This is a genomic window from Pseudomonas sp. FG47 (assembly GCF_057809115.1).
Genome location: NZ_JBMDJI010000014.1, coordinates 1 through 56772 on the forward strand (window position 1 = coordinate 1; position 56772 = coordinate 56772).

Genomic DNA, 56772 nt, shown 5'->3' on the forward strand with positions numbered 1-56772 from the left:
TCATTTCGCAAAACCCCTATCTGCGCGAGCAGGTAGGGGTTTTGTCTTTGTGGCGGCAAAATACCGGTTACCGGTGCCGGGCGCCGCAGGCAAGCGACGCTGCCGCCATCTGCTCCGTGTTAAGGTTCCCCCTTGGAACCGACCGCCTCCCGAGAACAACCAATGCCCCAGACCACCTCACTGCACCCAGGCTTCATGATCGTCCAGGGCAACCGCCTGGATGATTTGCGCAACCTGGTAGTGAGCGTGATGCGTCGCTATCCCTTGGCGCCGCTGGAAAACGAAATCGCCCTGGTGCAGAGCAACGGTATCGCCCAATGGCTGAAGCTGGCCCTGGCCGAGGATCCCCAGGAGGACGACCAGGGAGGGTGTGGCATTGCCGCGGCGATCGAGGTGCAATTGCCGGGCAGTTTCATGTGGCAGCTGTATCGCCGGGTACTGGGCCGCGACGAAATCCCCGAGGTGTCGCTGCTCGACAAGGCCCCGCTGACTTGGCGCCTGATGCGCCTGCTCCCGGGGGTGATCGAGCTACCGCACTTCGAGCCGCTGCGCCGCTTCCTCACCGATGACAGCGACTTGCGCAAGCGCTACCAGTTGGCCGAGCGCCTGGCCGATCTGTTCGACCAGTACCAGGTCTACCGCGCCGACTGGCTCAAGGACTGGGCCAACGGTGCCCATGTACTCAACAGCGCGCGCGGTGAGCGCAAGCCCATGGCCTCAGGTAATCGCTGGCAGGCCGAGTTGTGGCGGATCCTGCTCGAGGACGTCGGTGAAGCCGGCATGGCGCAAAGTCGGGCCGGGGTGCACCAACGCTTCATTGAGCGGATCAACAGCCTGGAGCAAGCCCCCGCCGGCCTGCCTGCGCGGCTGATCGTCTTCGGTATCTCGTCGCTGCCTGCGCAGATTCTCGAGGCGCTGGCCGGTCTTGCCCGTTTCAGCCAGGTTCTGCTGTGCGTGCACAACCCCTGCCGCCATCACTGGGGCGACATCGTCGCCGACAAGGACCTGCTGCGTCACCAGTACAAACGCCAGCAGCGCAAGCAGGGCATGCCACTGCAACTGGACGACGAACTGCTGCACCAGCACGCCCACCCATTGCTAGCCGCCTGGGGCAAACAGGGCCGCGACTACATCAACCTGCTTGACAGTTACGACGACCCTGGCAGCTACCAGAGCGTCTTCAGCGACGGGCGCATCGACCTGTTCAGTGACGGCGAGCCGAAGACCCTGCTCAACCAGTTGCAGGACGATATCCTCGAGCTGCGCCCGTTGGCGGAGACCCGCGAGCAATGGCCGGCGGTGGAGCCTGCCAAGGACCGCTCGGTGCGCTTTCATGTCGCCCACAGCCCGCAACGTGAGGTGGAGATCCTCCATGACCAGTTGCTCGCCAGGTTCAGCGCCGACCCGAGCCTGCGCCCGCGGGATATCATCGTCATGCTTCCGGCGATCGATACCTACGCGCCGCACATCCGCGCGGTATTCGGCCAGCTGGAGCGCAACGACCCGCGCTACATCCCCTTCACCCTGACCGACCAGGGCCAGCGTGGCCGCGACCCGTTGCTGATCGCGCTGGAGCACCTGCTCAAGTTGCCCGACAGCCGCTTCGCCGTGAGCGAAGTGCTCGACCTGCTGGATGTCCCGGCCGTGCGTGCCCGCTTTGCCATCCAGCAGAGCGACCTGGCCACCTTGCACCGCTGGATCGAAGGCGCCGGCATTCGCTGGGGGCTCAGTGCCCAGCAGCGTGCCACCCTGGGCCTGCCCGAAGGCTTGGAGCAGAACAGCTGGCGATTCGGCCTGCGGCGCATGCTGCTTGGCTATGCCGTGGGGGTGGGCGAGGGCTGCGACGGTATCGAGCCCTACGACGAGATCGGTGGCCTTGATGCTGCGTTGATCGGCCCGCTGGTCGCGCTGCTCGATGCCCTGGACGTGGCCTGCCAGGCCCTGTCGCAACCTGCCACCGCCACTGAGTGGGGCGAGCGGCTGCATGCCCTGTTGCAGGTGTTCTTCCTGGCCGAGGATGAACATGACGAACTGCTGCTGGTGCAGCTCCAGGACCTGCGCGACACCTGGCTGGAAACCTGCGAGGCGGTCGGCCTGCAGGACCTGCTGCCGTTGACGGTGGTCCGCGAGGCCTGGTTGTCGGGCCTGGATCAGGGCAAGTTGTCCCAGCGTTTCCTGGCCGGCTCGGTGAATTTCTGCACGCTGATGCCGATGCGAGCCATCCCGTTCCGCGTGGTTTGCCTGCTGGGCATGAACGACGGCGACTACCCGAGGGCGCAGCCGCCACTGGATTTCGACCTGATGGCCAGCGACTATCGACCTGGCGACCGTTCGCGCCGCGAAGATGACCGCTACCTGTTGCTCGAGGCCCTGCTTTCGGCACGTGACCAGTTGTATGTCAGTTGGGTGGGCCGCAGTATTCGCGACAACAGCGAGCGCCCGGCCTCGGTGCTGGTCGGCCAGTTGCGCGATCACCTGGCCGCCGGTTGGCAGTTGGCCGGCGTCAAGGCCGGGCAACGGGACGACCCGGGGCAACAGTTGCTCCACGCGCTGACCCAGGAGCACCCATTGCAACCTTTCAGCCAGCGCTACTTCCAGAAAGGTAGCCCGCTGTTCAGCTTCGCCAACGAGTGGTTGGTGCTGCACCAGGCCGATGCCGAGGGACAGGCCGAGCATGCCAGGCTGTCGCCTTACAGCAGCGATGAACCGCTGAGCCTGACGCAGTTGCAGGACTTTTTGCGTCACCCGGTACGCCACTTCTTCAGCCAGCGCCTGAAAGTGTTCTTCGAAGCCCTGGAAGCACCGACCCCGGACGAAGAGCCCTTCAGTCTCGATGCGCTGCAACGCTACGGCCTCAGTGAAAGCCTGCTGGGCGCGGCGCTGGCCGACCCGGACAACGCCGAGCAAGCGCTGCACACCCAGGCGCGCCGCCTCCAGGCCTGTGGCCTGCTGCCCCTGGCCGGTTTCGGCGAGGCCCTGCAGGTTGAGCTGATCCAGCCGCTGCCGGACCTGCTGCAACGCCACCGGCAGTTGCTGCAGCGTTGGCCGAGCGTGGTCGAAGGCGCCTTGCCGATTCACTTCGAACACGGGCCGCACCGCCTGGAAGGCTGGCTCGGCCGGGTCTACCAGGCCGAAGACCAGAGCCTGCTGAGCATTGCCACGGTACCCAATGCCATCAGCGCGGGGCGCAACAACCTGAAATGGCACCGCCTGGTACCGACCTGGGTCATGCACCTGGCCGCATGCGCCTGCGGTTATCCACAGCACAGCGCCTTGGTGGCCAGCGATATCACCCTGCTGCTGGGCCCACTGCCCCAGCATGAGGCCGCCGAGCGCCTGGGTGATTTGCTGGTGGCGCGCCAGGCAGGCATGAACACACCGTTGCCGGTGGCGACCAAGACCGCCTTCGCCTGGCTCGCCCAGGAAGACCCGGACAAGGCCTTGGCTGCAGCGAGCCGCGCTTACGAAGGCGATGGCCAGAACAGTTTCGGCGAGCGCAGCGAGAGCCTGGCCCTGGCCCGGCAATTCCGTGACTTTGCCGCGCTGGCCCTGGACGAGACGTTCGAAGGTTGGTGCGAAACCCTGTATCGCCCGCTGTTCGCCGCGCCCTGGCAGACCCTGGGTAACCCGGAGAGCGACCAATGAGCCAAGCCCGCCCCCTGGCGCTGAGTTTCCCCCTGCACGGCAGCCAACTGATCGAGGCCAGCGCCGGTACCGGCAAGACTTTCACCATTTCCGCGCTGTACCTGCGCCTGATCCTCGGGCATGGCGGCGCGCAGGCGTTCAGCCGCGAACTGCTGCCGCCGCAGATCCTCGTGGTGACCTTCACCGACGCCGCCACCAAGGAGCTGCGTGAGCGTATCCGCGCGCGTCTGGCGGAGGCGGCGCGGTTCTTCCGTGGCGAGCTGCAAGACGCCGATCTGCTGTTGCATCAACTGCGTGACGATTATCCACAGGCGCACTGGCCGCGTTGCGCCAGCCGCCTGGAGATCGCCGTGCAATGGATGGACGAAGCGGCGGTGTCGACCATCCACGGCTGGTGCCAGCGCATGTTGCGCGAACACGCCTTCGACAGTGGCAGCCTGTTCACCCAGAGCCTGGAAACCGACCATAGCGAACTGCTTGGGCAGGTCATGCGCGATTACTGGCGGCGCTTCTGCTACGGCATGCGCGGCGAATCGCTGGCTTGGGTGCGTGGCAACTGGGGTAGCCCAGATGCCTTGCTGCCGCGCATCAGGCCGTTGTTCGGGCGGGTGCGTGGCCAGGCCGACGAAGACGACCCGCAGGCGCTGATCGAAGCGACCCTGCGCCAGCGCACCGAGCAGTTGGGCCAACTCAAGGCGCCATGGGGCGTCTGGGCCGACGAGTTGCAGCAGATCTGTCGCGATGCCGTGGCCGCCAAGCAGGCGGACGGGCGTAAGTTGCAAGCGCGCTACTTCGAGCCCTGGTTCGACAAGCTGCGCGCCTGGGCTGCTGATGGGCAGGCCATGGAGCTGGACCTGGGCACCGGTTTCACCCGCCTGACCCCGGTCGGCATGGCTGAAGCCTGGAAGGCCGGCGAGCCACCCGAACACCCGGCGCTGCGGGCCATGGAAACCCTGCGCGAGCAATTGCAGGGGCTCGCCAGCCCCGATGCGCGCCTGCTGGAGCATGCCGCGGCGTGGGTCTCGGCGCGCTTCGAGGTGGAAAAGCGCCGACGTGCCGAAATGGGCTTCGACGACATGCTCCTGCGCTTGCAGCATGCACTGGGCAGCGACGCTGGCGAGCGCCTGGCGGGGTTGATCCGCGAGCAGTTCCCGGTGGCCTTGATCGACGAATTCCAGGACACCGACCCGGTGCAGTACGGCATCTTCGAGCGCATCTACCGGATCGGCGAAAACAACCCGGACACCGGCCTGTTCATGATCGGCGACCCCAAGCAGGCGATCTACGCCTTCCGCGGCGCCGACATTTTCACCTACCTGGCCGCCCGGCGTGCCACCGCCGGGCGCTTGCACAGCCTGGACACCAACTACCGCTCCAGCCAGGCCATGGTCGCGGCGGTCAACCGGGTGTTCCTCGAGGCCGAGGCGCGCCGCGAAGGGCGCGGTGCGTTCCTGTTCCGCGCCGAGGGCGACAACCCGCTGCCCTTCGTCGAAGTCCATGCCAAGGGCCGCAGCGAGCAGTTGCTGATCGACGGTCAGGCCAGCGCCGCGTTGCAATGCTGGCACCTGGAGAGTGACGAGCCGGTCTCCAGCACCCTGTACCGCCAGCGCCTGGCGGCCAGTTGCGCCAGCCATATCGTCGCCGTGCTCGATGGCGGCCAGCAGGGAGTCACCGGTTTCGCCGATGCGGCCGGCAAGCTGCGGCCGTGCCTACCGTCGGATATCGCCATCCTGGTGCGCGATGGCCGCGAGGCGCAGATGGTCCGCGCCGAGCTGGCTGCCCGCGACGTGCGCAGCGTGTACCTCTCGGACAAGGACTCGGTGTTCGCCGCCCAGGAGGCCCACGACCTGCTGGCCTGGCTCAAGGCCTGCGCCGAGCCGGACTCCGAGCGCCTGCTCAAGGCCGCGTTGGCCAGCCTGACCCTCGACCTGCCGTTGATCGAACTGGAGCGGCTGAACCAGGACGAGCGCGTCTGGGAGGACTGGGTGATGCGTTTTCGGCGTTACCGCGATACCTGGCAGCGCCAGGGCGTGCTGCCGATGCTGCGCCGCCTGCTGCATGACTTCCGGCTGCCGCGCACGCTCATGGGCCGCAGCGACGGCGAACGGGTGTTGACCAACCTGCTGCACCTGGCCGAGCTGCTGCAACAGGCGGCGGGCGAACTGGATGGCGAGCAGGCGCTGATCCGTCACCTCACCGAGCACCTGGCCACCGCCGGGCAGGCCGGCGAAGAGCAGATCCTGCGCCTGGAGAGCGACGAACAGCTGGTCAAGGTGGTGACCATCCACAAGTCCAAGGGCCTGGAGTACCCCTTGGTCTACCTGCCGTTCATCTGCACCAGCAAGCCGGTGGACGGCCAGCGCCTGCCGCTGGGCTGGCATGACGACGAGGGGGTCGCACACCTCACGTTGACCCCCGATGCACGGCAGATCGAGCGCGCCGACGATGAACGCCTGGCCGAGGACCTGCGCCTGCTCTACGTGGCCTTGACCCGGGCCCAGCATGCCTGCTGGCTGGGGGTGGCCGACCTCAAGCGCGGCACCCAGCGCGGTTCGCAGTTGCACCGTTCGGCCCTGGGCTACCTGCTCGGCGGTGGCGTGCCGCTGGCGGCGAGCAATCAATTGGCCGCGTGGCTCGACACCCTGGCGGCCAGTAGCCCAAGCATCGTCAGGCTGCCGTTGCCGCAGGCCGACGAACAGCGCTACCGCATACCGGACAACCAGCGCGAGCTGCTGCCACCGCGCAAACCACGGCGCGCCGCCGCCGAGCATTGGTGGATCGCCTCGTACAGCGCCCTGCGCCTGGGCGACCAGACGCTGGTCGCCGACAGCTCCCAGGCCCAGCAACTGCTGGACGACGAAACCCTGGACAGCCAGTTGCTGCGCGAGGTGCCGGCCGAGGCGGGCGACATTCATCGCTTCCCGCGCGGCCCGAACCCCGGCACCTTCCTCCATGGCCTGCTCGAGTGGGCCGGGCGCGAAGGCTTTGCCGAGGTCAGTGCCCAGCCCGCCGAGATCGAGCGCACCGTTGGCCGGCGTTGCAACCGGCGTGACTGGAAAGGCTGGATCCCGACGCTCACGCAATGGCTGCAACAGCTGCTGGTACAGCCCTTGCCGCTGCAGGGTACTACCGTAAGCCTGGCGGGGTTGCGCCAGTACCAGATCGAGATGGAGTTCTGGTTCGCCAGCCACCGGGTCGATGCGCAGCAGCTCGATCAACTGGTGGCGCGCCATACCCATGTCGGCGCCGCGCGCCCGGGGGCCTTGCCGACCGTGCTCAACGGCATGTTCAAGGGCTTCATCGACCTGGCCTTCGAACTCGATGGGCGCTACTACGTGGCCGACTACAAGTCCAACTGGCTAGGCCCCGATGCCGGCGCCTACGAGGCCCAGGCCATGGAGCAGGCGATCCTCGAGCATCGCTACGACCTACAGTACGTGCTCTACCTGCTGGCCCTGCATCGCCAACTGCGCGCACGCCTGCCCGACTACGACTACGACCGCCATGTCGGCGGTGCCTTGTTCATCTTCCTGCGTGGTGTCACCACGGCGGGCCATGGGCTGTACCACACCCGGCCGCCACGGGCGCTGATCGAGCAGCTCGACGCGCTGTTCCGCGGCGAGCACGCACCCGAACAACAGGACCTGTTTGCCGGAGCCGCGCCATGAGCCGACGCCTCGACGACCTGCTGCCAACGCCATTGCAGGCCGAACACCTCAGCGCCCTGGCGCCACTGGGCGACAGCCATGACCTGCTGGCCCTGCTCGATCGCTGGGTCGAGCGTGGCTGGCTGCGCGCCCTTGACCGGGCGTTCGTCAGCTTCCTCGAGGAGCGCGCGCCCGGCAGCGACCCGCTAGTGCTGCTGGCGGCGGCGTTGGCCAGCCATCAGCTGGGCCATGGCCATGTCTGCCTCGACCTGCGCCAGACCCTTGCCGAACCGGACTTTGCCTTGTCGTTGCCACCGGAAGGGGATGCCTTGACCGGTCCCCTGCTGCTGCCCTCGCAGCTGCTGGGCAGCCTCGACCTGGGGCTGTGGTTGCAGCGCATCGGCCAGAGCACCCTGGTGGCCGATGGCGATGCCCTTGCGCAACGCCCACGACCCTTGGTGCTCAGTGGCGAACGCCTGTACCTGCGGCGCTACTGGACCTACGAGCGGCGCATCGACGCCACGCTGCACCAGCGTCTGGCACGGCAGCTGCCGTTGCAGGCTGACTTGCCGCAGCGCCTGGCGCAGTTGTTCGACGGCGGCGCCCCCGCGGGGGAGGTGGATTGGCAAAAGCTTGCCTGTGCCTTGGCTACCCGAGCCGGTTTCAGCGTGATCACCGGAGGCCCGGGTACTGGCAAGACCACCACTGTGGTGCGCCTGCTGGCCCTGTTGCAGGCGCCCGCGGTCGAGCAGGGGCGGCCGCTGCGTATCCGCCTGGCAGCGCCGACCGGCAAGGCCGCGGCACGTCTGACCGAATCCATTGGCCAACAGGTGGCGCGCCTGCAAGTGGCAGCCGAGGTGCGCGAGCAGATCCCCACCGAGGTCAGCACCGTGCACCGCCTGCTGGGCAGCCGCCCCGGGTCGCGGCACTTCCGCCATCACGCGGGCAATCCCTTGCCGCTGGATGTGTTGGTGGTCGACGAGGCGTCGATGATCGACCTGGAGATGATGGCCAACCTGCTCGATGCCCTGCCGGCCAGCGCGCGTCTGGTGCTGCTGGGCGACAAGGACCAGTTGGCCTCGGTGGAAGCCGGCGCGGTGCTGGGCGACCTGTGCCGGGATGCCGAGGATGGCTGCTACTGGCCGCAGACCCTGGCCTGGCTGGAGCAAGTGGGGGGGCAGTCGCTGGCCGACATCGGTTTGCAAGCGGGCGTTGAGCCGCGCAAGCCACTGGCCCAGCAGATTGTCATGTTGCGCCATTCCCGGCGCTTTGGTGAGGGCAGCGGCATCGGCCAGCTGGCGCGGCTGGTCAACCGCCAGCAGGCGCAGGAGGCGCGGGCGCTGTTGGCCACCCGGCTCGACGATGTGTTCTGCCTGACGCTCGGTGGCGAGCACGACAAGCGCTTCGATCGCCTGCTGCTCGATGGCCTCAACCAGGGCGCAGAGGGTCCGCAAGGCTACCGCAGCTACCTGCGCACGATTGGCCGCTTGCGCCCGGCGCCGGGCACGCCCGTCGACGATCCGCGCTGGGAGCAATGGGCCGGCGAGGTGCTGCGCAGTTTCGAGGCGTTCCAGTTGCTGTGCGCGGTGCGCAAGGGCGCCTGGGGCGTCGAAGGGCTGAACGAACGGGTCGCCCGGGTGCTGCACAATGCCGGGCTGATCGACACCCAGCAACCCTGGTACGAGGGCCGCCCGGTGCTGGTGACGCGCAACGACTACGGCCTTGGCCTGATGAACGGTGATATCGGCATTGCCCTGCGCCTGCCGGACGAGCAGGGCGAGGCGCTGCTGCGCGTGGCCTTCCCGCGCAACGATGGCAGTGGTGGCGTGCGTTTCGTCCTGCCCAGCCGGCTCAGCGAAGTGGAAACCGTGTTCGCCATGACCGTGCACAAGTCTCAGGGCTCGGAGTTCAGCCATACCGCGCTGGTGTTGCCCGATGCGCTGAACCCGGTGCTGACCAAGGAACTGGTGTACACCGGCATCACCCGCGCCAAGCACTGCTTCAGCCTGATCGAGCCGCGCGCCGGGGTGTTCGAGGAGGCTGTGGAGCGCAAGGTCAGGCGGGTGTCGGGGCTGATGCTGGAGCAAGTCTGACTCTGGAGTTCGCCGCCGATATGCTATCGTTGCGGCATTATCTGCAAATACTTTTGTGAGATTTCCCTCCATGACAGTGGCTGTCTCGGCCTTGAGACGAGTGACGGGCTGTGCGTTCTCGCTGCTGATGGCCCTGCTGTTGTCGAACGGCGCGTCTGCCTGGGCGGCCGGCACCGTGCCGGACGCGCAAGTGCAGCAGCGCGCCCGGGCCGTTACCCAGGTGGTGCTGGGCATTCTCAGCTACGCACGCTGGCCGGCCGAGCCCAACCCCTTGCGCCTGTGCCTGATCGGCCCCACCGAGTACGCCGATGACCTGATCAAGGGCAATGTGCAGAACTCCGGGCAGCCGCTGCAGGTGCGGCGCCTTCTGGCCAATGACCCGAGCGTGGCCAGTGCCTGCGATGCGGTGTACATCGGCAAGCTCGACCAGGCCCATCGCGAGCGGCTGTTCCAGGCGCTCAACGGCCATCCGGTACTGAGCATCAGCGAGGCCGGCGACCCGTGCACGGTCGGCAGCCTGTTCTGCCTGCGCATTGGCGACCCGCAGGTGGCCTTCGACGTCAACCTCGACTCGGTCGCGCGCAGCGGCGTGCGCATCCACCCCAGCGTGCTGCAACTGTCGCGCCGCCGGGCAGGGCAGCCATGAAACGTCCAGCCAAGCGCGTCAGCCGGCCAACCTTGCGTGCGGTACTGGGCCGCGGCCACCTGGGCGTGGCCTTGCTCGCCGCCGGTCTTGCCGGTGTGCTGGTGACCCTGCTCGGGGTCGCGGCGCTGCGGGTCTACGCCAACCACAACCTGCACCTGATCGCCCGCTCCATCAACTACACCGTCGAGGCCGCCGTGGTGTTCGACGACAGCGCCGCGGCCAACGAGGCGCTGGCGCTGATCGCCGCCACCGAGGAGGTGGCCGACGCCAAGGTGTACGACAACGACGGCGACCTGCTGGCCCATTGGCAACGCGATGAGCAGGGAGTGATGGCGCAGTTGCAGAGCCAGGTGGCGCGCAGCCTGCTGGAAGAGCCGATCAACATGCCGGTGCAGCACATGGGCCAGCGGGTCGGCCATATCGAGCTGACCGGGCAGGGCGGCAGCCTGGTGCGCTTCCTGCTCAGCGGCCTGGTTGGCATCCTGGTGTGTACCGTGCTCAGCGCGGTGCTGGCGCTGTACCTGTCGCGCCGGGTGTTCGGCGATATCATCCGGCCGCTGCGCCACCTGGCCAGCGTCGCCCACGCGGCGCGCCGCGAGCGTAGTTTCGACCGGCGCGTGCCCGAGACGCAGATCGCCGAGCTCAATGAGCTGGGTAACGACTTCAACGCCCTGCTCGATGAGCTGGAAGCCTGGCACAGCCACTTGCAGAGCGAGAACGAGAGCCTCGCCCACCAGGCCAGCCACGACAGCCTCACTGGCCTGCCCAACCGCGCGTTCTTCGAGGGCCGCTTGAGCCGCAGCCTGCGCAGCGCCGCGCGCAACGAGGAGCACCTGGCGCTGCTATTCCTCGACAGCGACCATTTCAAGCAGATCAACGACAGCCTCGGCCACGCGGTGGGCGACCAGGTGCTGGTCAGCGTCGCCAGCCGGGTGCGCGCGCAGCTGCGCGAGCATGACCTGGTGGCGCGCCTGGGCGGCGACGAGTTCGCCATTCTGCTGACGCCGCTGCACTCGCGCGAGGACGCCCAGCGCATCGCCGAGAAGATCATCGCCAGCATGAAGGTGCCGGTGCCGCTGGAGGATGGCAACAGCATCACTACTTCGCTGAGTGTCGGCATCGCCTATTACCCCGACGACGGCCGCGACCCGGCCAGTCTGCTCAATGCCGCCGATGCGGCGATGTACCAGGCCAAGCGCAAGCGCCGTGGCCATTGGCAAGTGGCCCAGCCGGAGCGCCGTGCCACTGACGTAAAGAACAGGAGCTGAACCGTGACCAACCGTTTTTTCATGCTGCGTTTCCCGATGCTTGCCCTGCTGCTCGCGCTGCTGGCGCTTGGCGGCTGCCAGAGCGTGCCGCCCAAGGGCCTGACCGCCGAGCAGGTGGCGGTGCTCAAGCGCGAGGGCTTCGCCCCGACCGACGAAGGCTGGGCGTTCGACCTGTCGGGCAAGGTGCTGTTCGGCAGCGACCTGGACAGCCTCAACAGCCAGAGCGAATCGATCGTCGAGCGAATCGGCAAGGCCTTGCTGTCGGTGAACATCCAGCGGGTGCGCATAGACGGCCACGCTGACGCCTCGGGCAAGGCCGCCTATAACCAGCAGTTGTCCGAGCGCCGCGCGCAGAGCGTGGCCAAGGCCTTGGCCGGCATCGGCATGCAGCCGCAGAACATCCAGACCCGCGGCATGGGCAGCAGCCAGCCGGTGGCGGACAACCGCACCGCGGCGGGGCGCATGGAGAATCGCCGGGTGTCGATCGTGGTGGGGTCGGAATGAGGGATGGGACGGCTGACGGGCAGTCCCATCACGGCTGCTCGGTCTATTCGAGGATTTCGACCACGACGCCGGCGGCGATGGTACGACCGCCTTCACGGATGGCGAAGCGCAGACCGCCTTCCATTGCGATGGGCATGATCAGGGTGACAGTCATCTGACTGTTGTCACCAGGCATTACCATTTCAACGCCTTTCGGCAGCTCGCAGGTACCGGTCACATCAGTGGTACGGAAGTAGAACTGAGGACGGTAGCCTGTGAAGAACGGAGTGTGGCGGCCGCCTTCTTCCTTCGACAGGACGTAGACTCCTGCGGTGAACTTGGTGTGAGGCTTGATAGTGCCTGGCTTCGCAAGAACCTGACCTCTCTCGATAGTCCCACGCGGGATACCACGCAGCAGAATGCCGCAGTTCTCGCCAGCACGACCTTCGTCCAGCAGCTTGCGGAACATCTCAATGCCGGTGCAGGTGGTTTTGGTGGTTGGACGTAGGCCAACGATTTCGATTTCTTCCTGGATACGAATGATGCCACGCTCGACTCTGCCGGTCACAACAGTGCCGCGCCCCGTAATACTGAAAACGTCCTCAATTGGCATCAGGAACGGCTGGTCGATGGCACGAACTGGCTCAGGGATGTAGGCATCCAGAGTTTCTACCAGCTTCTTGACAGCGGTAGTGCCCATTTCGTTGTCGTCTTTGCCTTCCAGGGCCATACGAGCCGAACCGATGATGATCGGAGTGTCGTCGCCTGGGAAGTCGTAGGTGGACAGCAGGTCGCGAACTTCCATCTCGACCAGTTCCAGCAGCTCAGCGTCGTCTACCAGGTCAGCCTTGTTCAGGAAGACCACGATGTACGGAACGCCAACCTGACGGGACAGCAGGATGTGCTCACGGGTTTGTGGCATCGGACCATCGGCGGCCGAGCAAACCAGGATCGCGGCGTCCATCTGGGCAGCACCGGTGATCATGTTCTTCACGTAGTCGTGACCGGGACAGTCGAAGTGAGCGTAATGATGTGTGTGCGACTCATATTCGACATGGGCGGTGTTGATGGTGATACCGCGCACTTTCTCTTCTGGCGCCGAGTCTATCTTGTCGAACGCAACGACGTCCGAGCCGAACGCCTCTGAGCTGACTCTTGTCAGGGCAGCGGTAAGTGTTGTCTTGCCATGGTCCACATGACCAATGGTGCCGACGTTAACGTGGGTTTTGTCGCGTGAGAACTTTTCCTTGGTCATTGCAGTTGCTCCCTGAACGGCAAATTCAGGAAACATTTGGCGCCCTATTCCATGGTGAGTCTACTGACAGAATTACCAGGTCATGCCGGCAGTGCGGTCGGGTGTGGCTGCGCGAGAGGGGGTGCTGTGCTATCAGCTTCTGTTCTCTGCTCGACAGCGCAACCCCCTTCGGATGAGGTGTCAATCCCGAGCGAACTTCATCTCCCGCGTCTCCCCCATCAACAACGGTGCATTGGCCTCGGTCACCTCACGTATGTAATCCCACAGCAGGGTGATCCGCTTCAACTTGCGCAGGTCCTCCCGGCAGTACATCCAGAACTGCCGCGTCACCTCGACCTGCTCCGACAACACCGTCACCAGCCGTGGGTCCTGCGCGGCCAGGAAGCACGGCAGGATCGCCAGCCCACGCCCCTGCAATGCCGCCGTGTACTGGGCGATCACGCTGGTGCTGCGCAGGTGGGCCTGGGCATTGGGGATCAGGTTGGCCAGGTACAGCAGCTCCGAGCTGAAGGCCAGGTCGTCCACGTAGCTGATGAACGGGTGGCGCCCCAGGTCGGCGATCTCGCGGATGGGTTCATGGCTGTCCAGGTAGTCCTGGGTGGCATACAGGCGTAGGCGGTAGTCGCACAGCTTGCAGCACACATAAGGGCCATGTTCCGGGCGCTCCAAGGCGATGACGATGTCGGCTTCGCGCTTGGACAGGCTGATGAAGTGCGGCAGTGGCAGGATATCCACCGAGATCGCCGGCCAGGCGTCGACGAAATGGCTCAGCTGCGGGGTGACGAAGAAGCTGCCGAAGCCCTCTGTGCAGCCCATGCGCACATGCCCCGACAACGCCACGCCCGAGCCCGAGACTTGCTCGCAGGCCATGTGCAGGGTGCTTTCGATCGATTCGGCATAGCCCAGCAGGCGCTGGCCCTCGGCGGTGAGGACGAAGCCGTTGGTGCGCGATTTTTCGAACAGCAAAGTGCCCAGCGCCCCTTCCAGTGAACCGATGCGCCGCGACACCGTGGTGTAGTCCACGGCCAGGCGCTTGGCCGCACTGCTGGCCTTGCGGGTGCGCGCTACCTCAAGAAAGAACTTGAGGTCGTCCCAGTTCAGCGCGCTCAGGGAGGTGAGGTCTTTTTGCATGATGATCCGGTTTTTTTGTGCATTCTTGTTGGATGTTTGCACATCTATACTCGATCTCAGCCCCTGTACGCCACCCCGTGTCCATGCCGGCGTAGGCGTCTTCGTTCCGACAATAATTCCAAGGAGAGCGCAGATGAACGCACCCCAGACGCCCGACCAGACCAAGGTCGAGCAGGTCAAGCTGCTGATCGACGGCCAATGGGTCGAGTCGAAAACCACCGAGTGGCGCGACATCGTCAACCCGGCCACCCAGCAAGTGCTGGCGCGGGTGCCGTTCGCCACCGAAGAGGAGGTGAACGCCGCCGTGGCCGCCGCCGAGCGCGCTTTCAAGACCTGGCGCGACACCCCGATCGGCGCACGCATGCGCATCATGCTCAAGCTGCAGGCACTGATCCGTGAGCACAGCAAACGCATCGCCGTGACCCTCAGCGCCGAGCAGGGCAAGACCATTGCCGATGCCGAAGGCGATATCTTCCGCGGCCTGGAAGTGGTCGAGCACGCGGCGTCCATCGGCACCCTGCAGATGGGCGAGTTCGCCGAGAACGTCGCCGGCGGCGTCGACACCTACACCTTGCGCCAGCCGATCGGCGTGTGCGCGGGCATCACCCCGTTCAACTTCCCGGCGATGATCCCGCTGTGGATGTTCCCGATGGCCATCGTCTGTGGCAACACTTTCGTGCTCAAACCGTCCGAGCAGGACCCGCTGTCGACCATGATGCTGGTCGAGCTGGCGCTGGAGGCGGGCATCCCGGCCGGCGTGCTAAACGTGGTGCACGGCGGCAAGCAGGTGGTCGATGGCATTTGTACCCACCCGGACATCAAGGCGATTTCCTTCGTCGGCTCGACCGAGGTCGGCACCCACGTCTACAACCTGGGCAGCCAGCACGGCAAGCGCGTGCAGTCGATGATGGGCGCCAAGAACCACGCCGTGGTGCTGCCCGACGCCAACCGCACCCAGACCATCAACGCCCTGGTCGGCGCCGCCTTCGGCGCGGCCGGCCAGCGCTGCATGGCCACCTCGGTGGCGGTGCTGGTGGGCAAGGCCCGCGAGTGGCTGCCGGACATCAAGGAAGCGGCCAGCAAGCTCAAGGTCAATGCCGGCCACGAGCCGGGCACCGATGTTGGCCCGGTGGTCTCCAAGCGCGCCAAGGAGCGCGTGCTGGGCTTGATCGACAGCGGTATCAAGGAGGGCGCCAAGCTCGAACTCGATGGCCGTGACGTCAAGGTGCCGGGCTACGAGCAGGGCAACTTCGTCGGCCCGACCCTGTTCTCCGGGGTGAAGACCGACATGCAGATCTACACCCAGGAAATCTTCGGCCCGGTGCTGGTGACTTTGGAGGTGGATACCCTCGACGAGGCCATCGCCCTGGTCAACGCCAACCCGTTCGGCAACGGCACCGGCCTGTTCACCCAGAGCGGCGCGGCGGCGCGCAAGTTCCAGAGCGAGATCGATATCGGCCAGGTGGGTATCAACATCCCGATCCCGGTGCCGGTGCCGTTCTTCAGCTTCACCGGGTCCCGTGGCTCCAAGCTTGGCGACCTCGGCCCATACGGCAAGCAGGTGGTGCAGTTCTACACTCAGACCAAGACCGTCACCGCCCGTTGGTTCGATGACGACAGCGTCAATGACGGTGTGAACACCACCATCAGCCTGCGCTAAGGAGCTCGTCATGCGTATCGCATTCATTGGCCTGGGCAACATGGGCGCGCCCATGGCCCGTAACCTGATCAAGGCCGGACACCAGTTGAACCTGTTCGACCTGAACAAGACCGTGCTGGCCGAACTCGCCGAGCTGGGCGGGCAGGTCAGCACCTCGCCGAAGGACGCCGCCGCCAACAGCGAGCTGGTGATAACCATGCTGCCGGCCGCCGTTCATGTGCGTGGCGTGTACCTGGACGAAGACACCGGCGTGCTGGCCGGCATCCGCCCCGGCACCCCGACCGTGGACTGCAGCACCATCGATCCGCAGACCGCCCGTGAGGTCTCCAAGGCCGCGGCGGCCAAGGGCATCGATATGGGTGATGCGCCGGTCTCCGGCGGCACCGGTGGCGCGGCGGCCGGCACCCTGACCTTCATGGTCGGCGCCAGCGCCGAGCTGTTCGCCACGCTCAAGCCGGTGCTCGAGCAGATGGGCCGCAATATCGTGCACTGCGGTGAAGTCGGCACCGGGCAGATCGCCAAGATTTGCAACAACCTGCTGCTGGGCATCTCGATGATCGGCGTGTCCGAGGCCATGGCCCTGGGCAATGCGCTGGGCATCGACACCCAGGTGCTGGCCGGGATCATCAACAGCTCGACCGGACGTTGCTGGAGTTCGGACACCTACAACCCGTGGCCAGGCATCATCGAGACTGCCCCGGCTTCACGGGGTTATACCGGCGGCTTTGGCGCCGAACTGATGCTCAAGGACCTGGGGCTGGCCACCGAGGCCGCGCGCCAGGCGCACCAGCCGGTGATCCTCGGCGCCGTGGCCCAGCAGCTGTACCAGGCCATGAGCCTGCGCGGCGAAGGCAGCAAGGATTTCTCGGCGATCGTCGAGGGGTACCGCAAGAAGGATTGACCCGCGAGTGGACTTGATCGCGGAGCGTATGCTCTTCCCCCTTGTAACTGCGCACCTTGGGGGAGGGGCATGGGTTCCGCGATTTTTTTTGCTTCGAGCTATCAGGCAAAGACGAAGTACTTGCGTACCGTCTCGACCACTTCCCAGGTCCCTTTCATCCCCGGTTCGATCACGAACACATCCCCAGCCTTCAGATGCTTCGGCTCTTCACCCTCAGGCGTGACGATGCAATAGCCATCGAGGAAATGGCAGTATTCCCACTTCTCATAGTTGACCTCGAACTTGCCCGGCGTGCAGATCCAGGTGCCCATGATCTTGCTGCCGTCGGCGGACAGGTAGGCATTGAGGTTGACGGTGTGCGGGTCGCCGCCGATGCGCTTCCACTTGGTGGCGTCGACCACCGGGGTCGGGCAGGTTTCGCGCAGGACGGTGATGAAATCGGACATGGCGTGGCTCCAGATGAGTGGCGAAATGATCCATCACCATAGGGCCATCGCCTTGGGCACGGTTGCCTAGGCTCGACGTTCAGCTGTCTGCGCGCGCTATGCCGGCAGGGGCTTTTGCCTCACGCCCACCAATACCGCACGAAGTGGAAGAACACTGGCGCGGCAAAGCACACCGAATCCATGCGGTCGAGCATGCCACCATGGCCTTCGATCATGTGCCCCCAGTCTTTAACCCCACGGTCGCGCTTGATCGCCGACATCACCAGCCCACCAAAGAAGCCCATGGCGTTGACGGTCAATGCCATCAGCGCCGCCTGCCAGAAGGTGAACGGGGTGATCCAGCACAGCGAGGCGCCCACCAGGGTGGCCAGCGCCACGCCGCCGGCCAGGCCTTCGACGGTCTTCGACGGTGACAGGTTGGGCGCCACCTTGCGCTTGCCGAACAGCTTGCCGCACACGTACTGCAACACATCGCTGATCTGCACCACGAGGATCAGCCAGGCAATCAGCAGCAGGTTGCGGCCCTCGTAGCCAGGGATGTCCAGGGTCATAAGCGCCGGCACCGACGACACGCAGTACACCGCGATCATCAAGCCCCACTGCACCTTCGAGGCGCGCTCGAGAAAACGTGTGGTATCGCCGCCGAAGCTGGCCAGGATCGGCAGCAGCAGGAACAGGTATACCGGGATGAAGATGCTGAACAGCCCGTACCAGTCCATGGCGATCAGCAGGTACTGCACCGGCAGCGCGACATAGAACGCCGCCGCCAGGGCCGGGTAGTCGCTGCGTCGGGTCGGGGTGAGGGTCATGAATTCGCGCAGGGCGTAGAACGACACGCCGTAGAACAGCACGATCACGCCGTACTTGCCGAACAGGAAGGCGATGCCGATCACCAGCACCATCACCCACCAGGCATTGATGCGCGCGTTGAGGTTGTCGATCACCGCGTGCGGCGCCGGGCCGGCGCGCCACTTGAGCAGGCGGCCGACCAGGCTGGCGAGTAGCAGCAGGGCGCCGATGCCGGCGAACAGGGACAGGGTGTTGTGATCCATTTCAGGCCTCCTTCGGGGCCAGGTTCAGCAGGGCCTGGCGGGCCCGCTCGAGAAAGGCGTGCTTGCTTTCGTCCGGCTCCAGGTGCAGCGGCTCGCCGAAGCTCAGGGTGCACAGCAGTGGCAGCGGCAGGGCGCGGCCCTTGGGCATGACCCGGTTGAGGTTGGCGATCCATACCGGTACCAGTTCGACCTGCGGGTTGGCCGTGGCCAGGTGGAACAGGCCGCTCTTGAATGGCAGCAGCGGGTCGTCTGTCAGGTTGCGCGTGCCCTCTGGGAAGAAGATCAGCGAATCGCCCTGGGCAAAGGCATCGAGCACCGGTTGCAGCGGGTTGCCCTCGCTTGCGCTGTGCTGGCGGTCGATCAGCACGCCGTTGAACACCTGGCGGATCAGGAAGTTGCGGATACCTGGCTGGCACCAGTAGTCGGCACCCGCCACGGGCCGGGTGCGACGCCGCAACGGCTCGGGCAGCGCGGCCCACAGCAGCACGAAGTCGCCATGGCTGCTGTGGTTGGCAAAGTACAGGCGTTGCACCGGTTGCGGCGTGCAGCCCAGCCACAAGGCACGGGCGCCGGTGATCAGGCGGGCGGCGGAGGTGATGACGAAGGCGGTCAGGCTGGCGAGCATCGGGTTTATCCGGTGAAGGGAAGGGTGGCGATCAGCAGCACCTGCACGGCCAGGCACAAGGCCTGGCGGCGTAGCAGGGCTAGCGCGGCCTGGCTGCGGCCCGGCCAGTCGCGCGGATCGTGGTGGGTCGGTTTCAGGCGCAGTTCGAACAGTGCGCGGTCCAGTGCCTCGGTGTCGGCGGGCAGGTCGGCGCTGGCGCCGAGCTGTGCGAACAGCTCGGCATCCAGGGCGACGCGGATGGCCCAGTATTTGTGCGCCAGGCCGATTACCAGCAACGCCACGCAGAGCAAGCGGGCGAGCGGATGCAGGGCAATGCCCAGCAGCGGTGTGAGGCTATAAGCCAGGGCCAGCAGGGTGATGCCATCTGACAGGCGCTCCAGCTGGCGCCCGCGAGCGAGCAGGCTGGCGACTACAGATAGGTTCATGGATGGGCTTCCAGCTGTTGCAGGGCGAGCTGGTGGGCCGGCTGCAGGACCACGCCGGGGCGCGCCTGGCGAATCAGCGCTTGGGCCTGTTCGGCAGAGGCACAGCGGCCGCTGAGCAGCAGCCAGGCGGCGACGGCGCTGGCGCTGCGGGAGTAGCCCAGGGCGCAGCAGACCAGCACCGGGCCTTGGCGCTGGCAGTGTTCGATGGCCTTGGCGGCCTGTTGCAGGGTTTCCCGGTCTGGGGCGATCAGGTCCAGGGTTGGCAGGCTCTGGTAGTGCTGTGGTGTTGTCATCGCGGGGCGACTGACGGCAAGACAGGGCAGCTCCGCGCTCAGGTCGACAATCGCTGCGAACAGCGATGCTTGCGTGCGCCCTGGTACCCTGCCCAGATACACGCCGTCAGCCACCTCGTCCGCCTGCGGATGGCGCCGCGTCCATAGCCGCGAATTGATCCAGGCGCCCAGCAGGTAGGGCGCCAACAGCCAGCTGGCGGCCACCGACAGCCGCCCGTCGGCGCCTTTCTGGAACCCTGCGGCGCCGAACAGGGCATAGTTCAGTGCCACCAGCAGTAACGACAGCGCTGGCCACAGCAACCACAATCCGCCACCGCCGAGCGTCATCGCCAGCAGCGTCAGCACGGCCGCGCCCAGGCCATAGCGCAGCGCCAGGCGCCAACGTTGCGGATCTTGCGCCAAACCTGCCTGCCGCCAGGGCAACGGGCTGCTGCGCGGCCACAGCCACAGGCAGACGAAACCCGCCAGCGCCCCGGTCGGCACATCGACGAAGTGATGCTGCCAGGTAGTCAGCACCGACACACCGATCAGCCCCATCCAGCCATGCACCAGCCAGCGCCAGGCAGGACGGCGCGCATGCCGGGCGAACATCGTCCAGATGATCACCAGCAATGCAATGTGCAACGACGGCGCCTGGTTGTAGGGCTTGTCGAAGCCCATCAACACATCGAACAACCAGCCGAACAGCCCAGATATCTCGGGTCGTTCGAAGGTGAAGCGCAGCGGCCAGAGCAGGAAGCAAGCCACGCAGATCACCTGCGCGGTGAGCAGCGCCAGGGCATGGCGGTCCATTTCCGAGCGCGAGCGCGGCAGCAGGAACGACAGCCCGTACAGCAGGTCGATCGACCAGTACGGGATGATCGTCCAGGGCCACAACGGCAGGTGTCGCTCCCAATCGAATACCAGGCTGGCGATATCCGCGCGCCCGGCGGTATAGGTGTTGGCTAGCCCGTAGCTGAGGAAAAACAACGGCCCCAGCAGTAACAGCCACAGTACGCCGCGGCGAATCAGCCCGCTTTCACGGGCCATCATCGCACCCGTTGCGCCAGGCTGACGCTGAAGATGCCCCATTCGTCGATGCGCTGGGTCAGCTTGCGAAAACCTGCTGCCTCCACCAGTTGGTCCATCTCTACCTGGCTGCGTCGACGCATGACCCAGGCCTGTCCGCCACGGTGGCTGGTCAGGGCGCGGGCGATCATCTCCAGTTGCGGGTGCCACGGCTGGCCGGTGTAGACCAGGTAGCCACCGTCCTCGATAGCGTCGGCCAGCCCGGCCAGGGAGTTGCCCACCTGCTCGTTACTGGCAAACAGTTCGTACAAGCCGGAAACCACGGCCAGGCTGGGGTGCGGTGCGAGGTTGGCCAGGCTCTGGCGGTCGAAGGCGTCGCCCTGGACGAAACGGGCGACCTGGCCCAGCCCCTTGGCTTCGATCAGTGCGCTGCCTTGCTGGACGTTCAGGTCGCTGTAGTCGCGCAGCAGGATCGAGTCCGGCAACTGCTCCAGCCCTTGCAGGGCCTCGAGGATGTAGCGGCCGTGACCGGCGGCGATATCGACGATATGCACCGGGCGTTGTTGCGCGCGCAGCTGGGTGATGGCCAGGCGCAGCAGTTCCTCCACATGCAGCTTGCGCTGGCGAATGCCGCGCCAGCCGATGGCGTTGAGGTAGTTCTGGTCGATCAGCGCGCCCAGGCGGCCTTTGCCCGTGGCCATATTGCGGTAGACATAGTCGAGGGTGGAGCCAGAGTCGAAGCCGGTGTCGAAGCCCAGCTTGATCCCCGCGGACAGGCCCTGGCCCAGGCGCAGGCTGGCGCGGGTGGCGCGCCAGTAAAGGTCGCGCGGCGAGTTGCGCGGCAACGGTGCGGCCAGGCTTTCGGCCTCGGCGCAGCTGGCGCCGGCCTTGTCGGCAGCGAGTAGCGATGGCACAGGTGCGGGGGCGTCGAAGCAATGGGCGACGAAGCGCTCGATTCGCGCCAGGGCGTGGGCCCGATCACGTTCGCCCAAGGTGTCGTGGAAGAAGCCGGGGAGCAGGTGCATTTCCTTGCGGGCGCTGCCCAGGCGTTCGAAGAAGCGCAGCTGCGGGCCGCGCTCGACGACGAAGTCGGCGCCGGAGACCAGCAGTTGGGTCGGCACCTGGATCGCCTGGGCATCGGCCACCACGCGTTCGGCGGCCTCGTACAAGCCCAGCAGCATGGTCACCGAGATCGGCCGGCTGATCAGCGGGTCGGCGACATAGGACATGACCCGTTCCGGGTCGTGGGTGAGCAGACGTGGCTTGACGTAGCTGTTGACGAAGAAGTTGCCGCGCAGGGCCTTGAGCAGTTTCAGACCGGGGCGGGCGAACGGCACGTAGAGCTTGACCTTGAACGCCGGCGAGGCGAGCACCAGGCAGCGCACCTTGGGCGCATAGTCGTGGGCCCAGGTGGCCACCAGCACCGCGCCGACACTTTGCGCCAGCACCGCCATGTCGGCCTCGGCGATACCGTGCCGGGCCTGGATATGCTCGATGAACGTCTGCACATCGCGCACGCTGGTGGCGAAGCTCGGGCTGTCGCCGCGGGCGCCGGGCGACTGGCCATGGCCACGGGCATCCCAGGCGAACAGGTCGTAGCCGGGCATGTCCAGCTCGTCGGCCAGGTGCGCCAGGCGCCCGCCGTGCTCGTGGCCGCGGTGGAACATCACCAGCGCGCGGCGCGGCTGGTGCTCGTTGCGCGTGGCGGGCCAGTGACGGTAGTGCAGCTCGACCCCGTCATGGGTTGAGAAATGCAGCGATTGCGCTTGGCGCATGGCGAATATCCTTGTCCGGCAGCGAGAGGCTCAGCGGGTTTCGGCCAGGCCGTGGCGAACCCGGTTGTACAGGGTATAGAGCGATAGCAGCAGGATGACCAGCAGCAGGCCGTTGATCCAGCTCGCGGCCAGCAGGCCCAGCGCCACCCCGGTGCCCAGCACGCCGAAGGCGAACGCCCGGTCGCTCTTGCCCATGGGCCCGTCGTAGCGGCGCGAAGCGCCGGCCAGCGGCCCCATGACCCCGGCGTATTCACTGATCACCGAGGCCAGCACCACCAGCACCACCAGTGTTGGCGCAACGCCGGGCAGCAGGGCGAAGGGCAGGTACAGCGCCGCGTCGGCGACCAGGTCGCACAGTTCGTTGAGGTAGGCGCCGAGCTTCGATTGCTGGCCGAACTCGCGGGCGAGCATGCCGTCCACGGCGTTGAGGGCCATGCGCAGCAGCATCCACAGCGGGATCAGGATGAACAGCCAGGTGAACTGGGGTAGCCAGGCCAGTAGCAGGCCCAGCAGCAGGGAGACCACGGCAGCGGCCACGGTGACCTGGTTGGCGCTGACGCCGCGGTCATGCAGGCGTTGCACGGTGGGGCGCAGCAGCGCCTGGAAACGGGGTTTGAGCTGGTAGATCGATGGCACGGCGAATTCCCTGTCTTGGCGCGGCATGGGCCGGATTGTGGGGAATCGGGTGGCTGCCGGGCAAGGGGCATTTGCCCTACTTGTGAAGTAGACGAAACTCGCACGCGGCGGGCAGTGTGCCGCTTGTCGGACCTGGTGTACAGGGTGTGTGGCTTATCGCGGCAAGCAACTGGTAGGTCTTTGGAAGCCAGGGTTGTTGATCGCGTTAGGGCTTCCAGATGTTTGTCGTAAACCATGCAGCGCCTAGGAGATCGAGCGCCGCCCGCGCGGCGCATCGCGACGCAAGGCCGCTCCTACATTTGTTTCGGGCCAGTTATGCCTGTGCAAGTATCGGCGCCTGCCTTGGTGCATGCCTTGAGTCATGTGGAGCAGCGTCAGCGCCCACGCTGAAACCGGGGCGTTCCTGCGCGAACTGGCCGTCGTCCAGTGAGCAACGGCCAGTGCGGTTGACGCCTCTGCTCAGTGAAACGCGTCGTAGGTAATGATGTTCTGGCGCAGCGCCGAGAGGAATGAAAACGCGTTCTCCACCCTCGCCCCTTCGAAGCCCATGTAGTAGTTATTGGCATCCAGCACGGTTCCCGCGCCACGCTTGTTGTCCGGGTGCAGGCAGTAGGGGATCGACAACAGCCCGCTGTCGAACGCGGCGAGGATGGCTTCGCAGATGTCGCTGTCCAGGGCCAGGGTCCCGTTGATCAGCGCGCCCGCCTTGTCGAGGATGCGCCGATACTCCTGTTGGTCGAAGGGAATCGGCTTGAGGGTATGCTGGGCGCGCAGGCAGTAGTCGGCATACTCCAACGCCGCGATGTTCTCCTCGACCCGTGGGATGCGCCGGGACTCCACCGGGGTCTTGACGATCACCCGTTGCACGCCGGCGGCTCGCACCACCGACAGCGCGTCCTGGGTGATGCGGCAGAAACCGCCGAGGGTGCGCGGGAAGAAACCCATGAAGACGTAGGCGACGAAGTGGTAGCTGCCAGGGGCGAAACGCTCGCCAACCAGGGTCTGCAGGGCGCTCAATGCGGCCAGGTCCTGCAGTGGCGAAGTACCTTGGGCGTAGGAGAACGCCAGGGTGGCGATGCCGTGCTGACGCAGGAACAAGCCCTCGAGCACATTCAGCGCCACCAGGATCGCCGGGTCGCACATCTGGCCCATCATGCAGCCGGCGAAGCTCTCGATATGGCTATTGGGCACACCCGCGGCGAGTATCCGGCAGGCCTTCTGCCAATGGCCGAAGGCCGCACGCAAAGGGGTGCGGCTGTAGGGCAGGCAATAGGACACCGGCCCGCCTTCGGTGGCCGACAGGCCGACTTCGGTCATGCGCTGGAAGATATGCACAGGGTCGGGCGAACCATGGCGCACTTGCACGGGCGTCGCATAGCGTGTCTCGATCGTAGCCAGCATCGCCCTGGTATCGGCGACCGGGTGATTGACGATGGGATAGCCGTTGAGCATCGCGCCGCTGTCGATGGCCTTTTGCGCCGCCTTGAGGTCGTTGACCCGGGTGAAGGCGTCGAGGGTGATGGTGCAGACAGTGTGGGCACGGCTCGCGGCGGTAGCCTCCAGGCCGCGTTGCATGCGCTCCAGCGAGCTGAAGCCCAGGCGTGGTTGCAGCACCGGGCCGCGGGCGTCGAAGTGTCCGAGCACATAGGCATTGAAATCCTGCATGAATGGGTTCTCTTGGTGCGAGGAAAGCCGGCCTGTCGAGCGCCGGGTCACGAGCCGCTGCGAGCCAGGTCCTGGCTGGGCGCGGTGCTGTCGAGCAGTGCCTGGAAACGATCGAAGTTGTTCTTGTCGCTGTCGTCGAAGACCGCGTCGAAGCCCGCCTGCACCAGGGTATGGCTGTAGCGCTCGAGGGTGGCCGCGTCGTTCTCGGTGCAGATCTTGCCGCCAATGCACAAGGCGCCGGCGTAGCGGCTTTCGTCGCGGATACGCTGGGCCAGCTCGACGCCTTCCAGGTAACCGTGGCCGTTGACGGTGCTGACCACCACCAGGTCGCAGGGGTGCTGCTTGAGCCAGTCGATGACATCGCTCATCGGCGTGTTCGGCCCCATGTTGTTGACCTGGTAGTTACCTTCGCTCAGGAGGAACTCCATGAATACCATGTTCCAACTATGGGAGTCGGAAGGAATGGTTACCAGCAGTGCAGGCTGTTGCGCTTTCATTGGTCACCCGTCAATGCGTTAAATGTTGAGCCTTGATAGTAAGGAAGGGCTTTCTGGAAGCTTCGGAAGTTGTCCGTGACTGTCGAGACATACCCCCACTTGTCGATATAGTTTCTGGGGAAGGGCTTGGCGCCCAATAACTTGTCACGCTCCCGCGCGGTGACATAATTTGGCCAGTCGCTGGAGCGCGGACGGCGATGATGAAAATCATGGCAAGGTGTATCGCCGACCATGATGAACAGCCGCACGAACAGATGATAAGTGAAGGTCTTCAGCAACCAGCGGGAGATACACAGGATGCGCTTCAGCGGTTGGGCGTTGTCAGGCATGTTCAGCGGCTCGCCGATAAACACCGAGGTGGTGCTGTCGCAGATGAAGTCGACACCGCGTTTCTCCAGCACTTCGACGCTCGGCCAGGTGTGTTCGGCGGCCAGGCGGAACGTGGTGCTGATGTGGTAGCCGATGAACACCGGCAGCACCCAGGCCGCGATGAACCCCTGCAGTTGGCCAAGCGCCCAGGCACCCAGGGTGAGGCCGGCCCACAGCGCCATGGTCAGCGCGGCCACGCCACGGTCGGTGGCGGTGGCGTTGGCCTTGATGCGGTTGAGCGAGGTGCGCAGGATAGCCAGTGGCGAGAAGGCGGCGAACAGCAGCTTGGCCCACATCATGGCGATGCTGTCGGTGGGCTTGAGGCCAACCACCCCCTGCAGGTAGGTGAGGGTGTCGTCCTGGTCGGTCAACAGGGTCCTGGAGCTGTGGTGCAGCATGTGCTCGTGCTTGTAGAGGGTATAAGGCTTGAGCATGAACAGGGCGGAAATGACATGGCCGACAACGGTATTGGCACGACGGCTGGCAAACACCATGTCATGGGCGCAGTTGTGGCAGATCATGACTTGCATTTGTTTGATACCGCCCGCGGCCAGGACAAAACCCGGCAACCACCACAGCAGGCTATGCTGGTAATAACCGAGACTGGTCAATAACACGCCGAGGATTATAAAACTTGCCGCGACGCCGACATGGAACAGCGGGGTTCTTTTACCTGGAGTTTCAAGTTCCTCGGGCAGTGGTTTGGCGCTCAACCAACTCAGGAACGGCTGGAGGAAACCGGGTAGCGGCCTCATTGTTTCCCGAGGTGTTATTTCATTTTGCTTGTGCACACTTTCCACTCCGCAAACTTGTATTGGGGGTGGACCTTAACCGCCTGTAATGGCTATTTGAATTCCAAATTATGGAGATCGATATTGCATTTTTAGCTATTGCATCGACCGAATTCGGACCCGCCGCTAGCTGCCTGCGGCGCGTCATCCATGGTCACGCCAGGCCGCTGTGTTACGCTGCCCGGCGCGTGTCAGACGATGGAACCAAACAAGCAGATGAACTGGGATGACCTGAAGACTTTCATATCGGTCGCCAAGACCTGCAACGTCACCGATGCTGGTGCCGCCCTGCGGGTTTCGGCCTCTACCGTGTCGCGCAAGATTGCCGCGCTCGAAGAGGCGCTGGGCTCGGCACTCTTTCTGAAACGAACCAATGGCTACTTCCTCACCGAGGCCGGCCAAGCATTGCTCCCGCTGGCGCTGGAAGCCGAAGAACGCTTCAAACTGATCGAGCGGCAGATCGCCCACCCCCGTGAGCACGCCGGTGGCTGCGTGCGCATCGATTGCCCTGAAGTCATGGGCACGCACTTGATCATTCCGGCGCTCGAGCAAGTGCACGAGCAGTATCCCGACATTCAGTTCGACCTGGTCAATTCGGCGTTGTCCTCGAAGCTGACCCACAGCCACAGCGATATCATCATTCGCCTGCATCGCCCGGAAAATGGCAATTTCACCATGCGTTGCCTGGGGCGGCTGACCCAGGGGCTGTTCTGCTCCGACACCTACGCCGCGCGGCACGGCTTGCCGCAGCAGCCGACGGATCTGCAGCGTCACCAGTTGATCGGCTGGACCGAAGAAATGGCGCACATGCCGCTCGCCCGCTGGTTGCACGAACTGGGCAACGGCCATAAACCCTGGTTGCGCCTGCAGAACCTCAACGCGCAGATCAACGCCGTGGCCACCGGCCTGGGCATTGCCGCGTTGCCGATCTATGTGGGCATGCGCAACGGGTTCACCCGCGTGCTTCCCGCAGGGCCCGCCCATGGCGCGGATATCTGGCTGCTGCGTAACCTGGCCAGCCAGGACCTCAAGCGGGTCAGCGTGGTCACCGAACATCTGATTGGCTACTTCGCCCGGACCCGCACCGACCTGCCTTGAGGGACGCGCGGATCAAGGCCGCAGGATCACCGTGCCCAAGGTCTGACCGTCCTGGAGCAGTTGGTGCACCTGACCGGCATCCGCCAGGTCGTGGGCAGTGATCTGCGGCAGCTTGATCTGCTCGGCCTTCAACGCGTCCATCACCCGGCGAGCGGCCATGCGCAGCTCGTCGCGCTCTGCCACATAGTGCTTGAGCGTGGGCCGGGTCACATGCAGCGAGCCCAGCGCGCCCAGGCGCGACAGGTTGAAGCCGGTCACGTCCCCCGACGCATTGCCGAACAGCACCAGCTGGCCGCGTCGGCGCAGGCTGGCCAGGGAGAACTCGATCGTGTTCTTGCCGACGGAGTCGAAGACCACGTCGACCCCGCGCTCCTCGGTCAGCTCGCGGATGGCCTGGGGCGTGGCGGCGTCGCTACTGTCCAGGGCGGCGATACAGCCGGCGTTGAGCGCTGCCTGGCGCTTTTGCGCGGTCGAGGCCAGGCCGATGACCTTCATGCCGCGCGCGGCCAGCCAACTGGTGGCCAGGCTGCCGACGCCACCGGCGGCGGCGTGCCACAGCACCCAGTCGCCGGTCATCAGTGGCACGCATCGGTGGGTCAGGTATTCGGCGGTGATGCCTTTGAACATCACGGCTGCCGCGGTTTCGAAACTGATCTCCGGGTCCAGGCGGATCACCCGCGCGGCCGGCACGATGGCATGGCTGGCGTAGCTGCCGGACGAGCCGTCGATGAAGGCGACGCGGTCGCCGACTTTCAGTTCGCTGACATCCGCCGCACATTCGATGACCCGCCCGGCGCCCTCGGTGCCGAGGCCGCGTGGATACGCCGAGCCATCGTCCAGCGCCCCCGAGCGGCGATAGGTGTCGATGAAGTTGACCCCGGCGGCCTCGATGGCGACAAGTACCTGCCCGCTACCCAGCAGGGGCAGTTCATGTTGGCGCAGGTACAGGACATCCGGGCTGCCGGGCTCATTGAAGACTACTGCTTTGGCGCGGGTCATCTGTTTGTCCTTAGAGGTTGCTGGTGCGTACGAAGATCCAGGCCGCCACGGCGATCAGCATCAGGCCGAACACCACGTTCTGCGCCTTGAGCAGGCCGGGGCGGACCGCCAGCAGGCGCTGGATGGTGGCGCCCATGGATACCCAGATGATATGCGCGGTGAAGTTCACCAGGATCAGCGCCAGGCTCAGGGCCAGTACCGCGCTGCTGTTGCTGGTGCCAGCGGGGATGAAGGTGGAGAACATCACCAGCAGCATCACCAGCCCCTGGACATTGCCCAGCTGGACGATGATGCCGTCGCGAAACTGCAGGTCCAGCCGCCGGTCGCCGACCTTGCGCATCGGCCGGATGATCAGCTTGATCCCCAGCCAGAGGATGTACAGGCTGCCGGCCACGCGCAGCACCCATATCAGGTGGGGGCTGGCCATGATCGTGTGATAGAGGCCCAGGCCCACCAGCACGGCGATCAGGAAGTAGGTGGCATCGAGGCCGACGATGAACTTGACCGAGCGACGCACGCCGCTTTGCGCGCCGGAGGTGGCCACCATGAGGTTGCCGGGACCGGCGCTCAAGGCCAGCGGCACCATGGTGGTCAGCCATAGCGCCCAGTTGATTTCTAAAGACACAGGGACTTTACCTTATCGCAAGATAATCAGGACGTTGCGCGCCAGTCTAAGTCCGCCGTGGTGGATTGGTTATCGCCAAAAATGCAAAGCCACCAACCATAAATGGGGGTATCGCCGGTTCGTTCAGGTGCCGTGCAAATGCGTCACCAGTTCGCGGGTGAAACCGGGCAGGGCGCTGAAGTCGCGGGCGCACAATTGCAGGCGGCGGTTGGCCCAGCGATCCTGTAGGGCGACCCAGTGCAGCGCAACCCGGCCGTGCCAGCGCAACACCGCCGCCCGTGGCACGATGCCTACCCCGGCACCGCCGGCGACCATGCGGATCACCCCGTCGAAGCCATCGGCGCGGACCCGGACTTGCAACCGCCGGCCCAGGTGCAGGGCTTGTTCTTCCAGGTGCAGGGCCAATGCGCTGTGGGCGCCAAGGCAGACGTGCCCGTGCTCGAGGCAGTCGGCGAACCTTGGTGTCTGTTGCCCGGCCAGGGGATGCCCGGGCGGCGTCAGCAGCACCAGCGGGTCGTCGCGAAAGGCCAGGGTCTGCAGGTGTTCGCAGGGCGCGGCGTCGGAGACGATGCCCAGGTCGGCCATGCCCTGGGTGATCGACTGGACGATGCGCAGGCTGGGCAGTTCCTCGACATCGATGGTCATCCCCGGGTAGCGGGCCAGGTGGCTGGCCAGCAGTTCCGGCAAGTATTCGGTCAAGGCGGCGGTGTTGCACAGCAGGCGTATCTGACCCTGCTGGCCCTGGGCGTATTGCCCGAGGTCGTATTGCAGGCGTTCGACCTGCTGGGCGATCAGCCGCGCATGTTGCAGCAGGGCCTGCCCTGCGGCTGTAGCCTGCACGCCACGGCGGTTGCGCTCGAGCAAGGGGATGCCGAGTGACGCTTCCAGGGCGCGGATGCGCGCGCTGGCCGCCGGTAGGGACAAGTGGCTGCGGCGGGCGCCGGCGGTGATGTTGCCGCACTCCAGAGTGTGCTGGAACAGCTTGAGATCGATTAAGTCGAAATGCATCTGCCTCTGTCCTGGCAAGAGTCTGGGTATAGGTATGACAGATTTTCAGGCGGCCGTCGCCAGGTGAGGATAGCGCCATGAATATGTCCTTGGCGTTCTACCAGCACCTTGGCCCAGCCCTGACGACGCTGGTGATTTTCACATTCCTGCTGGCCGGTGCGGTCAAGGGCGTGATCGGCTTGGGCCTGCCGACCATCGCCATGGGGTTGCTTGGCCTGGCTATGCCTCCGGCGCAGGCTGCGGCGTTGTTGATCGTGCCCTCGACATTGACCAACCTGTGGCAACTGGCGTGCGGTGGCCAGCTGTCGGCCTTGCTGCGGCGGTTGGGCGGGATGCTGATGGCAATCTTCGCTGGCACCTTGCTGGGCAGCTTCTGCCTGGGTATCGACAGCGGCCCTTGGGCGGTCCATGCATTGGGTGGCGCGCTGCTGCTCTACGCCCTGCATGGGCTGGGTGGCCGCGGCTGGCGGGTTGCCGCGGCGCATGAGCGCTGGCTGGGGCCGTTGTGTGGGCTGCTGACGGGGGTAGTGACGGCGGCCACCGGTGTGTTCGTGATGCCGGCGGTGCCTTACTTGCAGGGCCTGGGGCTGGACCGCGAGGCGTTGGTCCAGGCCCTGGGCCTGTCGTTCAGCGTTTCGACCCTGGCGCTGGCCATCGGCCTGGCCGGTCAGGATGTGCTGGGCGGCCAGGCGCTGGGGGCCTCACTGCTGATGCTGGCCCCGGCCTTGCTCGGCATGTTCGCCGGGCAGTGGTTGCGCGGCCGGATCAGCGCCGTGCTGTTCAAGCGTGGCTTTTTCATCGGCCTGGCGCTGCTGGGTGGTCATTTGCTGATCAACGGTTAGCCGACGAGGCGCTGAGCATGTCGAGTCTCTGGATCTCGAAATCGCGCTCCAGGTAGTCCATGCGTTTCTCGAAGAATGCCCGCATGTGCGGCAGGGCCGAGTGCACGTCCAGGTCGGCCTCGCTCGCCCATACCTCGAAAAACACGAACAGGCTTGGGTCTTGCTGGTCGCGCAGCATGTGGTACTCGATGCAGCCTGGCTCCCGGCGGCTCGGCTCGACGTAAGGGCGGAACAGTCGCTCGAATGCCTCGGCCTTTTCAGGGCGGGTCTTGGCTTTGAGAATGAAGGCGTGATGCTCGCTCATGGGGAGGTCTCCAGGGGAAGAGTGTCCATGATAAATCAACAATATGTTTGAAATTCGTGATTTCAGGGCAAATGTATTTTGCCGCCGAACCGCTGTTTCCCCAGTGGGTGATTGCCTAACCTGCCGGCAATTTCACTTACCGGGTTGACCCTTTCATGAAAAAGATTCTCCTGCTCAACGGTGGCAAGCGCTTCGCTCATTCCGACGGCCGCCTCAACCAGACCCTGCACGACGCCGCCGTGGCCCATCTGGACCGTGCCGGCCACGACGTTCGCGAAACCTTCATCGACGGAGGCTACGACGTTCAGGCGGAGGTGGATAAATTCCTCTGGGCGGACGTGGTGATCTACCAGATGCCGGGTTGGTGGATGGGCGCGCCGTGGACCGTGAAAAAGTACATCGACGAGGTCTTCACCGCTGGGCACGGCAGCTTGTACGCCAACGATGGTCGCACCCGTTCCGATGCATCGCAGAAGTACGGGAGCGGTGGCCTGATCCAGGGCAAGCAGTACATGCTGTCGCTGACCTGGAATGCACCGCGGCAAGCCTTCGACGACCCGAGCGACTTCTTCGAGGGCAAGGGCGTGGACGCGGTGTACTTCCCGTTCCACAAGGCCAACCAGTTTCTCGGCATGAGCGGCTTGCCGACCTACCTGGCAGTGGATGTGATGAAGCGCCCGGATGTGCCAGCGGCAGTGGCGGCTTATGCGCGCCACCTGGACACGGTGTTCGGCAAGGCCCGTTGAATCGCCGCGCCGGCTTGCATGTTGGCTGCCCAGCCGCTATCAATCACGGCATTCCCTTGCCAAGGCTGCTTGAGTGAAAACCCGTTCCGAAGAACTCCAGGTATTCGTCGCCGTGATCGATTGCGGCTCGATCTCCGCTGCCGCCGAGCAGATGGGCCAGACCCCGTCGGCGGTCAGTCGCACCTTGTCGCGCCTGGAGGGCAAGCTCGGCACCACCTTGGTCAACCGCACCACCCGGCGCATGGACCTGACCGAGGAGGGGCGCTTCTTCCTCGCGCGCGCCCGGCTGATCCTCGAGCAGATGGACGACATGGAAGAGCGCCTGTCGCTGAACCGCCAGACCCCGACCGGGCGCCTGCGTATCAACGCTGCCGCGCCGTTCATGCTGCATGCGATCCTGCCGTGGATCGGCGAGTTCCGCCAGCAATACCCTGGCATCGAGCTGGAACTGAACACCGACGACTTGATCATCGACCTGCTGGAGCAGAGCACCGACGTGGCCATCCGCATTGGCGAACTGGCCGACTCCAGCCTGCACGCCCGCTCGCTGGGCTGCAGCCCGGTGCAGGTCCTGGCCAGCCCCGGCTATCTTGCCCGTCACGGCACGCCGGACAAGGTCGAGGACCTCGAACGTCACAACTTGCTGGGCTTCAGCTCGCTCGAGTCGCTCAACCAGTGGCCGTTGCGCCACGCCCAGGGCGACCGCTGGCCGGTCCGTGCGCAGCTCACCGCCTCCAGTGGCGAAACCCTGCGGCAGTTGGCGCTTGCCGGTGAGGGCATCGTCAGCCTGTCGCACTTCATGACCCATGAGGACATCCGTGCCGGCCGCCTGGTGGTAGTGCTCGGCGAGCACAACAACGGCTACCGGCAGCCGATTCACGCGGTGTACTACCGCAACACCCAGCTCGCCCTGCGTATCCAGTGCTTCCTCGATTTCATCCAGAAAAAACTGGCGATCTACGCCTGCTGAGTTGCCTGAACGCGACAGCGGCTGCCTGTTGGCGGCGCGCCCTGGCTGCGGTGTTTGCTTAGTCCAATGGCTTCGGCCTTAATGACTGATCAACAAAAACAACACCAAGGAAGTGCGCATGCGTATCGTCATGTTCCCATCGCTGGCCCTCGGCGCCGCGATCCTGAGCTGTTCCTCCGCATTTGCCGTGACACTCGAAGGCGGCGCGGTGGCCGCGCCCGATCAATATGGCGCACAGGTCGCCGCCGACATTCTCAAAATGGGTGGTAACGCGGTGGACGCCGCGGTCGCCACTGCTTTCACCCTGGCGGTGACCTATCCCGAAGCGGGCAACATCGGGGGTGGTGGCTTCATGACCTTGTTCGTCGACGGCAAGCCGTACTTTCTCGACTACCGCGAAGTGGCGCCCAAGGCCGCGACCAAGACCATGTACCTGAACGACAAGGGCGAGGTGATCGAGAACCTCAGCCTGGTCGGCGCCCGCGCCGCTGGCGTGCCGGGCACGGTGATGGGGCTGTGGGAGGCGCACCAGAAGTTTGGCAAGCTCAAGTGGGGCGAGCTGCTGACCCCGGCCATCGGCTATGCCCGCAACGGCTTCAAGATCGCCCAGAAGCAATACCAGTACCGTGACGATGCCCAGGGCCTGTTCAAGACCGCCACCAACTTCAACGACTACTTTGGCACCATGAAGGTCGGCGAGCTGTTCAAGCAGCCGGAGCTGGCACAGACCCTGGAGCGCATCGCCGACAAGGGCGTCAGCGAGTTCTACCAGGGCAAGACCGCCGACCTGCTGGTGGCGCAGATGCAGGCCGACAAGGGCCTGATCAGCAAGGACGACCTCAAGGACTACAAGGCCGTGTGGCGCGACCCGATCGCCATCGACTGGCGCGGCAACGTGGTCTACACCGCGCCACCGCCAAGCTCCGGCGGCGTCGCCCTGGCCCAGTTGCTGGGCATCAAGGAAGACCGCGCGGCGGACTTCAAGGGCGTCGAACACAACTCGGCGAAATACATCCACCTGCTGGCCGAGATCGAAAAGCGCGTGTTCGCCGACCGCGCCGACTACCTGGGTGACCCGGCCTTCACCCAGGTGCCGGTCAAGCAGCTGGTGGCCAAGGACTATCTGGCCAAGCGCGCAGCACAGGTCAACCCCAGCGCGATCTCCGTCACCGACCAGGTCAAGCCGGGCCTGGAGCCGCACCAGACCACGCATTTTTCCATCGTCGACAAGCAGGGTAACGCGGTGAGCAACACCTACACCCTCAACCTCGACTATGGCAGCGGCGTGGTGGTCAAAGGCGCGGGCTTCCTGCTTAACGACGAGATGGACGACTTTAGCGCCAAGCCGGGTGCGGCCAACGTGTTTGGCGTGGTCGGCGGCGACGCCAATGCCATCGAGCCGGGCAAGCGCATGCTGTCGTCGATGAGCCCGAGCCTGGTGACCCGTGACGACAAGGTGGTGCTGGTGCTGGGCACGCCGGGTGGCTCGCGGATCTTCACCTCGATCTTCCAGGTGATGAACAACCTCTACGACTTCGGCATGCCGCTGGAGAAGGCGGTGGCGGCGCAGCGCGTGCATCACCAGTTACTGCCCAAGGACACCATCTACTTCGATAGCTATGCGCCGCTCAAGGGCGCGGTGGCCGATGACCTGAAGCAGATGGGCTATGTGCTCGAGGACCAGGGCTGGGAGATGGGCGACATCCAGGCGATCCGGGTGACCGGGGAGAAGCTGGAGACAGCGTCTGATCCGCGCGGGCGTGGGGTGGGAATGATCGTCAAGTGACGTGTTCGCCGGCAAGTCGGCTCCTACAGGGTTCCCCGTAGGAGCTGGCTTGCCGGCGAACCTTTCGCAGGTCAGACGCGGAACTGGCTGACCAGTGTCTGCAGGTGGCCGCCCAGGCGCGCCAGCTCGACGCTGGAGGCGGCGGTCTCGTCGCTGGCCGCGGCGGTCTGTTCCGACACGTCGCGCACGTTCAGAATGCTGCGGCTGATCTCTTCGGCGACCGCACTCTGTTGCTCGGCGGCGGCGGCGATCTGCTGGTTCATCGACTGGATGTTCGACACCGTGCGGGTGATGCTGTCCAGCGAGTCGCCGGCCTTGCGCGCCAGTTCCACACTGCTGTCGGTCAGGCTGCGGCTGCCGTTCATCACTTCGGCCACCTGCTGGGTGCCGTTCTGCAGGCTGGCGATCAGCCCTTCGATTTCTTCGGTGGACTGCTGGGTACGCTGGGCCAGGCCACGCACCTCGTCGGCGACCACGGCGAAGCCACGACCGGCCTCGCCGGCACGGGCCGCCTCGATGGCGGCGTTGAGCGCCAGCAGGTTGGTCTGCTCGGCCACCGACTTGATCACGTCCATGACGCTGCCGATCTTCTGGCTTTCCTGCTGCAGCAGGGTCATGGCTTCGGTGGAACGGTGCACTTCGTGGGCCAGGCGCTCGATCTGGCCGATCGCCTCGGTGACCACCTTGTCGCCGCTGCGGGCTTCGTCGTCGGCATTGGTTGCGGCGTGGGAGGCCTGTTCGGCGTTGCGCGCGACTTCCTGCACGGTGGCGGCCATCTCGTGCATGGCGGTGGCGACCTGGTCGGTCTCTACTTTCTGGCTGTTGGCGCCGGCGCTGGTCTGCTCGGTCACCGCCGACAACTCCTCGGCCGCGCTGGCGATCTGGGTGACGCCGTCGCGGATACCGGTGATCAGGTCGCGCAGGGTGTTGCCCATGCGCGCGATGCCCTGTTGCAACGCGCCCAGCTCGTCGCGGCGGGTGACGCGCAGGGTTTGGGTCAGGTCGCCGCTGGCGATCTTCTCCACGGCGTCCATGGTTTCGCGCAGCGGGCGGGTGATCTGGCGGGTGATGATGAACGCGGCGAGCACGCCGACCAGCAGCGCCAGCAGGGTGGCGGTGGTTTGCAGGCTGCGGGCCTGGATGCTTTCGGCGTCGCGACGTTCGATCTGGATCTGGTACAGCGCGTCGCTGCGCTTGACGATGTCGGCGCCTTGCACGGTCATCTCGGCACGGGCCACACCGATGGCGGCGGTGGCTTCACGGAACTGGCGCACCGCATCGCGGTAGGCCAGCACGGCGCTTTCGAACTGCTGGATACGCGAGGCTTCGGCCGGCAGCTGGCGCTTGAGGCTGTCGATTTCGCTCAGGGCGCTTTCCAGCTGGCGCAGGGCGGCCTGTTCGGCTTCTGGGGTCAGGTCGGCGATGTAGCTGCGCACGTCCAGGCGCACTTGCACCAACTGCTGCTTGGCCTTGCTGATCAGCAGGTACTGGGCCAGGTGGGCGGCGTCGCTTTCCGGGCTGGACAACACGGCGTTGCTGATCGCCTCGATGGCGTCGTTGGCGCGGGCGGCGGCCTGGTTCATCGCGTCACGGGCGACGAGGGTGGTCTTGTAGCCCTGGCGCATCTTTTCCAGCGAGACCCGGTATTCGCTAATGCTCTGGCCCTGCTCGCGCAGCAGCTTGAGGTTCTCGGGGCTGGTGAAACTGTTGACCAGGTGCTGTTGCTGGCTGCCGAAGGCGTCGAGCTTGGCCTGGACATTGGCCGCCGAGGCGTCGTCGCCGTTGGTCAGCATCCACTGCAGCCGCGCCACGCGCAGGTTGGTCAGGTCACTGTTGAGCTGGGTGATGTCGCTCATCCAGTTGCTGCGGTCGATCAGGCTGCCCAGGCTGTTCCAGCCGGTCAGGGCCAGCAGGCCGGTCAGGACCAGGACCAGGCCGAAGCCCAGGCCGAGTTTAAGGTTGACGCTGATATTGGCGAACCAGCTGTTCATGCACGCTCTCCCAGAAAATGATTTCGCTCACTTGATCTCAATAGCTGGGCGTTGTTGTTGTCAGATAGCCCACAGATTTGTGTAGGACTTATCGGCAGGCCAGGGCGAAGCTGAAACGCTTTTTCAGCAAATTTGTAACCGGCTGAAATGCTTGGTTTTTTCGGGGCGCAAACGGCAAGCCAGCCTCCATGGGGACGCACATTTTGGGGGCGTCGGCTTGTCGCCGATGGGCCGCACAGCAGCCCTGATAGTCGTTAAAGGCTACGCGCGGCAAACGTATCGCACTGGTTGACATCCCCACTGCTAAAGCCGGCCTTGAACCAACGGACGCGTTGCTGCGAGGTGCCGTGGGTGAACGAGTCGGGCACCACCCGACCCTGGCCCTGCTGTTGCAGACGGTCGTCGCCAATGGCATTGGCGGCATTCAGCGCCTCTTCCACATCCCCCGGCTCCAGCCAGTTCAGACGCTTCTGTGCCTGGTAGGCCCAGACCCCGGCCAGGCAATCGGCCTGCAGTTCCTGGCGTACCAGCAGCCCGTTGTCCCCCTCCATGCGTTGCCCACTACGACGCGCGGCGTCGACCTTGGCCGAGACGCCGAGCAAGGTCTGCACATGGTGGCCGATCTCGTGGGCGATCACGTAGGCCTGGGCGAAGTCGCCAGCGGCCTTGAAGCGGGTTTCCATTTCGCGGAAGAAGGTCATGTCCAGGTATACGCGTTGGTCGCCCGGGCAATAGAACGGCCCGACCGCCGAGGAGGCGAAGCCGCAGGCGGAGTTGACCTGGCCGCTGAACAACACCAGCTTGGGATCGCGGTACTGCTTGCCGGCTTGGGCGAACAGGGCCTTCCAGGTGTCCTCGGTGTCGCCGAGGATCGAGGCGACGAACTCGGCCTGTTCGTCGTTGGCCGGCGGTGCCTTGCTGCCGACATTGGCCGGGACGGTCTGTTGCTGCTCCATCTGCCCGGCGAGCTGGCCGAGGATCTGCAATGGGTCCTGCCCGGTCAACCAGCCAATACCGACGATCAGCAGGATGGCGCCCAGGCCCAGGCCCTTGCCACCTCCGAAGCGCATGCCGCCGCCACCGCCTCCTTCGCCGCGGGCATCGACCACATTGTCGCTGCGTCGGCCTTTTCGCCATTCCATCGGGTGTTCTCCGCTATGTGAAACATGAGGTCAAAGATTAGTTCAGGGCCGCCGCCTGCGTCAGCCCGGATTCTATGCATAACCAAATGGTTATGGCTGTGACCGTGAAATTCAATATTCATCCCGATGTGGCTGCCAGAAACTGCGAGTCCGTCTGCCACGCCCAGGCGCCTTCATAATTCCAAAAAGAGGAAACCGGCATGCCCGCCCAGGACACCCGCCGCTTCGTGATCCGTGATCGTAACTGGCATCCGAAGGCTTTGACCCCCGACTACAAGACTTCTGTGGCGCGCTCGCCGCGCCAGGCGCTGGTCAGCATCCCGCAGTCGATCAGCGAAACCACCGGCCCCGACTTTTCCCATCTGCGTTTTGGCGAGCATGACCACGACTTGCTGCTGAACTTCGATCACGGCGGCCTGCCGATCGGTGAGCGGATCATCGTTGCCGGGCGGGTGCTCGACCAGTACGGTACACCGCTGCCACACACCCTGGTGGAGATGTGGCAGGCCAACGCCGGTGGCCGCTACCGGCACAAGAACGACCGTTACCTGGCGCCGCTGGATCCGAATTTCGGTGGGGTAGGCCGCTGCCTGACCGACCGCGACGGCTACTACAGCTTTCGCACCATCAAGCCCGGCCCGTATCCCTGGCGCAACGGCCCTAACGACTGGCGTCCGGCGCATATCCACGTCTCCATCAGCGGCCCATCGATCGCGACCAAACTGATCACCCAGTTGTACTTCGAGGGTGACCCGCTGATCGCCATGTGCCCGATCGTCAAGTCGATCGCCAACCCCGATGCGGTCGAGCGGCTGATCGCCAGGCTCGACATGAGCCACGCCAACCCAATGGATTGCCTGGCCTACCGCTTCGACATCGTGCTGCGTGGCCAGCGCCAGACCCACTTCGAAAACCGCTGAGGAGTAACGCCATGCCTATCGAATTGCTGCCGGAAACCCCTTCTCAGACCGCAGGCCCCTATGTGCACATTGGCCTGGCCCTGGAGGTCGCAGGCAACCCAACCCGCGAGCAGGAAGTCTGGAACCGCCTGGCCACGGCTGCGGCGCCGGGCGAGCACATTCTGCTGCTCGGCCAGGTATACGACGGCAACGGCCACCTGGTACGCGACTCGTTTCTCGAGGTGTGGCAGGCCGATGCCAACGGCCAGTACCAGGACGACTACCGCCAGGAAAACGCCTTCAACAGCTTTGGTCGCACCGCGACCACCTTCGAGGCTGGTGAATGGACACTGCACACGGTCAAGCCGGGCGTGGTGAACAATGCCGCTGGCGTGCCGATGGCGCCGCACGTCAACATCAGCCTGTTTGCTCGGGGGATCAATATTCACTTGCACACCCGGCTGTATTTCGATGATGAGGCCCACGCCAATGCCAAGTGTCCGGTGCTCAACCTGATCGAGCAGCCGCAACGGCGCGAGACCCTGATCGCCAGGCGCTGCGAGGTGGAGGGGAAGACGGCGTATCGTTTCGATATTCGAATTCAGGGGGAAGGAGAGACGGTGTTCTTCGACTTTTGACGGCGTTATCAGGCTTGGGCCTCACGGGGTACTCAGCCGCTGCGCGATGGCAGCGCCTGGTACCGCGGTTGTTCATGGCTTGGCCGATGACGTGGACGGCGGCGCAAGCAGGTCAAACCCATCGCTTTGAAATTGGAACAGCACGCAGTCGACGGGCCCCTTGCAGCCGCTTTCATGTACGAGTTTGGCCGGCAGCAAGTAATAATCGCCAGGCCCATACTCGTCCCTTCTGCCATTGATCACTGTGTAGAAGGTGCCCTGGTGCACGAACGTCGGCAGCGCATCACTGTGGATATGCCGTCCGTTATCGGTACCTGCCTTGAAGCGCACAAGGGCGACGTAGCATCCGGCGCCCCTGGGCCTCCACGGGGTGTTGGCATTCCCTGTGATCTTGGCGCCCAGATCGCCGTTGAGATTTTTATAGGTGACCCTGTACGTTCTAGTGTCCGGGTCCCAGGATGCAGGCACATTGCGCCAGCCAATACCTGAGAGGCCGTTTGTTTGCCTGATCAGCGGCAGGGCAGACAAGACACAAGTATCAGCCGAGGCCGTCTGGGTGCTCACGCTGGCCATTGACGCGCTGGTGCCTGGCTGCGTGGAATTCATGCAGGCCGCCAGGTTCGTGAAGACGCTGAGCGCCAGGAGAACGGTTGAGGTACGCATGGCCTGACTCCTTCGTTCATCGGGGGGCAGGTACCTGATCGCCTACAGGCAACAAGGCCGCCGAGGCGTGTTCATCCTGGTCCAGGAAAGCCTGCATCCTGCAAGGCACGGCGCCCCGTAAAGCACAGGGCAGCGCGCTGGCTTGCGAGAGGAAGATTAAAGGCTGTACGGGGCATGGTCACCTGGTAGAAATGACAGGGTGGGTTACACCCTGTCTGGCCACTGCTTTTTTTACGATTTGACTGGTACCAGGTCGAATTTGTCCGCCTGGTATTGGAACAGCAGGCAATCTTCGGCGGCCGTGCAGCCGCTTTCATGGACCAGCTTGCTGGGCAGCTTGTAGTAGGCACCTGCCGGGAACTCGGTGCGCTGACCGTCGATCACCGCGTAGAAGGTACCCTTGATCACGAAGGTGGGCAGGGTCTCGGTATGCTGGTGCAGGCCGTTGTCGGTGCCCTTCTTGAATTTCACGTAGGCCGAGTAGGGCCCCTTGCCGAACAGATCGCCTTCGACATTGGCATAGCTGACCGCTCCCTGGGTACCACTGACTTCCTGCCATTTAAGGGTATTGCTGTCCGGTACGGAGATTAGCGATTCGGCATGGGCCTGGGCGGTGAGGGCAAGGGTGCCCAGGGTGAGGCCGGCAACGAGGGTTTGCAGTGCTTTCATGTGATGGCTCCTTCGCCAATGAAATCGTGGAGCGAAGGTTAAGCAAATATTTTGTGCACAGATACGTCACTTATTTGCCAAGATTTGTGCATAAATTGCACGGTTATTTATGTCCAGCGTGGCGTTGCATAGTACGTTTGCACGTAGTCGAGCAACGCACGCACTTTCGGTGGCAGGTAGCGACTTTGCGGATAGACGACGTGCAGGCTGCGCGCAGGCAATTGCCAGTCGCCAAGGACCTGCACCAGCCGGCCATCCTGCAGGGCGTCGTGGATGATGAAGCGATCGAAGCTGGCGATGCCAACGCCGCCGATGGCCGCTGCGCGCAAGGCCATCGGCGAGTTGGCGCTCAGGCGTTGGGGCATGCGCACGTCCTGCCAGGCCGTGGCGCGGGTCAGGCGCAGCCGCTGCGGATGTTGCAGGCGGTTGTAGCCCAGTAGCGGGTGCTCGGCCAGCGCGTCGGGGGTGGTGGGGGTGCCGTGGCGAGCCAGATACGCAGGGGCCGCCACCAGCAGCACCTCGCTGGCTGCCAGGCGGCGGGCCACCAGGCTCGAGTCGGGCAGGTGGTCGGTGACCCGCAGGCAGACGTCGACTTCCTCCTCGAGCAGGTCGACGAAGCGATCGGTACAGTTGAGCTCGACCTGCACCTGCGGATAGTGCTCGATGAAGTCCGGCAGCCAATGGCCCAGCTCGAGCTCGCCGAACGCGGTGGCCACGCTCAGGCGCAAGGTGCCGGTGGGCTGCTGGTGGTGCGCGCGGAGCTCCTGGTTCATCGCCTGGACTTGCTCGAGAATCTGTACGCAGTGGCGATAGAACAGCGTGCCCGCCTCGGTCAATTGCAGGCGGCGCGTAGTGCGATTGAGCAATTGGCTGCCGAGGTGGCGTTCGAGGTTCTTGACCTGGCGCGACAGCACGGTATGAGACATGCCGACTTGCTCGGCGGCGGCGCTGAAACTGCCGAGGTCGACGACCCGGCGAAAGGTCTGCATGGCGCTCAACTGGTCCATTGGAGCCTCACTCCTTGCGGCAAGCGGCGAGGCCTTGCGGCCCCGCCGGGTCGCGGTCAGCGCCGAACCAGCAGCACCCCGCTTTCCATGTGGTGGGTATAGGGGAACTGGTCGAACAGGGCGCAACGTTCGATGCGGTGGGTATCCTGCAACTGGGCGATGTTCTGCGCCAGGGTTTCGGGGTTGCACGAAATGTACAGGATGCGCTCGAAACGCCGGGTCAGCTCGCAGGTGTCCGGGTCCATGCCGGCGCGGGGCGGGTCGACGAACACGGTGCCGAAGTCATAGGCCTTGAGGTCGATACCCTCCAGGCGGCGGAACGGGCGGACCTCGTTCAGCGCCTGGGTCAGCTCTTCGGCCGACAGGCGCACCAGGCGCACGTTGTCGACGCCGTTCTCGTCCAGGTTGTGCAGCGCGGCATTGACCGAGGTCTTGCTGATCTCGGTCGCCAGTACCTGGCGGGCGCGGGTGGCCAGCGGCAGGGTGAAGTTGCCGTTGCCGCAGTACAGCTCCAGCAGGTCGTCGTCACGCGCGTCCATGGCCTCGAAGGCCCAGCCGAGCATCTTCTGGTTTACCGCGCCGTTGGGCTGGGTGAAGGCGCCCTCGGGCTGGCGGTAGCTGAAGGTGCGCCCGGCGATCGCCAGCTTTTCGACTGCGTAGTCACGCCCGATCACCACGCGCTTGCCTTTGGAACGGCCGATCACGCTGACGTTCAGGTCGCCGGCCAGTTGCCGCGCGGCGGCCTCCCAGGCATCGTCCAGCGGGCGGTGATAGCACAGGGTGATCATCGCATCGCCCGCCAGGGTGGTGAGGAACTCCACCTGGAACAGGCGGTTGTTCAGGTCCTCGTTACCCTGCCAGGCAGCCTTCAGGCGCGGCATCAGTTCGTTGATGCGCTCGCTGGCGATGGGGAAATCATCGATCAGGATCGCCTTGTGCTTCTCGCCCGGGGCGAACATCGCGTAGTGGCGCTGGCCGTCCTCGCGCCACAGGCGGAACTCGGCGCGCAGGCGGTAGTGCGCGCGCGGCGAGTCGAATACCGCCGGCTCCGGGGCGCCGAATGGCGCCAGCAGCTCGCGCAAGCGGGCGACCTTGGCCGCCAGCTGGGCACCGTATTGCGTGGGGTCGAAGACGGCACTCATGCGGGGAACCAGCCCAACTTGATGACGAACAGGATGGACAGGATCACCAAGGCCGGGTTCAGGTCGCGATGACGACCGGAGATCAGCTTGATGGCGGTCCAGGCGATGAAGCCGAAGGCGATGCCGTTGGCGATCGAGTAGGTCAGCGGCATGGCCAGGGCGGTCACCACCACCGGCGCGGCCTCGGTGACGTCGTCCCAGTTGATCTCGGCCAGGCCCGAGGCCATCAGCACGGCGACGAACAGCAGCGCCGGGGCGGTGGCGAAGGCTGGCACGCTACCGGCCAGCGGGGCGAAGAACAGCGCCAGCAGGAACAGCGCGGCGACCACGATGGCGGTCAGGCCGGTGCGGCCACCGGCGCTGACGCCGGCTGCCGATTCGATGTAGCTGGTGGTGGTCGAGGTGCCCAGCAGGGAGCCGGCCATGGCGGCGGTGCTGTCGGCGATCAGGGCACGGCCCATCTTCGGCATGTGGCCGTCCTTGCCCATCAGGCCGGCCCTCTTGGCCACGCCGATCAGGGTGCCGGAGTTGTCGAACAGATCGACGAACAGGAAGGCAAAGATCACGCTGATCAAGCCAACGTCCAGGGCACCGGCGATGTCCAACTGGAGGAAGGTCGGGGCCAGTGAAGGCGGCATCGAGACCACGCCGCCGAACGGCGTGACGCCCATCGCGATCGATGCCAGGGTAACGGCCAGGATGCCGATCAGCACGGCGCCGCGGACCTTCATCGACTCGAGGGCGACGATCAGGAAGAAGCCCAGGGTGGCGAGGATCGGCGCCGGCTGGCTGAGGTCGCCCAAGCCCACCAAGGTGGCCGGGTTATCGACGACGATGCCCGCGTTGTGCAGGGCGATCAGCGCCAGGAACAGGCCGATACCGGCAGCGATGGCCGAGCGCAGCGGCAGTGGGATGCTGTTCACGATCCACTCGCGGATACGGAAGATCGACAGCAGGAAGAACAGCACCGCGGAGAGGAACACCGCGCCCAGCGCCACCTGCCAGGTGTGGCCCATGTGCAGGACCACGGTATAGGTGAAGAACGCGTTCAGGCCCATGCCCGGCGCCAGGGCGATCGGGTAGTTGGCGATGATGCCCATGGTCACCGAGCCGATGGCCGCGGCCAGGCAGGTGGCGACGAAGATCGCGCCCTTGTCCATGCCGGTCTCGCCGAGGATGCTCGGGTTGACGAACAGGATGTAGGCCATGGCCAGGAAGGTGGTGACGCCCGCGAGAATCTCGGTGCGCACGTTGGTGTTGTGTGCTTTTAGTTGAAACAGCCTTTCCAGCATGCCTGCTCCCAGGGCGCCCTCGCGCCGTGAATGTATCGACCCCATCAGCAAAGCACAGACCGTACCGGGGGCCGTGGTTTTGTGTGGGGCGGAAAAAAGCCGCGCATCATACCAGCATGCATGGCAGGGGCCTATGGCCATTGGGGCAGTCGGTCGAGTCAGGTGCAATGGCCTGGTTCGCCGGCAAGCCGACTCCTACGGGGCCTTGTAGGAGCCGGCTTGCCGGCGAAAGGGCGTCAGCCGTTGTGCATACGGTCCCGGTGAGTCAGCGTCGGGAACAGCTTCATCCATACCCCGGTGACTACCAGTGTACCGACCCCGCCGAGCACCACCGCTGGCACTGTGCCAAACCAGTGGGCGGTGACCCCGGACTCGAATTCGCCGAGCTGGTTCGAGGCGCCGATGAACAGCCCGTTCACCGCGCTTACCCGGCCGCGCATTTCGTCGGGGGTCTCCAACTGCACGAAGGCACCACGAATGACCATGCTGATCATGTCCGCCGCGCCCAGCACAACCAGCACCGCCAGGGAGAACCAGAACGAGGTCGACAGGCCGAAGGCGATGGTCGCCACGCCGAACACCCCCACCGAAGTGAACATGATCAGCCCGACCTTGCGTTCCACTGGGAAGCGCGCCAGCCACAGCGACATCAGCAAGGCGCCCACGGCCGGTGCCGAACGCAACAATCCCAGGCCCCAGGCGCCGGTGAGCAGGATGTCCTTGGCGAACACTGGCAGCAGCGCGGTGGCGCCGCCCAGCAGCACGGCGAACAGGTCCAGGGAGATGGCGCCGAAGATGTCCGGGCGGCTGCGGATGAAGCGGATGCCGGCCAGCAGCGACTCGAGATTGGCGCGGCCGCGTTGCGCCAGTTGCTGGCGGGCGTCGAGGCTCAGGGTCAGCAGGCAGGCGATGCCGTACAGCGCCACGGTCGGCCCGTACACCCAGGTGCTGCCGAAGGCGTAGAGAAAGCCGCCGATGGCCGGGGCGACGATGGTCGCCGCCTGCGATGCCGAAGCGGATGCCGCCACTGCCCGTGGGAACAGGCCTGCGGGTACCACGTTGGGCAGCAGCGCCTGGGTGGCCGGCATCTCGAACGATCGGGCGCTGCCGAGCAAGAAGGCCAGCACGAAGATCAGTTCGCGGGTGACATGGCCGCTGGCGCTGCCCAGGGCCAACGCCAGGGCAATCAACGCCTGCAGGGTCTGGCACAGGGCGGCGACCTTGCGCCGGTCGTAGCGGTCGGCGACATGCCCGGTATGCAGCATGAACAACACCCGGGGGGTAAATTCGACCAGGCCCACCAGGCCCAGGTCGAGCACGTTGCCGGTGAGCTGGTAGAGGTGCCAGCCGATGGCCACGGTGAGCATCTGGAAGCCGCTGGCGGTGAACACCCGGGCCATCCAGAACGCGACGAACGGGCGGTGATGACGCAGTAATTGCGGGGCTGAATCGGACATCGGTGGCCTGCAACCTCGGAACTAGAGGGGGCAGCAGCTTAACATCTGTTTGTAACATTTGGTTGCTGAAAGCGCGGTGGGACAGCCTGCGAGCCCCGGGTAAAGAGGGTGAGGCAACAGGTCACGCGGCAATCAACCACACATCCGAATGGGTCATTCGGGACTATGCTTCCAAACAGTCGTTGATCTGGGTCAATCCTTCCAGATGCAACGATTGGCCTTTGGGCCGGAATCCCTGCGATCGAACAGAACAATTCCAACGCGGCGCACTCGATACCCGTGGGGGCAGTGGGCGGCAAGGCCATGAGCCCGGTCGCCGGATTACCTGAAGAGGAAGCATCATGTTCGGATTGGAAGCCCTAGAGCTCGCCCGAATCCAGTTTGCCTTTACCGTGTCCTTTCATATCCTGTTCCCGGCCATCACCATTGGCCTGGCGAGCTACCTGGCGGTCCTCGAAGGCCTTTGGCTGAAGACCGGCGACAACACCTACCGTGACCTCTACCACTTCTGGTCGAAGATCTTCGCCGTCAACTTCGGCATGGGCGTGGTCTCAGGCCTGGTGATGGCCTACCAGTTCGGTACCAACTGGAGCCAGTTCTCCGACTTTGCCGGTTCTATCACCGGCCCGCTGCTGACCTACGAGGTGCTCACGGCGTTCTTCCTCGAAGCCGGTTTCCTCGGCGTGATGCTGTTCGGCTGGCACCGGGTCGGGCGTGGCCTGCACTTCTTCGCCACCTGCATGGTGGCGCTTGGCACACTGGTGTCGACCTTCTGGATCCTCGCTTCCAACAGCTGGATGCAGACCCCCCAGGGCTACGAGATCGTCAACGGCCAGGTCATCCCGGTGGATTGGCTGGCCGTGATCTTCAACCCATCGTTCCCCTACCGCCTGATGCACATGGCCACCGCGGCGTTTGTCGCCACCGCGTTCTTCGTCGGCGCCTCGGCGGCCTGGCACCTGCTACGCGGACGCGACAACCCGGCAGTGCGCAAGATGCTGTCGATGGCCATGTGGATGGCCCTGGTAGTGGCGCCGATCCAGGCTGTGATCGGTGACTTCCATGGCCTCAATACCCTGAAGCACCAGCCGGTGAAGATCGCCGCCATCGAGGGCCACTGGGAGAACAAACCCGGTGAGCCGACCCCGCTGATCCTGTTCGGCATCCCCGACATGCAAGCCGAGACCACCCGCTTCAAGGTCGAAATCCCGGCCCTGGGCAGCCTGATCCTCACCCACAGCCTGGATAAACAGGTTCCGGCGATGAAGGAGTTCCCGGCAGAAGACCGGCCTAACTCGACCATCGTGTTCTGGTCGTTCCGGGTGATGGTCGGTCTGGGCATGCTGATGATCTTCGTCGGCCTGTGGAGCCTGTGGCTGCGCAAGCGTGGCACGCTGTACAGCTCGCGGCCTTTCCTTTACCTGACCCTGTGGATGGGCCCCTCGGGGCTGATCGCCATTCTCGCAGGCTGGTTCACCACCGAGGTCGGGCGTCAGCCGTGGGTGGTCTACGGGCTGATGCGTACTGCCGATGGCGTGTCCAACCACAGCTATGCGCAACTCGGCTTCACCCTTGTGATGTTCGTGGTGGTCTATTTTGCGCTGTTCGGTACCGGCATCGGCTACATGATGCGCCTGGTGCGCAAAGGGCCGAAAACCGGTGAGGGCGATGAACACAACCCCGGTGGCCCAGGCCAGCAACGCACGCCGGCGCGGCCATTGTCCGCAGCCGATGACGGCCATGAGGCCGACTCCGCCAGCCTGAACAAGGGGAACTGAGATGGGTATCGATCTTCCGCTGATCTGGGCCGTGATCATCATCTTCGGCGTCATGATGTACGTGGTGATGGACGGCTTCGACCTGGGTATCGGCATGCTCTTCCCCTTCGTCAAGGACGAGCGTGACCGTGATGTGATGATGAACACCGTCGCCCCGGTATGGGACGGCAACGAAACCTGGCTGGTGCTGGGCGGCGCGGCGTTGTTCGGCGCCTTCCCGCTGGCCTACTCGGTGGTGCTCGAGGCGCTGTACCTGCCGTTGATCCTGATGCTGGTGGGGCTGATCTTCCGTGGCGTGGCCTTCGAGTTCCGCTTCAAGGCGCGGGCGCACAAGCGCCATATCTGGGACAAGGCATTCATCTGGGGCTCGCTGGTGGCGACCTTCTTCCAGGGCGTGGCGCTGGGGGCGTTCATCGAGGGCTTCAAGGTGGTGGACCGCAAGTACGCCGGCGGCACCCTCGACTGGCTGACGCCATTCACAGTGTTCTCCGGCTTGGGCCTGATCGTCGCCTACACCTTGTTGGGCTGCACCTGGCTGATCATGAAAACCGAGGGGCCGCTGCAGCAGAAGATGCATGACGTGGCGCGGCCATTGGCACTGGTGCTGCTGGTGGTGATCGGTATCGTCAGCCTGTGGACGCCGCTGGCCTATCCGCAGATCGCCGAGCGCTGGTTCAGCATGCCCAACCTGGTGTGGTTCATGCCGGTGCCGATCCTGGTGCTGGTGACCTTCTACGGCCTGCTTCGGGCGGTGCAACGCAATGCCCACTACACACCGTTCCTGCTGACCCTGGTGTTGATCTTCCTTGGCTACAGCGGGTTGGGCATCAGCTTGTGGCCGAATATCATCCCGCCGTCGATCAGCATCTGGGATGCTGCGGCGCCGCCGCAGAGCCAGGGCTTCATGCTGGTGGGCACGCTGTTCATCCTGCCGTTCATCCTGGGCTACACCTTCTGGAGCTACTACGTGTTCCGCGGCAAGGTGACCCACGAAGACGGCTACCACTAGGAGCGCCAAGCGATGACTGTGGAACAGAAGAAACCGTTGTGGCAGCGCCTGGGCTGGCTGGTGCTGATCTGGGGGCTGAGCGTCGTGGCGCTGGGCATCGTCGCCTACGGGATGCGCATGTTCATGAGTGCTGCAGGGTTGAGCACCCATTAAGTTGGCAGGGGCCGCAAAGCGGCCCCGTTCATTTGCGCGCTTTCAGCACCACGAACTTCGGCGTCGCCGCCACCTGCTCGACGCCCCTGAACAACCGCGCCAGCTTGCTGTGGTAGCCCAGGTGCCGGTTGCCGACTATATACAGCGCGCCACCCACCTCCAGCGCCTCGCGGGCCTGCTGGAACATGCGCCAGGCAAGGAAGTCGCCGACTACTTGCTGCTGGTGGAACGGTGGATTGCACAGCACCACGTCCAGCGATTGCCTTGCCTGCCCGGCCAGGCCATCGGCGGCGCGGATCTCGACTGCACGCGCGCCCAGCGCCACCTGCCAGTTTTCCCGGGCCGACTGCGCCGCCATGTACGACTCGTCCACCAGCGTGTAGTGGGCATCCGGGTTGGCCAAGGCGCTGGCGATCGCCAGCACGCCATTGCCGCAGCCCAGGTCGGCCACCCGGGCTTGACCGAGGTCGCGTGGCAGGTGCGGGAGGAAGGCGCGGGTACCGATGTCCAGACCTTCGCGGCAGAACACGTTGGCGTGGTTGATCAGCTCGAGGGCAGGGGTATCCAGGCGGTAACGACTTGGATAGGGGGAGTGGGCCAGTGGACGTTCGGCGACGGTTGCGGTGAGCAGCCGGGCTTTCTTCTGTGCCAGCGAGGCTTGCACCGGGCCGATGTACTTTTCCATCAGCTCGCCCGCGGCGCGGGGCAGGTGCTTGATCATGGCCCCGGCGATCACCTGGGCGCCGGGCGCCAGGTGGCCTTGCAGACGGATCAGTTGCTCCTCGAGCAAGGCCAGGGTCTTGGGCACGCGCACCAGCACGCGGTCGAAAGGGCCGTGCCAGGCATCGCTGGCCGGCACGAACGGCACTGCATCGTATGCTTGGCCGTTGCCTGCCAGGTTCTTTTCCAGGGCCATGCGCGCCAGGTGCGAATCACCGCTGCTGGTCACCTTCATTTGCCCGGCCAGGCTGGCGGCCAGGGCGCCGAAACTGTCGTTGAGCACCAGCACCCGGCAGTTGGCGCCAGGCTGCTGGGCCGCGAGGTGTTCCAGCAGGTACTGGTCGGCGGCATCGAACGCCAACAGGGGGTCGTGGGCCTGCTCCGGTTGGCGGATCAGGTCGAGGTCGGCGAAGGGGCTGTTGAACAAGGGCATGACGTGGGGCTCGGCTGCGAATCTCCCCGGCACGGTGCGCGACGGGTTCGAGGGGAGAGGATTCTACAGGCCTTTGCCGGGGGGAGGGGAACGCTCCAGCAGATCGTGGTCGCGCAGGCGATTGGCCGCGGCCATGCTGGTTTTGGCACCGGTCTTCTTGCGCACGTTACCCATATGGAAGTTAACCGTGCTGACCGACATCGACAGGGCTTTGGCCACCCGCTTGGCGCTCGAAAGCTCGTCATAGGTCCTGATCACCTCAAGCTCACGTGCGCTCAGGGTGGGTGCCGGCGCGGGAGAGCAGATATGGGGCAGGTGGTAGTTGTAAAGCGCGGCATGGAGTCTGTTGCCAAGCAGTAACACCCGAGCCTCATGCTCATAGAGCTCTTCGGTGCTGATAGGGCCATGGCTGCGGAATACGTTCACAACGGTCGAGTTCTGCCGGGCATCAAATATCGATTGACTCCAACCATAGGAGAAGGAAATACCAAACTCGGCCGCTGTCTCGCACAGGGGCATGGCTTCATCGAACAGACGGCTGTGCCAGACAAGTGGAAGCTCTTCATGACAATGACTATCATGGTAATGGCTTTTTGATATTGATGGATCGAAGTCAAAGAGTTTGTCAGCTATGTATCGCTGGTCCCAGGCAAGTGCAAAACTGCTGTGATGATAAAAGTGCACTTTGTGGCCCGCTGCGCGCACGCGCAGTGTGACGCTTAGGCAATCCAGGCCTGCCGGTGCTATCAGCGATTGAGCGTGGCTGATCAGGGCGCGAGGGCCGCCCTGCTTCAGAACTAGATCGAAGTGCTCAGGCGTCCATTCTGGCATCGACATCGGTAACGCTCCACGTGGATCCATTGTTCAGCAATACGGGTCGAGTGTAGGAAAACTTCCCGTCCTGTGCTGGTTTTTTTTGTTATAGGTGCCGCGTTTTCATCGTGTCTTCATGTCAGCTTTTACGGATGCCCTACAATCCGACGGTGTTTATCCTTGACGCTTTGCGCGACACTGGGCGCATCTGATTCCTGGAGCCCGTCATGACCGCAAGCGCCGACAAGTTCACCCGCCAGACCCTGCTCGACGTGCAGCCGTTGACCCCCAACCTGTTTTCCTTGCGCGTAACGCGCGACCCGGGCTTTCGCTTTCGTGCGGGGCAGTTCGCCCGGTTGGGCGTGACCAAGGCCGATGGCAGCGTGGTCTGGCGGGCGTACTCCATGGTTAGCGCCCCCCATGACGAATACCTCGATTTTTTCTCCATCGTCGTGCCGGGCGGCGAGTTCACCAGTGAGTTGAGCCGTTTAGGCGAGGGGGACACCCTGTTGATCGATCGACAGGCCTTCGGTTACCTGACCCTGGACCGCTTCGTCGGCGGACGCGACCTGTGGTTACTGGCCACCGGCACTGGCATCGCGCCCTTTATGTCGATCCTCCAGGACTTCGAGGCCTGGGAGCGGTTCGACAACATCAAGCTGGTGTACTCGGTGCGCGAGGCGCAGGAACTGGCGTATGTCGACGAAATCTCCGGGCTGGAGCAGCGCGAGTACCTGGCCGAGTTCGCCGGCAAGCTGCAGTTCATACCGGTGGTCACTCGCGAGCGGCATCCGGGGGCGTTGAATGCGCGCATCACCACGCTGATCGAGAACGGCGAGCTGGAACAGGCGGCGGGGTTGGCGCTGTCGCCGGAGCATTCGCGGATCATGCTCTGTGGTAACCCCGAGATGATCGACGAGACACGCAAAGTGCTCAAGGCACGCGATCTACAGTTGAGCCTGAGCAAGCGGCCGGGGCAAGTGGCGGTGGAGAACTACTGGTAAACCACCGGCGCCTGCACAAGCTTCATGCCTTGCTGCTGACCACCATCTTGCGCGCATGGGCCAGGGACTCCTTGGTCAGGTCGATTCCGCCCAGCATCCGCGCGACTTCCTCCACGCGCTCGCGCTTGCCCAGGCTGGCGACAGCGGTATGGGTGGTGTCGCTGTTGCGCACCTTGTGCACGAACAGGTGGTGGTGCCCTTGCGCCGCCACTTGCGGCAGGTGGGTCACGGTCAGCACCTGGCCGCGTTCGCCGAGGCGGCGCAGCAGTTGCCCGACGATCTCGGCCGTAGGGCCGCCAATGCCCACGTCCACTTCGTCGAACACCAGGGTGGGGATGCGTGAGGTCTGGGCGGTGATCACCTGGATCGCCAAGCTGATGCGGGACAGCTCGCCCCCCGAGGCGACCTTGGCCAGCCCCTTGAGCGGCTGGCCGGGGTTGGCGCTGACCAGCAGCTCGATTTGCTCCAGGCCGTGAGGTGAAAGGTCGCCATTGTCGAAGGGCGTGAGTTCGATGCAGAAGCGCCCGCCGGGCATGCCCAGGCGCTGAATCTCCTGCTCCACCGCCGTGGCCAGTTGCTTGGCCGCCTGCTGGCGCAGGGCGCTGAGTTCGCTGGCCTTGTCTTTATAGTGCTGGGCGAAGGCCGCCAGCTCCTCGCCCAGTCGCTCGAGCGACTCGTCGCTGGCGTTAAGGCTTTCCAGTTCCTCCATCAGGCGCTGTTGCAGGTGCGGCAGTTCGGTTGGGTGCACGCGGTGCTTGCGGGCGAGGGTGTAGATGGTGTCGAGGCGTTCCTCGAGGTCCTGCAGGCGCATGGGGTCGGCATCGAAGTGGTCGAGGAAGCGGTTGAGCTCGCCCACGGCCTCTTCCACCTGAATCTGCGCGCTGGCGATCAGGCTGACTGCTTCGCCGAGGGCCTTGGGCGCGTTGGCTACGGCCGTGAGGCGGTTGAGGCTGACGGTCAGGGCGCTGAGCACATTGCCAGAGTCACTTTCGCTGCATTGGTCGATCACCTGGCGGCAGATGCCGAACAGGGCTTCGGCATTGGTCAGGTTCTTGTGCTCTTGCTCGAGTTGCTCGAGTTCGTGCTCGCCAAGGCCGAGATTGTCCAGCTCCTCCAACTGGTAGCTGAGCAACTGGTGGCGTGCGCGCTGCTCGTCTCCGGAGTTGCGCAGGTGCTCCAGCTCCTGGTGTGTCTGGTTCCAGCGCTTGGCGGCCAGTTGCACCTGGCGGGCCAGGTCGATGGCGCCAGCGTATTCGTCCACCAGGCGGCGGTGGGTGTCGGTTTTCAGCAGCGACTGGTGTTCATGCTGGCTGTGAATGTCGATCAGCAGTTCGCCCAGCGCCTTGAGATCGCCAAGCGGGCAGGGCGTGCCGTTGATGTAGCCGCGGCTGCGGCCTTCGGCGGTGATCACCCGGCGCAGGATGCACGGGCCGTCGCTTTCCAGGTCGCGCTCGGCGAGCCAGGCATGGGCCTCGGGGATGTCGACCAGGTCGAAGGTGGCGAGGATATCGGCCTTGTCGGTGCCTGGGCGCACCACGCCGCTGTCGGCGCGGTCGCCCAGGGCCAGGCCCAGGGCGTCGAGCATGATCGATTTGCCAGCCCCGGTCTCGCCAGTGATGACGGACATGCCGCGGGCGATCTCGAGGTCGAGGTGTTCGACGATGGCGTAGTTATGGATGGACAGGTGCACCAGCATGGGGCGGCTCCCGAAGGGTCTTGTCTGGATATTTATACAGTGCTTTTTGCTGGTCTGCCAATAGCAGCCTGATGAATGTGGAAAAGCACATTGCCCCTTGAAGCCGGTTTTTCCGGCCCCATATAGCTGGCAAGACAAGGCGAGCATGGCTCGCACAACAGAAATTGCGAAGGAGAAACCCGATGGCTGACGAACAGCTGGATGAGAAGAACCTGAATTCCGAAGAAGCCGGTGCAGCAACCACTGACGCGCGCGTTCTGGAGCTCGAGGAGCAGCTGGCCGCCGCCAAGGATCAATCCCTGCGCGTTGCCGCCGATCTGCAGAACGTGCGCCGCCGTGCCGAGCAGGATGTCGAGAAGGCGCACAAGTTCGCCCTGGAGAAGTTCTCTTCCGACCTGCTGCCGGTGATCGACAGCCTGGAGCTGGCTTTGGCGCACTCCAGCGCCGAAGACGAGAACGTCAAGAAGATCCGCGAGGGCGTCGAGCTGACCCTGAAGATGTTCCAGGACACCCTCAAGCGCTACAACCTCGAAGCCGTCGATCCGCTCGGCCAGCCGTTCAACGCCGAGCACCACCAGGCGATGGCCATGCAGGAAAGCGACAGTGCCGAGCCGAACAGCGTGCTGAACGTGTTCCAGAAAGGCTACCTGCTCAACGGCCGCCTGCTGCGCCCCGCCATGGTGGTGGTCAGCAAGGCCCCGAGCGCGCCGCAGCCTTCGATCAACGAAAAGGCTTGAAATCCGTCGGGACACCCCCATCTAGGTGTCAAGCCTTCAAGTATTACTGCAGTTGGCCAAAGTAGTCGCTGCCACCAAATTCAAGTTTCGGGAGAATCATCATGGGTAAAATCATCGGTATCGACCTGGGGACCACCAACTCCTGCGTCTCCGTGCTGGAAAACGGCACTGCCAAAGTCATCGAGAACGCCGAAGGCGCGCGTACCACGCCTTCTATCATTGCCTACGCCAACGACGGCGAAATCCTGGTCGGCCAGTCGGCCAAGCGCCAGGCGGTCACCAACCCGCACAACACCCTGTTCGCGGTGAAGCGCCTGATCGGCCGTCGCTTCGAAGAAGATGTCGTGCAGAAAGACATCAAGCTGGTGCCTTACAAGATCGTCAAGGCCAGCAATGGTGACGCCTGGGTCGAGGCCTCCGGCAAGGAAATGGCCCCGCCGCAGATCAGCGCCGAAGTCCTGAAGAAAATGAAGAAGACCGCCGAAGACTACCTCGGCGAGCCAGTCACCGAAGCGGTCATCACCGTGCCGGCCTACTTCAACGACAGCCAGCGCCAGGCGACCAAGGACGCCGGCCGCATCGCTGGCCTGGACGTGAAGCGCATCATCAACGAACCGACCGCCGCCGCGCTGGCCTACGGCATGGACAAGGCCAAGGGCGACCACACCGTCATCGTCTATGACCTGGGTGGCGGTACCTTCGACGTGTCGGTCATCGAAATCGCCGAAGTCGACGGTGAGCACCAGTTCGAAGTACTGGCCACCAACGGTGACACCTTCCTGGGTGGCGAAGACTTCGACATGCGCCTGATCGACTACCTCGTCGACGAGTTCAAGAAAGAGTCCGGCATGGACCTGAAGAACGATCCCCTGGCCCTGCAGCGCCTGAAGGAAGCCGCTGAAAAGGCCAAGATCGAGCTGTCTTCCGCTCAGTCGACCGACGTCAACCTGCCGTACATCACAGCAGATGCAACCGGTCCGAAGCACCTGAACGTGAAGATCTCCCGCGCCAAGCTGGAGTCGCTGGTCGAAGACCTGGTCAACCGTACCATCGAGCCTTGCCGCATCGCCCTGAAGGACGCCGGCATCGATGCCAGCAAGATCGACGACGTGATCCTGGTCGGTGGCCAGACCCGTATGCCGATGGTGCAGAAAGCCGTTGCCGACTTCTTCGGTAAAGAAGCGCGCAAGGACGTCAACCCGGACGAAGCCGTCGCCATGGGTGCTGCCATCCAGGGCGCCGTACTGGCCGGTGACGTGAAAGACGTCCTGCTGCTGGACGTCAGCCCGCTGACCCTGGGTATCGAAACCATGGGCGGCGTGATGACCGCGCTGATCGAGAAGAACACCACCATCCCGACCAAGAAGTCGCAGGTGTTCTCGACCGCCGATGACAACCAGGGCGCCGTGACCATCCACGTGCTGCAGGGCGAGCGCAAGCAAGCTTCGCAGAACAAGTCGCTGGGCAAGTTCGACCTGGCCGATATTCCGCCGGCTCCACGTGGCGTGCCGCAGATCGAAGTGACCTTCGACATCGACGCCAACGGCATCCTGCACGTCGGTGCGAAGGACAAGGCCACCGGCAAGGCGCAGTCGATCGTGATCAAGGCCAACTCCGGCCTGTCCGACGAAGAAATCGAGAAAATGGTGCGTGACGCCGAGGCCAATGCCGAGGAAGACCGCAAGTTCGAAGAGCTGGCCGCCGCCCGTAACCAAGGTGATGCGCTGGTCCACTCGACCCGCAAGATGGTCGCTGAAGCGGGTGACAAGGTCACCGCCGAAGAGAAGACTGCCATCGAGGCCGCCGTGGTTGCCCTGGAAGCCGCCGTCAAGGGCGATGACAAGGCTGCCATCGACGCCAAGGTCGAGGAGCTGTCCAAGGTTTCGGCCCCTGTTGCCCAGAAGATGTACGCCGAGCAGCAAGCCGAGCAACCGCAGGGCGGCGCTCAGCAGCAGGCCGAGCCGGAAGCCAAGCACGATGACGTGGTTGACGCCGAGTTCGAGGAAGTGAAAGACAACAACAAGCAGTAATCCCTGCATGTTGTCGGCCAGTTCATCGCCGTTTGCCGGTGAACTGGTAGGATGTCGCCGCGCGGGGGCTTGCTCCCGCGTTGGCGTGTCTGGAACACGAGAATTATTTACAGCATCTGTCTGGGCGCATTCGCGTATGGCGGCAGGTGCTGACGGCATGGCGCATGAAGCGCAGAGGTATGCCGACCGCCCCCAAAGAGTGCAAATGACCTATGGCAAAGCGTGATTTTTATGAGGTCCTGGGTGTCGAACGCGGCGCCACCGAAGGTGATCTCAAGAAGGCCTACCGCCGACTGGCGATGAAGTACCACCCGGACCGCAATCCGGGCGACAAAGAGTCCGAAGACCTGTTCAAGGAGGCCAACGAGGCCTACGAAGTGCTGTCGGATGCCAGCAAGCGCGCGGCCTACGACCAGTATGGCCATGCCGGCGTCGACCCAAGCATGGGTGGTGGCGGTGCTGGTTTTGGCGGCGCCAACTTCTCCGACATCTTCGGCGATGTCTTCAGTGACTTCTTCGGCGGCAGTCGTGGTGGTGGTCGTGGCGGTGCCCAGCGCGGCAGCGACCTGCGTTACACCCTTGAGCTCAACCTCGAAGAGGCGGTGCGCGGTACCACGGTCAATATCCGTGTGCCCACGCTGGTCAATTGCAAGCCGTGCGATGGCTCCGGCGCCAAGAAGGGCTCGACCCCCTCGACCTGCCCGACCTGTGGCGGTATCGGCCAGGTGCGCATGCAGCAAGGCTTCTTCGCCGTGCAGCAGACCTGCCCGCGCTGCCACGGCCAGGGCAAGATCATCACCGACCCGTGCA

The 56772-nt window shown here is 64.6% G+C and carries 49 protein-coding genes and 1 pseudogene (1 of these 50 only partly in view); 22 read left to right on the forward strand and 28 right to left on the reverse strand.

Translation table 11 applies throughout. The features are described 5' to 3' along the window. Nucleotides 1-162 precede the first annotated feature (162 nt). The 6 genes from recC (at nt 163) to yfiB (ending at nt 11803) form a co-directional block, all read left to right on the forward strand. Nucleotides 163-3645: an exodeoxyribonuclease V subunit gamma gene (gene recC, locus ACODS5_RS12710; RefSeq protein ID WP_489108845.1), complete on the forward strand. Its 3483-nt coding sequence runs from the start codon at nt 163-165 to the stop codon at nt 3643-3645. Continuing rightward, nucleotides 3642-7313: an exodeoxyribonuclease V subunit beta gene (gene recB, locus ACODS5_RS12715; RefSeq protein WP_489108846.1), complete on the forward strand. Its 3672-nt coding sequence runs from the start codon at nt 3642-3644 to the stop codon at nt 7311-7313. The genes recC and recB overlap by 4 nt, the downstream gene beginning before the upstream one ends. Next, the gene (gene recD, locus ACODS5_RS12720) at nt 7310-9385 is read left to right on the forward strand and encodes an exodeoxyribonuclease V subunit alpha (RefSeq protein ID WP_489108847.1); all 2076 of its coding nucleotides are present in this window, start codon (nt 7310-7312) and stop codon (nt 9383-9385) included. The genes recB and recD overlap by 4 nt, the downstream gene beginning before the upstream one ends. A gap of 70 nt (nt 9386-9455) precedes the next feature. Further along, complete coding sequence (yfiR, locus tag ACODS5_RS12725; RefSeq protein ID WP_134691624.1) at nt 9456-10031, forward strand: regulatory sequestration protein YfiR; 576 nt, start codon at nt 9456-9458, stop codon at nt 10029-10031. Next, complete coding sequence (gene dgcN, locus ACODS5_RS12730) at nt 10028-11299, forward strand: diguanylate cyclase DgcN/YfiN (RefSeq protein ID WP_134691623.1); 1272 nt, start codon at nt 10028-10030, stop codon at nt 11297-11299. The genes yfiR and dgcN overlap by 4 nt, the downstream gene beginning before the upstream one ends. A 21-nt stretch (nt 11300-11320) precedes the next feature. Beyond that, nucleotides 11321-11803, forward strand: coding sequence for an outer membrane lipoprotein YfiB (gene yfiB / locus ACODS5_RS12735; RefSeq protein ID WP_134691632.1), 483 nt, complete (start codon nt 11321-11323; stop codon nt 11801-11803). Nucleotides 11804-11846: 43 nt separating this feature from the next. Here the strand turns inward: yfiB and tuf are convergent, their stop codons facing one another. After that, nucleotides 11847-13037 carry an elongation factor Tu gene (gene tuf / locus ACODS5_RS12740; protein WP_489108848.1) on the reverse strand — a complete coding sequence of 397 codons (1191 nt, stop codon included), beginning with the start codon at nt 13035-13037 and terminating at the stop codon, nt 11847-11849. A 180-nt stretch (nt 13038-13217) separates the two neighbouring features. After that, complete coding sequence (locus ACODS5_RS12745; RefSeq protein ID WP_489108849.1) at nt 13218-14168, reverse strand: LysR family transcriptional regulator; 951 nt, start codon at nt 14166-14168, stop codon at nt 13218-13220. A 133-nt stretch (nt 14169-14301) separates the two neighbouring features. Between ACODS5_RS12745 and ACODS5_RS12750 the strand changes: the two genes are divergently transcribed. Beyond that, a complete protein-coding gene (locus ACODS5_RS12750) occupies nt 14302-15828 on the forward strand; it encodes a CoA-acylating methylmalonate-semialdehyde dehydrogenase (RefSeq protein WP_489108850.1) in 1527 nt (508 codons plus the stop codon). Between the two features lie 10 nt (nt 15829-15838). Continuing rightward, entirely contained in the window at nt 15839-16729 is an 891-nt protein-coding gene (mmsB, locus tag ACODS5_RS12755; protein ID WP_489108851.1) for a 3-hydroxyisobutyrate dehydrogenase, read from the forward strand. 101 nt (nt 16730-16830) lie between these two features. Here mmsB and ACODS5_RS12760 read toward each other — a convergent pair whose 3' ends face one another. The 10 genes from ACODS5_RS12760 to ACODS5_RS12805 form a co-directional block, all read right to left on the reverse strand. Then, nucleotides 16831-17175, reverse strand: coding sequence for a cupin domain-containing protein (locus ACODS5_RS12760; protein WP_023631693.1), 345 nt, complete (start codon nt 17173-17175; stop codon nt 16831-16833). A gap of 119 nt (nt 17176-17294) precedes the next feature. Further along, a complete protein-coding gene (locus ACODS5_RS12765) occupies nt 17295-18227 on the reverse strand; it encodes a phosphatidate cytidylyltransferase (protein ID WP_134691619.1) in 933 nt (310 codons plus the stop codon). Nucleotide 18228: 1 nt separating this feature from the next. Then, complete coding sequence (locus ACODS5_RS12770; RefSeq protein WP_489108852.1) at nt 18229-18852, reverse strand: lysophospholipid acyltransferase family protein; 624 nt, start codon at nt 18850-18852, stop codon at nt 18229-18231. Between the two features lie 5 nt (nt 18853-18857). After that, nucleotides 18858-19277, reverse strand: a complete 420-nt coding sequence (locus ACODS5_RS12775) for a hypothetical protein (protein ID WP_489108853.1) — start codon at nt 19275-19277, stop codon at nt 18858-18860. Beyond that, a complete protein-coding gene (locus tag ACODS5_RS12780; protein ID WP_134691616.1) occupies nt 19274-20599 on the reverse strand; it encodes a phosphatase PAP2/dual specificity phosphatase family protein in 1326 nt (441 codons plus the stop codon). Before ACODS5_RS12780 ends, ACODS5_RS12775 begins: the two co-directional genes overlap by 4 nt. Then, nucleotides 20599-22353, reverse strand: coding sequence for a bifunctional alpha/beta hydrolase/class I SAM-dependent methyltransferase (locus ACODS5_RS12785; protein ID WP_489108854.1), 1755 nt, complete (start codon nt 22351-22353; stop codon nt 20599-20601). Before ACODS5_RS12785 ends, ACODS5_RS12780 begins: the two co-directional genes overlap by 1 nt. Nucleotides 22354-22383: 30 nt before the next feature. After that, entirely contained in the window at nt 22384-22989 is a 606-nt protein-coding gene (locus tag ACODS5_RS12790) for a CDP-alcohol phosphatidyltransferase family protein (protein ID WP_134691614.1), read from the reverse strand. 459 nt (nt 22990-23448) lie between these two features. Then, a complete protein-coding gene (locus ACODS5_RS12795; RefSeq protein WP_134691613.1) occupies nt 23449-24654 on the reverse strand; it encodes a methylaspartate mutase in 1206 nt (401 codons plus the stop codon). 47 nt (nt 24655-24701) lie between these two features. Then, on the reverse strand, nt 24702-25082 hold the full coding sequence (locus tag ACODS5_RS12800; RefSeq protein WP_177414224.1) for a methylaspartate mutase: 381 nt from the start codon (nt 25080-25082) through the stop codon (nt 24702-24704). Nucleotides 25083-25147: 65 nt separating this feature from the next. Next, complete coding sequence (locus ACODS5_RS12805) at nt 25148-26275, reverse strand: fatty acid desaturase family protein (RefSeq protein ID WP_489108855.1); 1128 nt, start codon at nt 26273-26275, stop codon at nt 25148-25150. A 252-nt stretch (nt 26276-26527) separates the two neighbouring features. Between ACODS5_RS12805 and ACODS5_RS12810 the strand changes: the two genes are divergently transcribed. After that, nucleotides 26528-27409: a LysR family transcriptional regulator gene (locus tag ACODS5_RS12810; RefSeq protein WP_489108890.1), complete on the forward strand. Its 882-nt coding sequence runs from the start codon at nt 26528-26530 to the stop codon at nt 27407-27409. Between the two features lie 12 nt (nt 27410-27421). Here the strand turns inward: ACODS5_RS12810 and ACODS5_RS12815 are convergent, their stop codons facing one another. The 3 genes from ACODS5_RS12815 to ACODS5_RS12825 form a co-directional block, all read right to left on the reverse strand. Then, entirely contained in the window at nt 27422-28408 is a 987-nt protein-coding gene (locus ACODS5_RS12815; protein WP_489108856.1) for a quinone oxidoreductase family protein, read from the reverse strand. 10 nt (nt 28409-28418) lie between these two features. Beyond that, complete coding sequence (locus ACODS5_RS12820) at nt 28419-28994, reverse strand: LysE family translocator (RefSeq protein ID WP_489108891.1); 576 nt, start codon at nt 28992-28994, stop codon at nt 28419-28421. A 162-nt stretch (nt 28995-29156) separates the two neighbouring features. After that, entirely contained in the window at nt 29157-30041 is an 885-nt protein-coding gene (locus tag ACODS5_RS12825; protein ID WP_489108857.1) for a LysR family transcriptional regulator, read from the reverse strand. 77 nt (nt 30042-30118) lie between these two features. On the opposite strand from ACODS5_RS12825, the gene ACODS5_RS12830 reads away from it, so the two are divergent. Further along, complete coding sequence (locus ACODS5_RS12830; RefSeq protein WP_134691609.1) at nt 30119-30883, forward strand: sulfite exporter TauE/SafE family protein; 765 nt, start codon at nt 30119-30121, stop codon at nt 30881-30883. Here ACODS5_RS12830 and ACODS5_RS12835 read toward each other — a convergent pair. Next, nucleotides 30873-31187, reverse strand: coding sequence for a putative quinol monooxygenase (locus tag ACODS5_RS12835; RefSeq protein ID WP_134691608.1), 315 nt, complete (start codon nt 31185-31187; stop codon nt 30873-30875). The genes ACODS5_RS12830 and ACODS5_RS12835 overlap by 11 nt on opposite strands. A gap of 155 nt (nt 31188-31342) precedes the next feature. On the opposite strand from ACODS5_RS12835, the gene mdaB reads away from it, so the two are divergent. The 3 genes from mdaB to ggt all read left to right on the forward strand — a co-directional run bounded on the left by mdaB (nt 31343) and on the right by ggt (nt 34689). After that, on the forward strand, nt 31343-31933 hold the full coding sequence (gene mdaB / locus ACODS5_RS12840) for an NADPH:quinone oxidoreductase MdaB (protein ID WP_134691607.1): 591 nt from the start codon (nt 31343-31345) through the stop codon (nt 31931-31933). Nucleotides 31934-32006: 73 nt separating this feature from the next. After that, nucleotides 32007-32903 carry a LysR family transcriptional regulator gene (locus ACODS5_RS12845; RefSeq protein WP_489108858.1) on the forward strand — a complete coding sequence of 299 codons (897 nt, stop codon included), beginning with the start codon at nt 32007-32009 and terminating at the stop codon, nt 32901-32903. A 118-nt stretch (nt 32904-33021) separates the two neighbouring features. Continuing rightward, nucleotides 33022-34689, forward strand: coding sequence for a gamma-glutamyltransferase (ggt, locus tag ACODS5_RS12850; protein WP_134691605.1), 1668 nt, complete (start codon nt 33022-33024; stop codon nt 34687-34689). Between the two features lie 71 nt (nt 34690-34760). Here ggt and ACODS5_RS12855 read toward each other — a convergent pair whose 3' ends face one another. The 3 genes and pseudogenes from ACODS5_RS12855 to ypfJ form a co-directional block, all read right to left on the reverse strand. Then, nucleotides 34761-35624 (reverse strand): methyl-accepting chemotaxis protein, encoded by an 864-nt coding sequence (locus tag ACODS5_RS12855; protein WP_437179603.1) that lies wholly within the window; start codon nt 35622-35624, stop codon nt 34761-34763. Between the two features lie 39 nt (nt 35625-35663). After that, nucleotides 35664-36545, reverse strand: a pseudogene (locus ACODS5_RS12860) (methyl-accepting chemotaxis protein); the annotation flags it as partial. A gap of 389 nt (nt 36546-36934) precedes the next feature. Beyond that, a complete protein-coding gene (ypfJ, locus tag ACODS5_RS12865) occupies nt 36935-37822 on the reverse strand; it encodes a KPN_02809 family neutral zinc metallopeptidase (protein ID WP_489108859.1) in 888 nt (295 codons plus the stop codon). Between the two features lie 200 nt (nt 37823-38022). Here ypfJ and pcaH point away from each other — a divergent pair, with 200 nt between their 5' ends. Together pcaH and pcaG are read left to right on the forward strand one after the other, a co-directional pair. After that, entirely contained in the window at nt 38023-38742 is a 720-nt protein-coding gene (gene pcaH, locus ACODS5_RS12870) for a protocatechuate 3,4-dioxygenase subunit beta (protein ID WP_134691602.1), read from the forward strand. Between the two features lie 11 nt (nt 38743-38753). After that, a complete protein-coding gene (pcaG, locus tag ACODS5_RS12875) occupies nt 38754-39359 on the forward strand; it encodes a protocatechuate 3,4-dioxygenase subunit alpha (protein ID WP_489108860.1) in 606 nt (201 codons plus the stop codon). Nucleotides 39360-39431: 72 nt separating this feature from the next. Here the strand turns inward: pcaG and ACODS5_RS12880 are convergent, their stop codons facing one another. From ACODS5_RS12880 to ACODS5_RS12905, 6 genes are all read right to left on the reverse strand, one after another. Next, nucleotides 39432-40022, reverse strand: coding sequence for a cupin domain-containing protein (locus ACODS5_RS12880; protein WP_489108861.1), 591 nt, complete (start codon nt 40020-40022; stop codon nt 39432-39434). A 231-nt stretch (nt 40023-40253) separates the two neighbouring features. Then, nucleotides 40254-40691: a cupin domain-containing protein gene (locus ACODS5_RS12885; protein WP_489108862.1), complete on the reverse strand. Its 438-nt coding sequence runs from the start codon at nt 40689-40691 to the stop codon at nt 40254-40256. A gap of 107 nt (nt 40692-40798) precedes the next feature. Further along, complete coding sequence (locus ACODS5_RS12890; RefSeq protein WP_489108863.1) at nt 40799-41698, reverse strand: LysR family transcriptional regulator; 900 nt, start codon at nt 41696-41698, stop codon at nt 40799-40801. 56 nt (nt 41699-41754) lie between these two features. Then, on the reverse strand, nt 41755-42840 hold the full coding sequence (gene trmA / locus ACODS5_RS12895) for a tRNA (uridine(54)-C5)-methyltransferase TrmA (RefSeq protein ID WP_489108864.1): 1086 nt from the start codon (nt 42838-42840) through the stop codon (nt 41755-41757). Continuing rightward, the gene (locus ACODS5_RS12900) at nt 42837-44132 is read right to left on the reverse strand and encodes an NCS2 family permease (protein ID WP_134691597.1); all 1296 of its coding nucleotides are present in this window, start codon (nt 44130-44132) and stop codon (nt 42837-42839) included. Before ACODS5_RS12900 ends, trmA begins: the two co-directional genes overlap by 4 nt. A gap of 236 nt (nt 44133-44368) precedes the next feature. After that, the gene (locus ACODS5_RS12905; RefSeq protein ID WP_134691596.1) at nt 44369-45589 is read right to left on the reverse strand and encodes an MFS transporter; all 1221 of its coding nucleotides are present in this window, start codon (nt 45587-45589) and stop codon (nt 44369-44371) included. A gap of 341 nt (nt 45590-45930) precedes the next feature. Here ACODS5_RS12905 and ACODS5_RS12910 point away from each other — a divergent pair, with 341 nt between their 5' ends. Genes ACODS5_RS12910 through ACODS5_RS12920 form a run of 3 tightly spaced genes read left to right on the forward strand, consistent with a single transcriptional unit; the run spans nt 45931 to nt 48529 of the window. Next, nucleotides 45931-47367 (forward strand): cytochrome ubiquinol oxidase subunit I, encoded by a 1437-nt coding sequence (locus ACODS5_RS12910; RefSeq protein WP_134691595.1) that lies wholly within the window; start codon nt 45931-45933, stop codon nt 47365-47367. Nucleotide 47368: 1 nt separating this feature from the next. Further along, nucleotides 47369-48376 carry a cytochrome d ubiquinol oxidase subunit II gene (gene cydB / locus ACODS5_RS12915; RefSeq protein WP_134691594.1) on the forward strand — a complete coding sequence of 336 codons (1008 nt, stop codon included), beginning with the start codon at nt 47369-47371 and terminating at the stop codon, nt 48374-48376. Nucleotides 48377-48388: 12 nt separating this feature from the next. Beyond that, nucleotides 48389-48529: a DUF2474 domain-containing protein gene (locus tag ACODS5_RS12920; RefSeq protein WP_134691593.1), complete on the forward strand. Its 141-nt coding sequence runs from the start codon at nt 48389-48391 to the stop codon at nt 48527-48529. Nucleotides 48530-48557: 28 nt separating this feature from the next. Here ACODS5_RS12920 and ACODS5_RS12925 read toward each other — a convergent pair whose 3' ends face one another. Further along, entirely contained in the window at nt 48558-49682 is a 1125-nt protein-coding gene (locus tag ACODS5_RS12925; RefSeq protein WP_134691592.1) for a methyltransferase, read from the reverse strand. A 63-nt stretch (nt 49683-49745) separates the two neighbouring features. Next, on the reverse strand, nt 49746-50519 hold the full coding sequence (locus ACODS5_RS12930; protein ID WP_489108865.1) for an autoinducer binding domain-containing protein: 774 nt from the start codon (nt 50517-50519) through the stop codon (nt 49746-49748). 203 nt (nt 50520-50722) lie between these two features. Here ACODS5_RS12930 and ACODS5_RS12935 point away from each other — a divergent pair, with 203 nt between their 5' ends. After that, nucleotides 50723-51499: a ferredoxin--NADP reductase gene (locus tag ACODS5_RS12935; protein ID WP_489108866.1), complete on the forward strand. Its 777-nt coding sequence runs from the start codon at nt 50723-50725 to the stop codon at nt 51497-51499. A gap of 22 nt (nt 51500-51521) precedes the next feature. Here ACODS5_RS12935 and recN read toward each other — a convergent pair whose 3' ends face one another. Further along, entirely contained in the window at nt 51522-53195 is a 1674-nt protein-coding gene (gene recN / locus ACODS5_RS12940) for a DNA repair protein RecN (RefSeq protein ID WP_134691589.1), read from the reverse strand. Nucleotides 53196-53359: 164 nt separating this feature from the next. Here recN and grpE point away from each other — a divergent pair, with 164 nt between their 5' ends. The 3 genes from grpE to dnaJ all read left to right on the forward strand — a co-directional run. Further along, nucleotides 53360-53932 (forward strand): nucleotide exchange factor GrpE, encoded by a 573-nt coding sequence (grpE, locus tag ACODS5_RS12945; RefSeq protein WP_256660263.1) that lies wholly within the window; start codon nt 53360-53362, stop codon nt 53930-53932. Between the two features lie 101 nt (nt 53933-54033). After that, nucleotides 54034-55962: a molecular chaperone DnaK gene (gene dnaK / locus ACODS5_RS12950; protein ID WP_134691587.1), complete on the forward strand. Its 1929-nt coding sequence runs from the start codon at nt 54034-54036 to the stop codon at nt 55960-55962. 212 nt (nt 55963-56174) lie between these two features. Beyond that, a protein-coding gene (gene dnaJ, locus ACODS5_RS12955; protein ID WP_134691586.1) for a molecular chaperone DnaJ crosses the window boundary here: on the forward strand, nt 56175-56772 show its 5' portion. Its footprint extends 527 nt past the window's final position; 598 of the gene's 1125 nt are visible here — the first part of the coding sequence; the start codon lies at nt 56175-56177; its stop codon lies off the right edge, out of view.

Excerpts from the sequence above, each read along its gene's own strand:
- recC (WP_489108845.1), top strand. The coding sequence starts at position 163 with ATGCCCCAGACCACCTCACTGCACCCAGGCTTCATGATCGTCCAGGGC.
- recB (WP_489108846.1), top strand. The coding sequence starts at position 3,642 with ATGAGCCAAGCCCGCCCCCTGGCGCTGAGTTTCCCCCTGCACGGCAGC.
- recD (WP_489108847.1), top strand. The coding sequence starts at position 7,310 with ATGAGCCGACGCCTCGACGACCTGCTGCCAACGCCATTGCAGGCCGAA.
- yfiR (WP_134691624.1), top strand. The coding sequence starts at position 9,456 with ATGACAGTGGCTGTCTCGGCCTTGAGACGAGTGACGGGCTGTGCGTTC.
- dgcN (WP_134691623.1), top strand. The coding sequence starts at position 10,028 with ATGAAACGTCCAGCCAAGCGCGTCAGCCGGCCAACCTTGCGTGCGGTA.
- yfiB (WP_134691632.1), top strand. The coding sequence starts at position 11,321 with ATGCTGCGTTTCCCGATGCTTGCCCTGCTGCTCGCGCTGCTGGCGCTT.
- tuf (WP_489108848.1), bottom strand. The coding sequence starts at position 13,037 with ATGACCAAGGAAAAGTTCTCACGCGACAAAACCCACGTTAACGTCGGC.
- ACODS5_RS12745 (WP_489108849.1), bottom strand. The coding sequence starts at position 14,168 with ATGCAAAAAGACCTCACCTCCCTGAGCGCGCTGAACTGGGACGACCTC.
- ACODS5_RS12750 (WP_489108850.1), top strand. The coding sequence starts at position 14,302 with ATGAACGCACCCCAGACGCCCGACCAGACCAAGGTCGAGCAGGTCAAG.
- mmsB (WP_489108851.1), top strand. The coding sequence starts at position 15,839 with ATGCGTATCGCATTCATTGGCCTGGGCAACATGGGCGCGCCCATGGCC.
- ACODS5_RS12760 (WP_023631693.1), bottom strand. The coding sequence starts at position 17,175 with ATGTCCGATTTCATCACCGTCCTGCGCGAAACCTGCCCGACCCCGGTG.
- ACODS5_RS12765 (WP_134691619.1), bottom strand. The coding sequence starts at position 18,227 with ATGGATCACAACACCCTGTCCCTGTTCGCCGGCATCGGCGCCCTGCTG.
- ACODS5_RS12770 (WP_489108852.1), bottom strand. The coding sequence starts at position 18,852 with ATGCTCGCCAGCCTGACCGCCTTCGTCATCACCTCCGCCGCCCGCCTG.
- ACODS5_RS12775 (WP_489108853.1), bottom strand. The coding sequence starts at position 19,277 with ATGAACCTATCTGTAGTCGCCAGCCTGCTCGCTCGCGGGCGCCAGCTG.
- ACODS5_RS12780 (WP_134691616.1), bottom strand. The coding sequence starts at position 20,599 with ATGGCCCGTGAAAGCGGGCTGATTCGCCGCGGCGTACTGTGGCTGTTA.
- ACODS5_RS12785 (WP_489108854.1), bottom strand. The coding sequence starts at position 22,353 with ATGCGCCAAGCGCAATCGCTGCATTTCTCAACCCATGACGGGGTCGAG.
- ACODS5_RS12795 (WP_134691613.1), bottom strand. The coding sequence starts at position 24,654 with ATGCAGGATTTCAATGCCTATGTGCTCGGACACTTCGACGCCCGCGGC.
- ACODS5_RS12800 (WP_177414224.1), bottom strand. The coding sequence starts at position 25,082 with ATGGAGTTCCTCCTGAGCGAAGGTAACTACCAGGTCAACAACATGGGG.
- ACODS5_RS12805 (WP_489108855.1), bottom strand. The coding sequence starts at position 26,275 with ATGAGGCCGCTACCCGGTTTCCTCCAGCCGTTCCTGAGTTGGTTGAGC.
- ACODS5_RS12810 (WP_489108890.1), top strand. The coding sequence starts at position 26,528 with ATGAACTGGGATGACCTGAAGACTTTCATATCGGTCGCCAAGACCTGC.
- ACODS5_RS12815 (WP_489108856.1), bottom strand. The coding sequence starts at position 28,408 with ATGACCCGCGCCAAAGCAGTAGTCTTCAATGAGCCCGGCAGCCCGGAT.
- ACODS5_RS12820 (WP_489108891.1), bottom strand. The coding sequence starts at position 28,994 with ATGGTGCCGCTGGCCTTGAGCGCCGGTCCCGGCAACCTCATGGTGGCC.
- ACODS5_RS12825 (WP_489108857.1), bottom strand. The coding sequence starts at position 30,041 with ATGCATTTCGACTTAATCGATCTCAAGCTGTTCCAGCACACTCTGGAG.
- ACODS5_RS12830 (WP_134691609.1), top strand. The coding sequence starts at position 30,119 with ATGAATATGTCCTTGGCGTTCTACCAGCACCTTGGCCCAGCCCTGACG.
- ACODS5_RS12835 (WP_134691608.1), bottom strand. The coding sequence starts at position 31,187 with ATGAGCGAGCATCACGCCTTCATTCTCAAAGCCAAGACCCGCCCTGAA.
- mdaB (WP_134691607.1), top strand. The coding sequence starts at position 31,343 with ATGAAAAAGATTCTCCTGCTCAACGGTGGCAAGCGCTTCGCTCATTCC.
- ggt (WP_134691605.1), top strand. The coding sequence starts at position 33,022 with ATGCGTATCGTCATGTTCCCATCGCTGGCCCTCGGCGCCGCGATCCTG.
- ACODS5_RS12855 (WP_437179603.1), bottom strand. The coding sequence starts at position 35,624 with ATGGGCAACACCCTGCGCGACCTGATCACCGGTATCCGCGACGGCGTC.
- ypfJ (WP_489108859.1), bottom strand. The coding sequence starts at position 37,822 with ATGGAATGGCGAAAAGGCCGACGCAGCGACAATGTGGTCGATGCCCGC.
- pcaH (WP_134691602.1), top strand. The coding sequence starts at position 38,023 with ATGCCCGCCCAGGACACCCGCCGCTTCGTGATCCGTGATCGTAACTGG.
- pcaG (WP_489108860.1), top strand. The coding sequence starts at position 38,754 with ATGCCTATCGAATTGCTGCCGGAAACCCCTTCTCAGACCGCAGGCCCC.
- ACODS5_RS12880 (WP_489108861.1), bottom strand. The coding sequence starts at position 40,022 with ATGCGTACCTCAACCGTTCTCCTGGCGCTCAGCGTCTTCACGAACCTG.
- ACODS5_RS12885 (WP_489108862.1), bottom strand. The coding sequence starts at position 40,691 with ATGAAAGCACTGCAAACCCTCGTTGCCGGCCTCACCCTGGGCACCCTT.
- ACODS5_RS12890 (WP_489108863.1), bottom strand. The coding sequence starts at position 41,698 with ATGGACCAGTTGAGCGCCATGCAGACCTTTCGCCGGGTCGTCGACCTC.
- trmA (WP_489108864.1), bottom strand. The coding sequence starts at position 42,840 with ATGAGTGCCGTCTTCGACCCCACGCAATACGGTGCCCAGCTGGCGGCC.
- ACODS5_RS12900 (WP_134691597.1), bottom strand. The coding sequence starts at position 44,132 with ATGCTGGAAAGGCTGTTTCAACTAAAAGCACACAACACCAACGTGCGC.
- ACODS5_RS12905 (WP_134691596.1), bottom strand. The coding sequence starts at position 45,589 with ATGTCCGATTCAGCCCCGCAATTACTGCGTCATCACCGCCCGTTCGTC.
- ACODS5_RS12910 (WP_134691595.1), top strand. The coding sequence starts at position 45,931 with ATGTTCGGATTGGAAGCCCTAGAGCTCGCCCGAATCCAGTTTGCCTTT.
- cydB (WP_134691594.1), top strand. The coding sequence starts at position 47,369 with ATGGGTATCGATCTTCCGCTGATCTGGGCCGTGATCATCATCTTCGGC.
- ACODS5_RS12920 (WP_134691593.1), top strand. The coding sequence starts at position 48,389 with ATGACTGTGGAACAGAAGAAACCGTTGTGGCAGCGCCTGGGCTGGCTG.
- ACODS5_RS12925 (WP_134691592.1), bottom strand. The coding sequence starts at position 49,682 with ATGCCCTTGTTCAACAGCCCCTTCGCCGACCTCGACCTGATCCGCCAA.
- ACODS5_RS12930 (WP_489108865.1), bottom strand. The coding sequence starts at position 50,519 with ATGTCGATGCCAGAATGGACGCCTGAGCACTTCGATCTAGTTCTGAAG.
- ACODS5_RS12935 (WP_489108866.1), top strand. The coding sequence starts at position 50,723 with ATGACCGCAAGCGCCGACAAGTTCACCCGCCAGACCCTGCTCGACGTG.
- recN (WP_134691589.1), bottom strand. The coding sequence starts at position 53,195 with ATGCTGGTGCACCTGTCCATCCATAACTACGCCATCGTCGAACACCTC.
- dnaK (WP_134691587.1), top strand. The coding sequence starts at position 54,034 with ATGGGTAAAATCATCGGTATCGACCTGGGGACCACCAACTCCTGCGTC.